This window comes from Dyella marensis (assembly GCF_049532885.1).
Taxonomy (GTDB): domain Bacteria; phylum Pseudomonadota; class Gammaproteobacteria; order Xanthomonadales; family Rhodanobacteraceae; genus Dyella_D; species Dyella_D marensis.
This window is the reverse complement of sequence record NZ_CP064029.1, coordinates 3,132,166-3,189,836: the sequence shown is the minus strand read 5'-3', so window position 1 is coordinate 3,189,836 and position 57,671 is coordinate 3,132,166. Positions and strand designations below refer to the sequence as shown.

The window sequence follows — 57,671 nt, the reverse complement described above, 5'->3', positions numbered from 1 at the left end:
GATACCAGCGCTGGCCGCTCTGCGTGTCGGCGATGCCGCGGGCGCAGGCCCAGGAGATGCCCCAGTCGGCGACGCGGTTGGCGATGTGGCGGGCGCGGGGTTGGCGTTCGGTATCCAGCAGGCGCGCGCCGATCACCACGCTGCCGGGGTGGCGCTTGGCGGCGGCCAGCATATAGGGCACGTCGTCGGCCTGATGCTGGCCGTCGCCGTCCATGGTCAGCACCGCTTCGAAACCGCTCTGCCGCGCGGCGCGCAGGCCGGTGCGCAGCGCCTCGCCCTTGCCGTGCCGGCCCTGGTGGCGCAGCAGGGTCACGCCGGCATGGCGCGCGACGATCTTCGCCGTGGCGTCGGTGGAACCGTCGTCCACCACGCAGATCGGCACGCCCAGCCGTTGCGCACTGGCCAGCACGCCGCCGATGGCGCGTTCCTCGTTGTGGCAGGGGATCACGATGCACCAGCGCGGAAGGGACGACGGCATGACGCGCTCCTGGGCGGCCTGAGGGCAAGCCAGTGTCGGCATCCTTGCCGTGGCGGAGCGTGAAAAACGTATGCCTTTGCCCGTTAACGCGCTAACGCGTGTGCGGATCCGTCCGGTTCAATCCGCTCGCGAAGGGCCGCCGTATTGCAGCGTGTCGGAGATATCCGCCGCCGCCTGGCGCAGATGCTCCAGCGTCAGCTTCTCGCTGATCGCCGAAGCGCGCCGCTCGATGAACGGCACCGTCAGCGCGCACACCGCGCTGCCGTGCTGCATCACCGGCGCCGACAGGTCGGTCACGCCGTCGACGATATGGCTGGGTGCGGTGGCGTAGCCGCGCGAATGCACCAGCGCGGCGTGCTTTAGCAGTTTCTTGCGGTCGAGCTCGGGTTCGTGCGCGGCGATCATGTCCAGCCACAGCTTCTGCACTTCGTCGGTCTGGAACGCCAGCAGCACGTGGCCGGAGGTGGCCTGCGACATCGGGCGGCGGTGGCCGACGCGCACCACCAGGCCGATCTCGCCGGGCGGGTCGATGCGCGCGATCACCACGATCTGCTCGCGCGAGGGCACCACCAGGTGGCAGGACTGGTCGACCGAGTGGGCCAGGCGATGCATGACAGGCAAGGCCGCTTCGACCGCAGTCTTCAGCGGCGGCTGCTCCATCCCCAGGCGGAACAGGCGCGGCGTGATCGAGTAACCGGAGTCGCCCTCGCCGCGCATGATGTAGTCGCGCTCCTCCAGCACCTGCAGCATGCGGAAGATCTCGCCGCGGGACCGGCCTACGCCCTCGGAGACCTCGGCGATGCTCAGCGGCACCGGCGAGCCGGCGAGCAGCTCCAGGATGTCCAGGCCTTTGTCCAGCGCGGGCGCGCGGTACTTGGGTGTGCTCTGCTTGGGCATGATGCTGGGGTCCCCTCGATGATCCCTTCGATGACCGGCAAGATTGCCTCAGCGCGTCCTGCAGCGCCACGCAGCGGCCCCTTGCTGCGTTGCATCTTGTGTTACGGGTGAATTTGCTGTTCATATTTGCACAATCTGTCGCGACTTGTCCCTCCAGGGGACGCCAGCCAGCGGGGTAGGCAGTTTGGACACGACAACGCAAACGCCGCAGCTGGCGGCGCCCTCGACGCGGGCAGCCGGCCATTCGTGGATTCCCCTGGCGCTGATCGTCAGCCTGTTCTTCCTGTGGGGCGTGGCCAACAACCTCAACGACGTGCTGATCCCGCAGTTCAAGAAGGCGTTCGTGCTGAACGACTTCCAGGCGGGCCTGGTACAGAGCGCGTTCTACCTGGGCTACTTCCTGGTGGCGATGCCGGCCGGCATCTATATGCGCCGCTTCGGCTACAAGAGCGCGGTGGTGTTCGGGCTGGCGCTGTACGGGCTGGGCGCCTTGCTGTTCTGGCCGGCGGCGGAGCAGGGCACGTACGGTTTCTTTCTGTTCGCGCTGTTCGTGATCGCCAGCGGGCTGGCTTTCCTGGAGACCTCCGCCAATCCGTTCGTGACTTTGCTCGGGCCGCGAGAGACGGCCGCGCGCCGCCTGAACCTGGCGCAGGCTTTCAATCCGCTGGGTTCGATCACCGGCATCCTGATCGGCCAGCACTTCATCTTTTCCGGTGTCGAACACACGCCCGAACAACTCGCCGCCTTGAGCGCCGCCGAGCGCGCCGCTTTCGTCGCGCACGAGACCGCGGCGGTGCAGCTGCCATACCTGGCCATCGGCCTGGTGGTGCTGGCCTGGGGGCTGCTGATCGTGCTCACGCGCTTTCCCGCCGTGCATGCGGTGGGAGAGGGTGGCGCGGCGCAAGGCCAAGGCGTGCTGGCGCGCCTGCTGGGCGACCGCCGCTTCCTCGCCACGCTGGCCGCGCAGTTCTTCTACGTGGGCGCGCAGGTGGGCGTGTGGAGCTACCTGATCCGCTACGTGCAGGCAACCGTGCCCGGCACGCCGGCCAAGCTCGCCGCCAACTATATGCTCGTGTCCCTCGCCTGCTTCATGGCCGGGCGCTTCGCCGGCGGCGCGCTGATGCGCTATGTCGCGCCGCGCCGGTTGCTCGCGCTGTTCGCCGCGGTGAACGTGGTGCTCACCGTGTTCGCGGTGGCGGTGCCCGGAGCGCTGGGCGCCTGCGCGCTGGTGGCGTGCAGCTTCTTCATGTCGGTGATGTATCCCACCATCTTCGCGCTGGGCGTGGAAGGCCGCGGCGACGACGAGCGCAAGCTCGGTTCGGCCCTGCTGGTGATGACCATCATCGGCGGCGCGGTGCTGACGGCGGTGATGGGCGCGGTGTCGGATGCCGCGGACATCGCGCGCGCCATGCTGGTGCCGGCGGTGAGCTTCGTGGTGATCCTGCTGTTCGCGCGCATGCGCGGCGCGGCGGAGCGCTGACATGCCGCGCATGTACTTCGCGCTGGATCTTCGCGACGACCCGGCGCTGATCGCCGAATACGAACGCTGGCACCGGCCGGAGCAGATCTGGCCGGAGATCGTCGCCTCGATCCGCGATGCAGGCGTGCGCGACCTGGAGATCTTCCGCACCGGCAACCGCCTGGTGCTGGTGATGGACGTGGCCGAGGATTTCGACGGCGCCGCAAAGGCCGCCGCCGATGCCGCCAACCCGCGCGTGCAGGCGTGGGAGGCCTTGATGGACAGCTTCCAGCAACGCCTGCCGTGGGCGCAGCCTGGACAGAAATGGGTGCCGATGGCGCCGATCTTCTCCTTGCGCGATTGCCCCTGAGCCATCGTTTCCGGCGTGCGCATGGCGCCCGGATGATATGCATCGCGCATGTTTCGCAACCGGCTTCCGATCATCGCGATCGGCGACCGCGACGGCATCGCGCGACATTCTGTTTGGACGTCCAAATATTTTTAGATTGCGCAATCTTTCAAGTCTTCGGCGCATCAATGTCACGGCTCGCGTGACGGAAAAGATCAGCGACAAAGCGTTACCGGAAAATAGAGTGACGCAGCTCGCAACTCCGCGCGGCACTACTTTTCGTTGCTCAAAACCTGCGTAGTCTCACGGAAGCATTCTTGGATGGCCCGCATCGGCTTCCATCCGTGAATGCCAATCAACGGTTGCGTTCACGCCTCATCGCCAGGAAGCGACGGGCCTGGACGCGGCCCCAGACAGCGAGGTGCAGGGGGCATCCGGAAGCAGCGTTTCGCCCGGCAAAGCATGTGTTCCTGCCATGGCGCGTCCGCCGCGCCACGGGAAAGTGCTGCCCCGCGAAAACGTTCCACCTTCCCGTGTTCCCATGCAGCGCCATGGGAGAAAGCAATGGGCCAGTGCCCGCGCGTGCGGAAACCCAGTCCGAGCCAGCCGTGCAGGTTGCTGCCGGTGGCCGCGCGGATGCATGCCGTGGCAAACGTTGATGCGCGCGCGTGCGCACATGCCCTGCGCGAAAAATCACCAGAGCAGATGGCGAGTATCGCAGGCACGCAGTGCCCTGGCGTTTTTCGCCGGTGGGCGTGCCATCGCGCGCATCGCCGGTTCGACCACGATCACGCATCGCGCTTTCCGGCGCGCGGTTTCGCGCGCACTCCGGCAGCGGCGGTGGAAACGAATGGAAAGGGGCGGCCTTCCCAGGAAGGGAAGTGGCATACGCAAAGGACACGTATCCACAGATGGAAGCCATACGGGAGTAGTCGACAATGACGTTGGTCGAGCACAAGCGATTCCAGCGCCCGCCGATCCAGGGGATCCCCATCCAACCATGTCGCGGCCTCGCGCCGCTTCCGCGCTTATGAGCGACTGATCCGGGCCATGTCCCGGGCACCGTCGCCGTGATGTTCGCGCTCGTCGCGAACGCCTGAAACACACGGGCCGCGGAACCACAACCTGCACGCGCGCCGCAGGCGCCGATAGCGCGGAACCCGATGGCGGTTGCGCGCTCCGGGTCTTTGCGCGCCCGCGTCGCCGGATCCGCGCGCCTCCTTGATTTGCACTCGCCCCATGCAAGGAGATCGTCATGAACAAGATTTACGGCAAGGTCTGGAACCGCGCGCTGCAGCAGCTCGTGGTGGTGTCGGAGCTGGCGACGAGCCGGCGTGGCGCCAGTACCAAGGGCGATGCGCGCGGCGTGCTGCGTCCGTTGGGCGCGGGCGTGTTCACCGCGATGGTCGCGTTTGGCTGGGTCGGGTGGTCGGCGACAGCGCAGGCGCAGTCGGTGGATTGCTCGGCGGCGCCTTACAACGCCTATAACAGTACCGCTGCGTGCATGGGCCTCAGTTCCGCGGCAAGCGGCGTAGGAGCCACCGCGCTCGGTTCGCTTGCGCATGCCGACGTGCTGGGCGCACTGGCGGTGGGGTACAACTCGCACGCGGCAGCCCAGAACGGCATCTCCCTCGGCTTCCAGGCATACACGACCGGCGTCAATTCGATCTATCTCGGTGCACGCACGGCAGCGGGCACTGGTGCGCTCGCCAATAGCTCCATCGGTATAGGCCAGGACGTCACCGCCTCCGGCGTCAGTGGTGTCGCCATCGGTACGGTCGCGAAAGCTGTCGGCGGCAACGCGGTGTCCATCGGCGCTCTCAGTTCCGTCGATGTCAACTCCGGCAACAGCGTGGCGATCGGTCCTTCGGCCAGCGCGACCGGCGCCATCAATGCCGTAGCCCTTGGTTCCGGCGCCGCGGCAAGTACGGGCCAGGCCACTGCGCTGGGCGCATCCAGCAAAGCTTCGGCTGATGGCGCAACGGCGGTCGGCTTGTCATCGCAAAGCACCGCCACTCATGCGACCGCCGCCGGTTGGCAAGCTTATGCAACAGCGCTCAATGCGGTTTATCTTGGCGCGCGCACCGTGGGTACTGGCGCGTCGGCCGAATCGGCCATCGCCATCGGTACGGACGTGAGCGTGTCAGGCCAGTACTCGATCGGCATGGGCCTGCAGTCGGCGGTGAGCGGTGTCAATGCCGTAGCGATCGGCTATTTGACCAAGGCGAGTGGGCAAGGTGCCGTCGTCCTGGGCTCAGGAGCCAATGGTTCTGCTTTGAACGCGATCGCTCAAGGCGCTGGTGCGATCGCTTCCGGCACTAATTCGATTTATCTCGGAGCGCGCACGGCCGCCAATACAGGGGCCACCGCGGGAAGCGCGGTGGCTATCGGTACGGACGTGACATCCAGCGGCGCGGGTTCCGTCGCTATCGGCGTACAGTCCCTCGCCAATAAGGATTACGCGGTAGGCCTGGGTGTGAGAGCCAATGCCACGGGCGTGGGGGCCACCGCGATCGGTGCAAATGCCACCGCGAGTGCGACGGCCAGCGGGGATAACTCCATCGCCATTGGCGGGCAGTCTGCCTCTTCCGCCACCAACGCGATCGCCATCGGCACCGCCACGGTCGCCAATGCGGGCGATGCCGTGGCGATCGGCAACGGCTCGACCGCCACCGGCGGCAAGGCCGTCGCGGTCGGCTCCGGCAACGTCGCCAGCGGCAATGGCGCTGTCGCCATTGGCGATCCCAATACCGCCACCGGCAACGGCGCGATCGCCAGCGGCCTGGACAACACCGCCACCGGCAACGGCTCGGTCGCGATGGGTAACACCAACATGGTCGGCGGCGGTGGGCAAGCGGTGGGTACGGCCGGAACCGCGGCGCAGGGCGCGGTCGGCATCGGCTACCAGAACACGGTGGTCGGCCAGGGCAGTATCGCGATCGGCAGCACCAGCCAGGCGCTGGCCGCCGGTGCCGTGGCGTTCGGCGATACGGCGGTGGCCAACACCAACCAGAGCATCGCGATCGGTACCAGTTCGAGTGCCACCGGCGGGAGCGCCATCGCCATCGGCCGGATCAGCACCGCGAACGGGACGAATGCGGTGGCCCTGGGTGCCGGCGCCGGCGCGAACGCCAACAGCACGCTGGCACTCGGAAACTCGGCCGCCGCCAACAATGTCGGCGACGTGGCGCTGGGCAACGGGTCCACCACCGCTGCCGCGGTCGGTACGGCCAGCTACACCATCGCCGGCACCACCTACAACTTCGCCGGCACCACACCGACCAGCACCGTGAGCGTCGGCAGTGGTACCAATCAGCGCACCATCACCAATGTCGCCGCCGGCCGCATCAGCGGCAGCAGCACGGATGCGATCAACGGCTCGCAGCTCTATGCGCTGACGCAGGCGGTCAATGCGGTCGCGACCAGCGCGCCTACGCACTACTTCAGCGTCACCGACGGTGGCACGCAGCAGGCCAATTACCTCAACAACGGTGCCACTTCCCCCAACGCTATTGCCATCGGACCGGGCGCCGCTGCTTCGGGCACCTACGCCGCGGCCATCGGCATGAATGCAAAGGCAGGCGGCGATTGGGCGGTGGCGCTCGGACAGAACACCAACGCCACGGTGCAAACGGCTACGGCCCTGGGAGCCGGCAGCACAGCCAGCGCCACCTTCGCGCTGGCGTCAGGGTTCCAGGCGTCGGCCACCGGCTCGGGGGCCTCTGCCGTCGGCCTTCATTCCAACGCTTCCGCCCAGAACGCCGTGGCAGTGGGTAACGGCGCAGCCTCGTCCGCGGTCGATAGCATCGCGATCGGTACCAGCGCTGCTTCCACCGGACCATCGGGAGGCGCTATCGCGATCGGAGGCAACGCCAACGCGAACGGCTCGTTCGCCACCGCCATCGGTATCGGCGCGAAGGCGACCGGCGATTGGGCGACGAGCTTCGGTCAAGGAGCGAACGCCTCGGTCCAGCAGGCCACCGCTCTTGGTGCCAGCAGCGTCGCCTCAGCCAATTTTGCGTTTGCCGCGGGTTTCCAGACTTCCGCGTCGGGGGCTGCCGCAACGGCGGTCGGGCTTCATGCGAATGCGTCTGGCCAGAACGCGATAGCGGTCGGCAATGCGGCGACTTCGTCGGCGGCCAATGCGACCGCGGTCGGCAATGCTTCGCAGGCGCTCGCCGCATCTACCGTGGCTCTGGGCGACACCAATACTGTCGCGGCGGGCGCGGGTACAGGCTCGATCGCCGGCGGCCACAACTCGCAGGTGCTCGGCGGCACCGGCGCGGTGGCGCTGGGCGAAAGCCAGACCGTCAACGGCAATGGCGCGGTGGCGATCGGCGATCCGAACTCCGCCACCGGCAACGGCGCCGTCACCGTGGGTTCGAACAACACCTCCAACGGCGACGGTGCGGTGGCGATCGGCAACGGCAACAACGCGCAGGGCGTGGGCTCGGTCGCGCTGGGCAACGGCAGTGCCGCGCAGGCGGCGGGCGGCGTGGCGTTCGGCAACGGTGCCGTCGCCACCAATGCCAACGATGTGGCGCTGGGCTCCGGATCCACCACCACCACGGCGGTGGGCACGGCTAGCTACACCATCGCCGGCACCACCTACAACTTCGCAGGCACCACGCCGGCGAGCACGGTGAGCGTGGGCGCGGGCGGTGCCGAGCGCACCATCACCAACGTGGCCGCCGGGCGCATCAGCAACAGCAGCACCGATGCGATCAACGGCTCGCAGCTGTGGGCGACCAACCAGGCGGTCGACAACCTCAGCAACGTGGTGGCGGCGGGTGCAACGCATTACTACAGCGTCAACGACAACGGCACGCAGGGCGGCAACTACGCCAACAACGGCGCGACCGGCGTCAATGCGCTGGCCGCGGGCGTCGGTTCCACTGCCGCGGCCGATCGCAGCACCTCGCTGGGACAGGGCACAAGCGTATCGATACTGGGCGGCGTCGCGCTCGGCGCAGGCGCGGTGTCCGACCGGGCAATCGCGCCGGCCTCCGGCTCGATCATCGTCGGCACCAATGTGATTCCGTACAACACCACGGACCGCAACCTGCTCGGCGCGGTGTCGGTGGGCAACACCACCGACTTCCGCCAGATCACCAACCTGGCGGACGGCACGCAGGACCAGGATGCGGTGAGCCTGCGCCAGCTGAAGGGTGCGATGAGCTCGTTCTCGGTGACGCCGATCAAGTACTTCCACGCCAATTCCAGCGCGACCGACTCACTGGCCGCCGGTGCGGAGTCGGTAGCCATCGGTCCGCAGACCACCGTCAATGGCGACAACGGCATCGGCATGGGCAACGGTGCGATCGTGCAGCAGACCGCGCCGGGCGGCACGGCGATCGGCCAGAACGCCACGGTGAACCTGGCTGACGGCGTGGCGCTGGGCACCAATGCCACCTCCAACGGCATCCAGGCGGTGGCCATCGGCCAGGGCTCGCAGGCGGCGTTCGCCGGCAGCGTGGCGCTGGGCGCGGGTTCGGTCACGGCCGCGGCGGTGGGTACGCCCAACACGGTGATCAACGGCCAGACCTACGCTTTCGCCGGCACCACGCCGGGCAGCACCATCAGCGTCGGTACCACCGGTGCGGAGCGCACCATCACCAACGTGGCCGCCGGCCGCCTGGACCAGAACAGCACCGATGCGATCAACGGCTCGCAGCTGTACCAGACCAACCAGGCGATCGGCACGGTAGGCACCAGCGTCACCAATCTGGGCAATACCGTCACCAACCTGGGCAACTCGATCGCCACCAGCTACGGCGGCAACACCACCTACGATCCGGCCACCGGCACGCTCAATACCAGCATCACCTACGGCGGCAACACCTACAGCTCGCTGCAGCAGGTGTTCAACCAGATCAACACCGGCGGCATCAAGTATTTCCACGCCAACTCCAACCTGGCCGATTCGCTGCCCAATGGCCTGAACAGCGTGGCGATCGGCCCGGTGTCGACGGCCAACACGGAGAACGCGGTGTCGATCGGCAATGGCGCCACCGCCGGCGCGAACGTGGGCGACGTGGCGCTGGGCGCGGGTTCGAGCACCGCGGCCGTAGTGCAGACCGGCAGCGGCACCATCGCCGGCAACACCTACACCTATGCCGGCACGACGCCGACCAGCACGGTGAGCGTGGGTGCGCCGGGTGCCGAACGCACCGTCACCAACGTGGCCGCGGGCCAGGTCAACGGCAACAGCACCGATGCCATCAACGGCTCGCAGCTGTACGCCACCAACCAGGCGATCGACACGTTGAACAGCACCGTGATCGCCAACGCCACGCACTACTACAGCGTCAACGACGGCGGCACGCAGGGCGGCAACTACGCCAACAACGGCGCGACGGGTGCCAACTCGCTGGCCGCGGGCGTGGGCGCCACGGCCACGGCGGCTTCCGGTACTTCGCTGGGCCAGAATACCGGGGTATCGGTGCTGGGCGGCGTGGCGCTGGGTTCGGGAGCGGTGTCCGATCGTGCGATCGCGCCGGCGTCCGGCTCGATCATCGTCGGCACCAATGTGATTCCGTACAACACCACGGACCGCAACCTGCTCGGCGCGGTGTCGGTGGGCAACACCACCGACTTCCGCCAGATCACCAACGTGGCGGACGGCACGCTCGACCAGGATGCCGTGACCTTGCGCCAGTTGAAGGGTGCGATGTCCTCGTTCTCGGTCACGCCGATCAAGTACTTCCACGCCAACTCCACCGCGAGCGATTCGCTGGCGGCGGGTGCGGAGTCCGTGGCGGTCGGCCCGAAGACCACGGTCAACGGCGACAACGGCGTAGGCATCGGCAACGGTGCGATCGTGCAGCAGACGGCTCCGGGCGGCACGGCGATCGGCCAGAACGCCACGGTGAACCTGGCCGATGGCGTGGCGCTCGGTACCAATGCCACCTCCAACGGTATCCAGGCGATGGCGCTGGGCGCGGGTACGGAAGCGGCATTCGCCGGCAGCGTGGCGCTCGGCGCGGGTTCGAAGACCGACGCGGCGGTGGGTACGGCCAGCGCAACCTTGGCGGGCACCACCTACAACTTCGCCGGCGCGACGCCGGGTTCGACGGTGAGCGTGGGCAGCGTGGGCGCGGAGCGCACGCTTACCAACGTGGCGGCGGGCCGCATCAGCGGCAGCAGCACGGATGCGATCAACGGCTCGCAGCTGTTCGCCACCAACCAGACCCTGCAGCAGCTCTACACCAGCCTGCAGAACCTGACCAACACGGTGAACAACCTGCCGTCGCAGGGGCCGGGCACTACCAACAACACCTACCAGACCAGCGTCGACAACACCAAGAACGCCACCGCCACCGGCAACAACTCCACCGCGGCCGGCGCCAACTCCAACGCCTCGGGCAACAACAGCACGGCGATCGGCGGCAACTCCAGCGCCACCGGCGACAACAGCGTGGCGATCGGCGCCAACTCGGTAGCCAATACCGCCAATACCGTGTCGGTCGGTTCGGTGGGCCACGAGCGCACCGTCACCAACGTGGCGGCCGGCACCAACGCTACCGACGCGGTGAACGTGGGCCAGCTCAACGACGCCATCCAGAGCGCCAAGAACTGGTCGAAGGACTACGTCGACCAGCGCTTCCAGTCGGTGGACCGCGACCTCAACCGCATCGGCAACCGCGCCAATGCCGGCATCGCCTCGGCCATGGCCATGGCCAGCCTGCCGCAGGCCTACCAGCCGAACCAGAGTTCGGCCGGCGTGGCGCTGGGCACGTTCCACGGCGAGAACGGCATTGCGGTCGGCGTGTCCACCATCACCGAGAGCGGCCGCTACGTATTCAAGCTCAATGCCACCACCAACTCGCGCGGCGATGCCGGCGCCGGCGTCGGCGCGGGGGTGGTGTGGTGAGCGCGAACAAGACCATGAGCGATCTTCAAGGAGTCCATTCCATGCGTATCTCGATCAAGCACCTCGCCCTGGCCTCGTTCGCGCTGGCCCTGGCCGCCTGCGGCAATGTGAGCCACGACATCGCCAAGGATGGCGGCTCGGCTGGCCAGATGGTCTGGCCGGAGCCCGGCGACACCACGCCGATGCACAAGGGCGGCACCTTCCCGAACCTGGCCAACCTGCGGCAGATCAAGGCCGGCCTCAACAAGCCGCAGGTGTCCGACCTGATCGGCTATCCGCATTTCAGCGAAGGCGTGTGGGGCGTGCGCGAGTGGAACTACCTGTTCAACTTCCGCAAACCCGGCAGCGACGAAGTAACGGTGTGCCAGTACAAGGTGCTGTTCGACGAAAACAAGCTGGCGCGCAGCTTCTACTGGAAACCGGAGTCCTGCGCGGCCTTGCTGGATGAGCCGAAGCCGCCGGCGCCCGCACCCGTGGCGGCGGCAAGCAAGCCGCGCGTACTTTCCGCCGATGCACTGTTCGCATTCGACAAGTCCGAGCTGTCGCCAACGGGCCGCCGCACGGTGGACGACCTCGCCGCGGAACTGAGCGGGCAGGGCGACAAACTGCGCTCGGTACGCATCGACGGCTACACCGACCGCCTGGGCAGCGATGCCTACAACCAGCAGCTATCGCAGCGCCGCGCCGAATCGGTAAAAGCCGAACTGGTACGCGCCGGCGTGCCGGCACAGCGGATCAGCGCCGAAGGACATGGCAAGGCGGACCAAGTGAAGGACTGCCCCGACGGCCGGCGCGCGGAACTGATCGCCTGCCTGGCACCGAACCGACGAGTGGAAGTGAAGGTCGACAGCGTGGAGTAGTGCACTGCATAGGGCGTCTCTTCCCTTCGCGGTGAGCGAAGGGAAGAGACGCATTGCATCGGGATTCAGCGCCCCGCTCCGCCCGGCCCCTCACCCCGACCCTCTCCCCGGAGGGGAGAGGGAGAAGTGTGGTGGCGTCGCATACAGGAGCGAAAAGCAGAAGCCGCCTCAGTCGCTGAACTTCCTCTTCGCCACGGCACGTTGAAGCACCCGCTACGTAAACGCACTGATGTTTCGTGTAGACCCAGGTTAATCAGGCTACCGCAGCCGCCCACCGCTCCTTCTAGTCGCGTCGCGAGCCGTTGCTCTTAGGCCATTCTCTCTTTGGTTACTTTCTCTTTGGGCCAGCAAAGAGAAAGTGACTCGGGCGCCGGCAGGCGTCCGAAATGCCCGCTGCATAAGCGGCCAAGTCGCGACAACCACACCTAGTCGCTACTGGATCCCGGCCTACGCCGGGATGACGAAGACGGAGCGGTGAGGAAAGCGAGTGATCGGACTCAATGCAGAATCCACTGCTGCGGCGCCAATCCGTTGTCAGTCCACAACTGCAACTGCGTACCATGCGTAGTGGAACCGGCCGGATCATCCAGAATCAGCGCCCCCGACGCCTGATTCATCAGCTTATAGCTGCCATTGCCCAGATCCAGAAACTGCCAATTCTGATTGGCATTATTGGCGCAACCCCACAACGTGACCAGATTGCCCGGCGAGGTACTCCCACCAGTGTTGTCCACGCACAAGCCAGTCGCCTGATTCTGGATGCTGAACCAGCCGCCACCCTTGGCATGCACAGTCCAGTTCTGCACCGAGAGATTGTTGCAATCCCACAGCTCCGCGCTGGTGTTGTTGGCGGTCGACCAGCCCGTGTTGTCCAGGCACAGCGCCGGAGCCTGCACACTCTGGAAGCTATGCACCGAACCGTCGGCGGGCAGCCGGTTCCACGGCTCGCTGGCGAAGTACACGATGCAGCCGCCATTGAGATAGTCCGAAGCCAGTTCCAGGATGCTGGAACCATCCGCCGCCGGCAGCAGGGCGGAGGAGTAGTTCGGGCAGTAGTTGTCGTACGCGGTGGGCACCTGCACCGGCGCGGCGATGGTGTACCAGTTGCCGCTGCCGTCGGTGTTGGTATTGGCGAACAGCACCTTGCCGTTGGACGGCGAGACGCTGCCGTTGGATTCGTACATCACCTGGCCCACCAGCAGGATGGCGCCGTTGGCTGACAGCACCGACGGGCTCCAGCGATTGAGCGGCGCGTGCTCCAGGTATTGGCCCGCCGCAGTCTGCACACGCGTGCCCATGTTGGTGGGATCGCCATAGTTCCAGCCGTCGGTCGAGGTGCGCGAGAACACCGTGCAGGCCGCCGGTCCGCACAGCTCGTTGCTCATGAAGTAATGCCCGTTCGGCAGCTTGCTCACCGTGATCATGCCGGGGCGGTCGCCCTGGATGGTGCTGCGAATGGTGTCGGTGCGGTCCTGCCAGGAGCTGCCGTTGTAGGTGCGGATCTGCGCGAGTTTCTGGCTGCAGCAGGGGTCGGTTTCGTCGGACCAGAACATCACCAGCGCGCCGTCGCTGGCCACGCTGAACTCCGGCTCCCACAGGCCGCCGTGGTTGTTGTCGGCGGCCAGCGCGGGTGTGCTGTGGTAGGTCCACGACACCCCCTGGTTGGTGCTGACATAGACCTCGATCGCCGGATTGCCGCCCGAGAAGTACGAGCCCGCGGAGATCAGCGTGCCGGCCGCCAGCGAACCCACCTGCTGTGGCAGTTCGTACAGCGTGGCGCAGCAGCGCTCGCTGCTGCCCGGCACGGTCGGTACGGTGCCGAGCTGGCTCCAGCTGGCGCCGTTGTCGTTGCTCTGGAAGATGATGCCGTTGGTGCTGGCGACGAGGCGCCCGTAGGTGTTGGCGGGGCCGTGTTCGAGCCGGACCACGCGAGGGTAGAGCGTGCTGCCTTGCAGGACGGTGCCGGTTGCGGCGTGGGCCGAACCGATGACGGCGAGCAGGCAGGCGCAAAGCACGGTGAACCACCAGGAACGGATGCGATGCATGACGTTCTCTCCGGATGAGTTGGTGGCGTGTGTGAAGTCGTGGAGCGCGCGGGCCGGTAGGTCCGGCCTCGCTTTCTGTGCTCATTCCTTCGGCGCAGGTTGGGGTGAGCCGCAGGCGAACCCCAAGCTTGCCGCGAGGTTGGGGTTCGCCTGCGGCTCACCCCAACCTACGATGGCTAGCGGCCGATATCGCGCAGTTTTTTTCCGGCCAGCAGATTCCGCTCGATCTGCTCCAGCGTCACGCCCTTCGTCTCCGGCACCAGCCAGAACGTCAGTACGATAAACACCGCGTTGAGCGCCGCATACAGCCAGAACGTCGAGGCATTGCCGATGCTGTTGAGCAGGCTGAGGAAGGTGAAGCCGACCACCATGTTGGTGATCCAGTTGGTGAAGGTGGACACGCCGATGCCGAAGTCGCGGCCCTTCAGCGGCTGGATCTCCGAGCACAGCGTCCACACCAGCGGACCGGCCGACATGGCGAAGCCGACGATGAAGATCAGCAGCATGGCCACGCAGGTGTACTGCTCGGTCTGGCCGGTGATGCCGCCGTTCATCAGTATGCCCACCACGCCCAGGCCGATGGCCATCACGGTGAAGCCGGTATAGAGGATGGGCTTGCGGCCCCAGCGGTCGATCAGGGCGATGGCGATGAAGGTGGCCAGCACGTTGGTCAGGCCGACCAGGGCGGTGAACCACATCTGCGCGGACGTGTCGTAGCCCATTTCCTGGAAGATGCGCGGCGCGTAATACATCACCACGTTCATGCCGGTGAACTGCTGCATCAGCTGCAGCAGGGCGCCCAGATACACCGAGCGGCGGAAGTTGCGGTTCTCCTGGAACAGGTGCCAGCCGCGCTGCGGGGTCTTCAGCTGCTCCTCGATGTCCGCCGCTTCGCGCGCCACCGCGGCCTCGTCGCCGCGCAGGCGGCGCAGCACCTCGATGGCCTCGTCGCGGCGGCCGCGCATCATCAGCCAGCGCGGGCTGTCGGGCAGGCCGAGCACGCCGAGCAGGAACAGCGCGCCGGGAATGGCGATCACGCCGAGCATCCAGCGCCACGCACCGTGGTAGCTGAGCGCGGTGTCGGAAAGAAAGGCCACCAGGATGCCGATGGTGATCATCAGCTGGTAGGTGGAGATCATCGCGCCGCGGATGTGCTCCGGCGCCACCTCGGCCAGGTACAGCGGCGCGGTGAAGGTGGCGATGCCGATGGCCAGGCCCAGGATCACGCGCGCGGCAATCAGGGTTTCCGGCGACCAGGCCAGTCCGCACAGCAGCGAGCCGATCACGAACAGGATCGCGCCCAGGATCAGCGAACGCTTGCGGCCCAGCTGCGAAGACAGCCAGCCGGCGCCCAGCGCGCCGACCGCCGCGCCGAACATCATGGAGCTGACGATCCACTCGATGGTGTGGTCGCTGATGGCGAACTCGGCCTTGATGAACTGCGAAGCGCCGGAAATCACGCCGATATCCAGCCCGAACATCAGGCCGGCGAGCGCGGCGAGCACGCAGGTGTAGATCACGGTGCCCTTGGCGTGGGCGGTGGGTGAGGCGATGGCTTGGGAGTTCATGGAACCGAGGACCTCGCTGGCGTGAAGGCAGGCGTGAACAAGGATGGACCGCCGATGGATAAGGAACGAACGATGGATCAGGAAGGCCGGCCGAAACCGGGCGGCGCTCCGCGGAAACGGGGTTCCGGCAGGCCGGTGGTGCCGGCATCGGCCGCGAACAGCGCACCGGCCTGCGGCTGGGTTGCCAGCGCGTCGGCGGACAGGCCGTCGCGCGCGCTGGTGATGTAGAGCGTGGCCAGCTCCGGGCCGCCGAAAGCCGGACGGGTGGGTTGCGTGGCCGGCACCTCGATCGCGCGGTCGACGCGGCCATCCGGCGCGTAGCGCACCACGCGGCCCAGGCCCCATTGCGCATTCCACAGAAAACCTTCGGCATCCACGGCGGAGCCATCCGGCTCGCCACGCGCATCGTCCACGCGCGCGAACGCACGCGGCTCGCCGCAGCGTTCGGCGTAGTCGCAGCTCTGGATCAAACGCGAAGGCGAATCGCAGAAATACATGGTGCGGCCATCGGGGCTGAAGGCGACGCTGTTGCTGATGCCAACCCCGGGAAGATTAAGCCGCTCCAGCGTGAGGTCCGCGTTGAGGCGGTAGAACGCGCCGATCGGCTGGCGCGCTTCGCCGGCCGCGGGCTCGTGCAGGGTGCCGAACACGAAGCGCCCCTGACGGTCGCAACCGCCGTCATTGAGGCGGGTGGGCAGGTCCGGTTCCACCTCGACGATCGGCAACAGCGTTTCGTCCTGCGGGCGGAAAAAAGCCAGGCGCGAGGCCAGCCCGAGCAGCAGCCAGCCATCGGCTTCGCACAGGGCGAGGCAGCCGAGGCGTTCGGGCATGTCCCAGCGGCGTGTTTCGCCGTCCGCCGGGCGGTGCCGCCACAGCGCGGCGGCCTGGATATCGGTCCAGTACAGCGCCTGCTCGCGTTCGCACCACAGGATGCCTTCGCCCAGCGTATTGGCCGGATGGTGGACGACGCGCGCGTTCATACCCAGCCGCCGTCGACCACGAAGGACTGGCCGGTGCACATGCGGCTGTCGTCGGCGCCGAGAAACAGCGCGGCGCGGGCGAGGTCTTCGGCCATCAGGTAGCCGGGCAGGCACTGCGTGCGGCGGATCTCTTCCTCGCCGGCCGCATCCAGCCACAGGCGGCGCTGCTTCTCGGTGATCACCCAGCCGGGCACCAGCGCATTGATGCGGATGCGGTCGTGGCCCAGCTCGCGCGCCAGGCCGTTGACCAGGCCGTGCACGGCGGACTTGGCCATGGCGTAGATCGGATAGCCGGCGTTCTTCTTCATCCAGCCGGTGGAGCCCAGGCAGATCACCGAGCCGCCGCCGAGCGCGCGCATGTCCTCGCGCACGGCCTGGGTGGCGAAGTACTGGTGGCGCAGGTTGATGGCGATGCTGCGGTCGAACTGCTCGCCGGTGGTGTCGCCGAAGCTGTGGCGCACGTCGTTGGCGGCGTTGTTCACCAGCACCGCCACCGGGCCGTGCGCTTCGCGCGCGCCGGCGATCGCCGCGTACAGCGCGTCGAGGTCGGTGATGTCGCAAGGCAGGAAGCGCGGCGCGTGGCGTTCGCCGGCCAGGCTTTGCGCCAGCGCTGCGCCATGTTCGCGGTCGATGTCGACGAAGGCGACGCGGCTGCCCTGGCGTACGAAGTGCTCGACGAAGGCGGCGCCGATGCCGGTGGCGCCGCCGCTGACGAAGACGTGGCGATCGAGCAGGCTGGGGTAGGTGGCGAACTGCTCCATGCTCACCACTCCGCCACGCTGCCGTCGGCATGGCGCCACAGCGGATTGCGCCAGCGATGGCCTTCGGCGGCACGCTCGGCCACGTATTCCTCGTTCACCGTGATGCCCAGGCCCGGGCCGGTGGGCATGCTGACGTAGCCGTCCTGGTAGGCGAACACGCTGCGGTCGGTGACGTAGTCGAGCAGGTCGTTGGAGGCGTTGTAGTGGATGCCCAGGCTCTGTTCCTGGATGAAGGCGTTGTGGCTGACCGCGTCGATCTGCAGGTTGGCCGCCAGCGCGATGGGACCCAGCGGGCAGTGCAGGGCGATGGCCACGTCGTAGGCTTCGGCCATCGCGGCGATCTTGCGCGTCTCGGTGATGCCGCCGGCGTGCGAGGGATCGGGCTGCAGAATGTCCACGCCGCCGGTTTCCAGCACGCGCTTGAAGTCGTAGCGCGAGTACAGGCGCTCGCCCAGCGCGATCGGCGCGGGCGAAATGGCGGCCAGTTCGGGAATGCACTCGAGGTATTCGGACAGCACCGGCTCCTCGATGAACATCAGCTTGTACGGCGCCAGCTCGCGCATCAGCACCTTGGCCATCGGCTTGTGCACGCGGCCGTGGAAGTCCAGGCCCAGGCCGACGTGCGGGCCGACCGCGTCGCGCACCGCCTGCACGTTGGCGAGCACGCGGTCGACCTTGTCGTAGCTGTCCACATATTGCATTTCTTCGGTGGCATTCATCTTCACCGCGGTGAAGCCGCGCGCCACCGCTTCCATCGCGGCGCGCGCGGTGTCGGCCGGGCGGTCGCCGCCGATCCACGAGTACACGCGGATGCGTTCGCGCACCGGGCCGCCGAGCAGGTCGTAGACGGGGCGGCCGAGGTCCTTGCCCTTGATGTCCCACAGCGCCTGGTCGATGCCGGCGATGGCGCTCATCAGGATCGGGCCGCCGCGGTAGAAGCCGGCGCGGTACATCACGCTCCACAGGTCTTCGATATGGTGCGGGTCCTTGCCGATGAGGTAGTCGGAGAGTTCCTCGACTGCCGCCGCCACGGTATGCGCGCGGCCCTCGACGACCGGCTCGCCCCAGCCGCTGATGCCGGCATCGGTGTCGATGCGCAGGAAGCACCAGCGCGGCGGAACGAGGAAGGTGGTGAGGCGGGTGATCTTCATGCGCGGTTTCCTTGCGAAACGGGGTGTAGATGCCGCCAGGCGTCGGCGAAGTCGCGCGCACGGGCGGCGACGTCGACGGCCGCGCGGCCGGGGGCGTAGAGCGACGAACCGATGCCGAAGCCGGCCGCGCCGGCAGCGACCCATGGCGCCATGTTGTCGGGAGCGATGCCGCCGACCGGCAGCACGGCCAGGTCTTTCGGCAGCACCGCGCGCCAGGCCTTGAGCACGGCGGGCGAGGATTGCTCGGCGGGAAAGAGCTTCAAGGCATCGGCGCCGGCCGCGAGCGCGGCGAAGGCCTCGGTGGGCGTGGCCACGCCGGGCACGCAATAGAGACCAGCCTGCTTGGCGGCGCGGATCACCGCGACGTCGGCGTGCGGCATCACGATCAGGCGGCCGCCGGCGTCGGCGATGTCTTTCACCCGCGCCGGATCGAGCACGGTGCCGGCGCCGACCAGATAGCCGTCGCCCAGCGCGTCGGCCAGGCGGCGGATGCTGGCGCAGGGCTCGGGCGAATTGAGCGGCACTTCGAGCACGCGGAAGCCGGCGCCGGCGAGCGCGTGGCCGATGTCCACCGCTTCGTCGGGATGCAGGCCGCGCAGGATCGCGACCAGCGGCAAGTCTTGTAGCCAGGTATGCATGGGAGGGAGCGTGTTCATGAGGTGTGGGCGGTTGCGGGTGCCGCGGCGAGCGCCGCCGCGGTGGCGATCTGCCACAGGCCGTCGGCAGTGGTGCCGTCCGGCGCGCGCGAAAGCTGCAGGCCGTAGAGATCCGCGGCGCGGCGGTAGCGGTCGCACAGCGGGCCTTCGCCGACCATCGGGATGCTGCCGTTCGCGTCGGCCCAGCCGGCGGCCAGGGCCATGCGCATTTCCTCGCCGATCAACAGGCCGGAGAGATAGTCGGGCACGGCGGCCGGATCGAGCGCGCCGTCGAGCATCAGCGCGCGTGCCGAGAACAGCCGCGACAGCGCGCCGGCAGGACCGCTGTCGCGCGCGGCGGCGACGCCGCGGCGGAAGGCCTCTTCGTCATCGCGCGCTTCGGGCAGCGCGGCGCCGAGGATCGAATGCTGGCGCAGCAGGCCATACAGCTCGCCGGTCATCACCGTGGCGAAATCGGTGACCACGCCATCGCGCAGGCGTACCCATTTGCTGTGCGTGCCCGGGAGCAGCAGGCGCGTGGTGGCCGGTTCGGTGGCCAGTACGCCGACGATCTGCGTCTCCTCGCCGCGCATCACGTCGGGACGGTGCGGGTCGTGCAGGCCGGGCACCAGATAGAGCCGGTGGCCACCGGGCGTGGCGAGCGGGGTCAGGTGTTGCGCCAGCCGTTCGACGCCGGTGGGCGTATCGAGGTAAGGCACTTCCTGCCAGCCGTTGCGGCTGCCGACCATGCCGCAGGCCAGTACCGGCAGCGCCGGCCATTCGCGTACGGCCAGGGCGAACGCTTCCGGAAATCCGCCGGCCGGCAGTTGGCGGATGCCATGGGCCAGCGCGCGCGTCTCCAGCACCATGCCGTCCGCGCCGAACAGATAAGCGCGCAGGTGGGTGCTGCCCCAGTCCAGTCCGATCAGGCTGGCGCTCACGCGGAAGCCTTCCGGCGCGTGCGCGGACGGCTGCGGCGCATGTTGTCGCGCGAGTCGGCGATCATCGCCAGCATCGCCTTGCGCGCCACCTCCGGCTGCTTGCGGCGAATCGCTTCCAGCACCTGCTGGTGGTAGGGCAGGGAGTACTTGAAGTCGCCGGCGCTGCGCGCGGACAGGCTGAAGAACGCGCTCAGCGCGGTTTCCACCACCGAGAACAGCGAGTGCAGCAGTTCGTTGCCGGTGGCATGCAGCACGGCGTCGTGGAAGCGCACGTCGGCTTCGGTCCAGGCATCCGGCGTCTGTGCGGCGTCCATGGCGCGGTAGGCGCTGTCGATCTCGGCCAGCTGGGCGGCGTTGCGATGGCGCGCGGCGGAAGCGGCGGCGGCCGGCTCGATCAGTTCACGCATCTCCACCAGTTTCTCGACGAAGTCGTCGGTGGGCATGGAGGCGCAGCGCCAGGCCAGCACGTCGGAGTCCAGCTGGTTCCAGTAGCGTTCTTCCTGCACACGCGCGCCGACACCGGTGCGCGAGGCGATCAGGCCCTTGGCGGAAAGCACCTTCAGCGCTTCGCGCAGGGCGGTGCGGCTCACGCCGAGGTTCTCGGCCAGGGTTTCCTCGCGGGGAAGCACCTCGCCGGGCTTGACCCGGCCGCTGACGATGCGCTGCCCGAGTTCGTGCATCACGTGTCCGTACAGCGTGCGGACGGTGGGCGGCTTCTTCATGAATGTCTCGATCCCCTGTGCCTTTCTGTATGAGGGGCGGCGGCGCCGCAGACGCCCGGCTTCCGGGCTGCCGGGTTATTTGTCATACAAACGGACTATAAGCACTTCGCTTAGTCTCTGCCAAGCGTCGCGTGTGTTTTCGGACGGTTCCGTACATGGACGGCTATTCGCTGGCGATGACGCATTGCGATATTTCTCAGATCGCTTACGAAAGTCAGGTTCCGCAAGAAATGGTGCAATGGCCTGAAATGACAAATCGAAGATGGGAATCGTACGCGTGCACGAGGCCGATGTTGCGCCGCGCCAGGGCGCGGACACGGTGCAAAGATCGCTTGCACGATAATCATACAATGTGATTGCATGCGCCGTCCCGTAAGGGTGGCGAAGGGGAAACGAGAGATGCGACGTGCGATGCTCCTGGGTTTCATGGGCACGGTTTCTTTGGGTGCGATGGCTATGGCGACGGCAGTGCAGGTAGTGGAAGCGAAGCGCGAAACGTTCGGGACGCTGCCCGACGGCAGCAAGGTCGATGCCGTGGTGCTCGACTCGGGCCACGGCGTGCGCGTGCGCGTGATCGCCTATGGCGCCAGCCTGCAGGAAGTGAGCGCGCCGGACCGCCATGGCAAGAGCGCCAACATCCTGCTGGGCTATGCGAAGTTCGACGACTACCTGAAGAAGCCGCAGTACTTCGGCGCCACGGTGGGGCGCTATGCCAACCGCATCGCCAAGGGCCATTTCAGCCTGGACGGCCACAGCTACAGCGTGCCGGTCAACGACGGTCCCAACTCGCTGCACGGCGGCAGCAAGGGTTTCGACAAGGTGCTGTGGAGCCTGGGCGAGGCCAAGAGCGGCGCCGACGGCGCCAGCGTCACGCTTACCTATGTCAGTCCCGACGGCGACATGGGCTATCCGGGCAAGCTCACCGCCACGGCCATCTATACGCTCGATGCGCACAACCGGCTGACCATCGAATACCGCGCCACCACCGACAAGCCGACCATCGTCAACCTCACCAACCATGCGTATTGGAATCTCTCCGGCGAGGGTTCCGGCTCGGTGCTGGAGCAGAAGCTGACGATCCCGGCGGAAACCTTCCTGCCGATCGACGCCACTTCGATTCCGCTGGGCCAGTTCCAGCCGGTGGCCGGCACGCCTTTCGATTTCCGCCAGGGCAAGCCGATCGGCCGCGATATCCGCACGCCCGATGCGCAACTGCTCAACGGCCGCGGCTACGACCACGATTTCGTGATCGCGCGCGACGTGGCCAAGGAACCCCGCCTGGTGGCGAAAGTGGAAGACCCGGCTTCCGGCCGCGTGATGACGCTGAAATCCACCATGCCGGGCCTGCAGTTCTATTCCGGCAACTTCCTCGACGCGACCAGCGTGGGCACCGGCGGCCATGTCTACCGCCAGGGCGATGCGTTCGCGCTGGAACCGCAGTTCCATCCCGACACGCCCAATCAAGCGGCGTTCGGCTCGGCGCGGCTGGCGCCGGGGCAGGAATACCGCCACACCATCGTGTACGAATTCGGCACGGAGCCGGTGCAAGGCAAGCACTGACGGGCGACTGACCGTCCGCCGCAGCGACCGACCAGGGCGCCCCCATGCAGGGCGCCGCGGGAGCGCTTTGCCCGCTGCGGCCAGGATCAACCTCAAGACCTCCGGCGGGGACCGGAGCTCATCCAAGCAAACGGGGAGTTGGACATGAAACATGCATTGATGGCGACGGCACTGGGACTGGCGGCCTTGCTCGCCGCGCCCGCGTCGTTCGCGCGGGAAAGCACCGCGCGCTGGACGCCTGCCGAAGCCAAGGCCTGGTATGCGAAACAGGCCTGGCCGCTGGGCAGCAACTATCTGCCGTCCAACGCGATCAACGAGCTGGAGATGTGGCAGGCCGGCAGCTTCGACGCCGCGCGCATCGACCAGGAGCTGGGCTGGGCGCAGCAGCTGGGCATGACCACCATGCGCGTGTTCCTGCACGACCTGCTGTGGCAGCAGGATGCGGCGGGTTTCAAGCAGCGCATCGACCAGTTTCTCGCCATCGCCGACAAGCACCATATCAAGCCGATCTTCGTGCTGTTCGATTCCTGCTGGGATCCGGAGCCGAAACTGGGGCCGCAGCATCCGCCGATTCCCGGCGTGCACAACTCCGGCTGGGTGCAGAGCCCGGGCGTGGCGCTGGCCGATCCCAGCCAATACCCGCGCCTTGAGCAGTACGTGAAAGATATCGTCGGCAGCTTCGGCAAGGACCAGCGCGTGCTCGCCTGGGACGTGTGGAACGAGCCGAACAATCCCGGCGGCGGCAATTACGACGCCAAGGAGCCGAAGGACAAGTTCGCCCTGGTGGCGAAACTGCTGCCGCAGGTATTCGCCTGGGCGCGCAGCGCATCGCCGGTGCAGCCGCTGACCAGCGGCCTGTGGGAACACGAGGACTGGTCGGATCCGGCCAAGCTCGATGCGGTCGAGCGCACCCAGGTCGAGCAGTCCGACGTGATCAGCTTCCACAACTACGGCTGGCCCGAAGAGTTCGCGCGCCGCGTGAAGCAGCTGGAAGGCTACGGCCGTCCGCTCATCTGCACCGAATACATGGCGCGCGGCAACGGTTCGACCATCGACGGCGTGCTGCCGCTGGCCAAGAAGCTCGACGTGGGCATGGTCAACTGGGGCTTCGTCGACGGCAAGGCGCAGACCATCATGCCGTGGGATTCCTGGCAGCGCCCCTACACCTTGCAGCCGCCGACGCTGTGGTTCCACGACCTGCTGCATGGCGACGGCACGCCTTATCGCCAGCGCGAAGCCGACATCCTGCGTGCGCTGTCGCATGCGCCGCGCGGCGTCGTGCCGGCGGACGCGGCAACGTATCCGGCAGGGAGCCTGCTCAAGACGCGCTGACCCCAGGCGCGCCACATCGGCGCGCCCGCTGGAGCGGGCCGCCTTCTTTCTTCCAGAACGCATGCCGCCGGCACGCGCCGGCGCCGCTTTGACTCCGTAAACCGGGGAGGTTCATACCATGACTCGCTATCGCATCCCGCTGTCCCTGCTCGCGATGGCCATTGCCGCCGCGCTGGCGCCGGCCTATGCCGCCGACACCAGGCCCGACGCGCAGAGCGCCGATCCGCAACAGTCCACCGACCAGGCACCCGCCGCACCCGCGGGCCAGGCACCGGCCAAAAAGAAAGCCGGCACCGCCGACCAGGCCTCCACCCAGAACGCGGTGAATCTTTCCGGCGTGGTGGTGACGCCGCTGCGCGAAAGCCTGCAGAGCGCGCAGGCGCTGAAGCAGGACTCGCGCATGGTGGTCGATTCCATCGTCGCCGAGGACATCGGCAAGCTGCCCGACAACAGCGTGGCCGACGCCATGCAGCGCATCACCGGCGTGCAGATCGCGCAGGGCTTCCAGGGCGAGACCAGCTCGGTGGTGATCCGCGGCCTGCCCAACGTGATCACCACCTTGAACGGCCGCGAGATCTTCAGCGGCGTCGGCCGCGCCTTCGCCTTCCAGAACCTGCCGGCCACCGCGGTGAAGACCGTGCAGGTCTACAAGACCAGCGAAGCCAGCCTGCCGGACGGCGGCATCGCCGGCCTGGTCGACATGCAGCTGTATCGCCCATTGGATTTCGACGGCAGCAAGGTGGCGGCCACGCTCACCGGCACGCACAGCAAGTACGGTGGCCATACCGATCCCAATGGCAGCCTGCTGCTGAGCAACCGCTGGAACACCGACATCGGCGAATTCGGCGCGCTGCTCAACGTGGGCTACGACAAGCAGCGCTACGAATACAACGCGGTATGGGCGGATTTCCCCAAGGTGCTCACCGGCGGCAACGGCGCGCCGATCCGCACGGCCGGCGGCGACCTGATCTCCGCGCCCAATGGCTGGGGCGCCGACTACAACATCGGCAGCCGCAAGCGCCAGGAAGCGAACTACGCCCTGCAATGGAAGCCGAACAAGGACACCGAGGTCTATATCGAAGGCCTCTACACCTGGGATTCGGACCGCTACAACCAGCCGTACTATTTCAGCTTCCCGGTGGGCGTGGTCAATCCGTCCAGCCTGTCCGTCACCAACCATTGCTATGCCGACCAGCTGACCGGCTCGCCGTACTACGGCCAGCGCATCTGCGATGCCTCCAGCGGCGTGTGGACCGGCGACACCTATGCCGCCACCAGCACGCAGGCGCACGAGCAGTGGGGACATGACATCCAGAACTCGATCGGCATGAAGTGGCATGGCGACAAGCTCAATCTGTCCACCGACCTGTCCTTCAATTCCAGCTCGTTCCACGACCAGACCTTTATCGTCGACACCTTCCTGAAGGGGCCGATCACCACGGTGTGGAACGGCGCGCAGAACTGGGGCCTGGGCGGCAATCCGCAGCTCAATCCGTCGAACTACTACCTCAACGGCCTGTTCCAGACCTGGAACAACCAGCGCGGCGAACAGACGGCGTGGCGCGGCGACGGCACCTACGACCTGGGCGGCGATTTTTTCCAGTACATGGATTTCGGCCTGCGCTATTCCGACCACAAGGCCGAATACCGCGGCAGCGTGGAGATCTCCACGCCGCCGCCGGGCGGCACCGGCCAGATCGCGCTGAACCCGAACCCCGCCAACCAGGTGGTGGCGCGCTTCCCGAACGGCTATTTCTGCAGCCAGCCGACCACCGATGCGATTCCGGTGTCGTGGCTGAGCGGCTGCTACAACTTCCTGGTCAACAACGCCGACGCGATCCGCGGGCTGTACGGCCTGCCGGCGGGCCTGGCCGCGGAGAATCCCGGCCGCTTCTATCACATCCAGGAGAAGTCGTACGCCGGCTACCTGCAGTTCGGCTACGGCAACGAGCTGTTCGGCCTGCCGTACGACGGCCTGCTGGGCATGCGCGTGGAGCGCGTGAAGCGCCATCTGGACGCGTATTCGTTCGACGCTTCCAGCGGCATCTATTCGCCGCTGTCGGCTTCGACCAGCGCGCCGGTCTACCTGCCCAACCTCAGCTTCAACCTGCACCTGCGCGACAACCTGCAGCTGCGCGTGGTGGCGGCCAAGACGCTGACCTATCCGGGCTTCGGCCAGCTTAATCCGTCGATCTCGCTCAACCCCGGCACGATCAACCGCGCCGGCGTGGCCAGCAGCGGCAATCCGAACCTCAAGCCGATCCGCAGCAACAACTACGACGCCTCGCTGGAGTGGTATTTCGGCCCGGCCAGCTATGTCAGCGGCGGCGTGTTCTACCGCGACATCAACGGCTATATCCAGAACTACATCACCGACGTCACCATCGGCGGCCAGCCTTACCAGCTCAACTCGCCGCAGAGCGCCGGCTCCGGCCATCTGGATGGTGCGGAGTTCGCTTATCAGCAGTTCTTCGACTTCCTGCCCGGTCCGTGGAGCGGCCTGGGCGCGCAGTTCAACTACACCTATATCGAGGGCTCCACGCGCTCGCCGCAGTTCATCGGCGGCCCGATCACCGCCTCGCCGCTGCAGAACGTCTCGAAGAACAACTACAACGCGGTGCTGATGTACGAGAAGTACGGCTGGTCCGCGCGCCTGGCCTACAACTACCGCAGCCGCTACATCCAGGGCTTCAACCAGCCCACCGTCGCGGGCGTGAACGACGAGATCAAGCCCGCCAACCAGGTGGATTTCTCGCTCGGCTACGACGTCAACCAGAACTTCACCGTGGTGCTCAACGCGACGAACATCTTCGGCGCCAACCTGCACCAGTGGTGGGGCGACGGCACCACGCGTCCGCGCGACATCCGCTACCAGGACCGCACCATCGGCCTGGGCGTGCGCTTCAAGATGTGATTCCTCCCCGGCGGGCGGCGTCGTGGCGTGGCCGCCCGCCTTTTTTCCTGGAGGTTGTGATGAAAAGAACGATGTTCGCGCTGGTGTTGGCGCTGGCCGCGATGGCGGCGCGCGCCGACGAACGCGTGGTGGGCGAACGCATGGCCGACGGTACCGGCTACGCATCGGTCGTGCGCACCGGACATGGCCAGGCCCCGGATCGCGGGCGCTTGCTGATGGTGTTCGAGCAGGACGGCATGGCCGGCGTTCCGCTGTGGGAAAGCCGCGACGAGGGCGCGCACTGGCGCTTCCTGATGAACGTCACCGACCAGCCGCACGCGGGCGACAAGCAGTGGCAGCTGCGTTGGCAACCGCACATCACGGAGTTGGCGCAGGCAACCGGCGATCTGCCGGCCGGCACCTTGCTGCTTTCGGCCAATGCCACGCGCAACGACGAGCATGGCCGGGTTTATGTCGAAGACCTGCAGATGTACGTGTCCACGGATGGCGGCAAGAGCTGGCGCTACCGCAGCTCCATCGTGCAGGGCGGCGGGCGTCCCGAGGACAAGGACAACAAGGGCGTGTGGGAACCCAACGTGCATCGGCTGGATGACGGGCGCCTGGTCGCCTATTACTCCAGCGAGCAGCACAAGGGCGAGGGCTACAACCAGCTGCTGGCGCACAAGGTGTCGGCGGATGGCGGGCGCAGCTGGGGCCGGGAAGTGTGGGACGTGGCGATTCCCGGCGGCGTGCAGCGGCCGGGCATGGCCATCGTCACGCGGCTGGCCGACAAGCACTATGCGATGACGTACGAGAACATCGACGGCCCGCGCAACGGACAGGTGTTCATCAAGTTCAGCCGCGACGGACTGGACTGGGGCGATCCGCAGCGGCATGGCGAGCCGGTGATGACGCTGTCCGGCTTCTGGCCGTCGGCGTGTCCGGTGCTGCAGTGGTTTCCGCAAGGCGGGCCGGAGGGCGTGATCGTGGTTTCCGCGCAGCGCGCCGGCGGCGGTGGCGACGAGGGCGGGCGCAGCTTGTACTGGAACAACGCCTCGGGCCGTGGTCCGTGGTGGGAGGTGCGGGCGCCGGTGCAGAAACGCAGCGGCAATATCCATGCGGGCTGGACGCAGGCTTTGCTGGCGCGTGGCGACGGTTCGTTCCTGCACGTGACGTCGTCGTCCGCGGCCGATGCGCCGGAGCAGGCCTCGCGCAACGAGATGCTGTCGGCAATCGCGCCGCTGCGTTTCGACCGCTATGAGGCCGAGGACGCCGAGCTGACCGGTGCGGCCGTGGTGCCCGATCCCGCGGCGTCCAACCAGCGCAAGGCGAGGCTGGGGCAGGGCGGATCGCGCTTGCGTTTTCTGGTGCACGCGGCGGGTGGCGTGCACCGCTTGAGCGTGCGCTTTGGCGATCTCGGCTTGCCTGCCGCGCCGGTGCTGGTGGTCAACGGTGCGCGTGTGCCTGCGGCGATCGACAAGGCCACGGATGGGCAGCTGGCGACGGTATCGGCATCGCTGCTGCCCGGTTTCAACACGATCGATATCGAAGGCGGCGACCACGTGCTCGACATCGACTATCTGCAGGTGGATGGCGATGCGCCGGCGTCGCCGGGAGGTAAAGGCAAGTGATGCGCCATGCCATGCTGTTCGCCTTGCTGCTCGCGGCTCCGGTCGAGCAGGCCGCGAAGCCGATCGGTCCATTGCTGCCTTCCGGCCCCGATCCGTGGGTGACGCAGCGCGACGGCTTCTACTACTACATGCACACGCAGGGCGATCGCATCTCGCTGTGGAAGACGCGCGACATGGCGAAGCTGGCGGATGCACGGCCGGTGACGGTATGGCGCGCGCCGGCCGGCGGACCGAACTCCGCGGCGATCTGGGCGCCGGAGCTGCATTTCCTCGGCGGCAAGTGGTACCTGTACTACTCCGCCGCGGACAAGGCGCACAACGACGATGCCCACCGCCACGTGTTCGTGCTGGAAAACGCCTCGGCCGATCCCACGCAAGATGCGTGGGTGGACAAGGGCATGCTGCAGACGAAGCTCAGCGGTATCGATGGGACGGTGTTCGAACATCGCGGCAAGCTGTACTTCGTGTATTCGGCCTACGTCGGCGACCACAGCGACCTGGTGATCGCCCCGATGCGCGATCCATGGACGCTGGCCGGGCCGCAGGTGGATATCGCGGCGCCGACGTTCGCCTGGGAAATGCAGGGCGGGCGGAAGATCCTGGAGGCGCCGGAATTTCTGGCCGGGCCGGAAGGCAAGGTATTCCTGACGTATTCGGCCAGCGCCTGCTGGTCGGATGGCTATTCGATCGGGATGCTGAGCGCGGATGCGGACGCTGACCTGCTCAAGCCTTCCTCCTGGTCGAAGTCGCCGACGCCGGTGGTGAAGAGCTCGCCGAAGGATGGCGTCTACGCCACCGGGCACAACGGATTTTTCAAAGGCGCCGACGGCTCGGATTGGATCGTGTTCCACGCCAACGGCGGCCCGGATTGGAAATGCACCTCGAAGCGCGCGCCGTATATGCAGAAGTTCCGCTGGGATGACGGCGGGCGCCCCGTCTTCGCCGATTAAAATCCTTGCTCACGGAGCCGCCGTAGGTTGGGGTGAGCCGCAGGCGAACCCCAACGATGCGATACGCTCTGCACTGGCCATGTTGGGGTTCGCCTGCGGCTCACCCCAACCTACGCCGTGACGCGGTGACGCGGAGACGCATCACGACATAGCCTCCGTCCCCGGCACTTCAGCCCACGCCACCTGATTCCTTCCCGCGCGCTTCGCCGTGTATAGCGCCTTGTCCGCCGCGCCGAGCATTTCCTCGCCGTCCTCGTAACGCGCCAGCTCGCTCGAAGCGATCCCCGCGCTCACCGTGACGAAGCCGCGCACCCCGCGCACATGCAGGATGCGCAAGGCCTCGACCCGCCCGCGCAGCTTTTCCAGCAAGGCGCCGGCCGCATGCGGCATATGCCCGCTCATCAGCACCACGAACTCCTCGCCGCCGGCGCGCGCCAGCGTCACGCCGGTCATGGCGGCTGCTTCCCCCGCCAGCGCCTGCGCCACCGACGCCAGGCACTGGTCGCCGGCCAGATGCCCATAGGTATCGTTGAAGGCCTTGAAGTGATCGATGTCGAGCATCGCTATCGCCAGCGGCGTGCGGGACTGCCGCGCGCGCTCCCATTCGCGGTCGAAGGCGCGATAGAAGCCGCGGCGATTCAGCAGCTGGGTCAGGTCGTCGCGCAGGGCCGCGCGGCGCAGGCCGTGGTGCAGTCGCTTGAGTTCGTCCTCGGAGGACAGGTGCCGGCCCAGCATCAGGGCGGCGCGCAGCGCATACGAGGCGATGCCGGCGATCACCGCGCACGCCGCCAGCACGGGGCTGCGATGCAGATAGGCGAAAGCGAGCAGGCACAGCGCCAGGCTCAGCACGAAGGGACTGACGCTGCCGGCAAGGTGCCGTACGCGCGCCGGCGGCCGGTAGACGCGCAGCCAGTCGCCGTAGCGGCGGCTCAGCAGCAGGCCGATCGCGGCGAAGGGCACGCTCAGCAGCAGCTCCGGCACATACGACTCGCTGGAGAGCACGAAGCGGTTATGCGCCGCCGGCGCGAACAGCTCGATCCAGGCAAACGCGGTAAGCACCATGAAGAAGCGCCGCTCGTCGCGGCGGCGCGCGCCCAGCAGGCGCAGCGTGGCGAATATCGCCACGAACAGCCCCATGCCGTCGAACAGCCAGACGATGGCGCGGGCGTTGTCCGGCTGCGCTTCGGCGCCGGCCACCAGGGCGCGCACCAGGCCGTAGAACATCAAGGCGATCAGGATCGCCAGCGCCGCATCCACCCATGCCGTCCAGCGGTAGGCGGGCAGCACCGGGTCGTAGGTCGCCGCGAGGGTGAGCAGCAGGCTGCCCATGCAGAAATAGAAGGTGGGATCGAAGGCCACCAGGGTGCCCTGGGGATTGACCAGCGAATCGGCGAACAGCAGCACGAAGGCCGCGGCCTGGCTGAGCAGCGCCGCCAGCAGCAGCGCCCACAGCGGCCGGTTGTGCGGCAGGCTCAGGCGCACGCGGCGCAGGCTCAGCAAGAGGGTGAAAGCGAGTATCGCCAGCACGCACGCGTAGCTCAGGCTCAGCACGTGCGGCGGTTCGAACACCAGCACGGCGAGCTGCGCCGCCAGCAGGGGCGCATAGATACGCGGAGCGAGAGCCTGCATCTTCATGGCGCGTCGCATGGGCGATGGGTGCGGCCACTTAAGCACGAATCCATGCGGGGTTGTACCGACTGTGCTGTGGGAAGGCCAGCGCCTACGCAATGACAGTCACGGAGCGCGCCGACGCGCGTTCGGACCGTACGGAGCACGCCGGCATCCGCCTACATACGCAGGCCCGGCGCCGCAGCAATCTATCCCTGCCCGGACCGGCTCCCCAGCAGGTGCGGGCCGCGGACGCCCGGGTTCTCCCCTCTGCCCCGGGCGCTCGCGGGTCCCCCCGTTCCGGGGGGACCGCTTTATTCGTCCGCAACGGAGCACCGGCCATGCCACTCGCCAGATCTGTCCGCACGCCCGGCGAACCGGGCCGCCGCAGGAAGCGCCTGCCGCAGCTAGCGCTCCCGCGCCGCCTCGTCGCCATGCAGCAGCAGGCTGACCCGCACATGCAGCCCCGTGCCGAAGCGCGAATCGAGCAGCTGGATATCCGCGCCATGCATCTGCGCCGCGCGCTGCACGATCGACAGCCCCAGGCCGTAGCCGTCGCCGCGCGTGCCCGGCTCGCGGTGGAAGCGCTCGAACAGCGCGGCGCGCCGTTCGGGCGGGATGCCCGGCCCGTTGTCGACGACGTCGATCACCGCCACCCGTCCGGCGCGGGACAGCGCCAGTTCCACCATGCCGCCGGAGGGCACGTGGCGCATCGCGTTCTCCAGCAGGTTGCGCAGCATGGCCCTGAGCGCCGCCTCGTCGCCGTGGACCACCAGGCGCGGCGGCAGCGGAGCCAGCACCAGCTCGACCTGGCTGTGCGCGATCACCGAGACCATCTCGTCGATCACGTCGCCGGCCAGCGTCGCCAGATCGACCGGAGCCATGGCACGGCGCCCTTCGCCCGACTCCAGCCGCGCCAGCGCCAGCAGCTGTTCGGTGCGGCGGGCCAGCGCGACCAGGCATTCGCGCGCATCGGCCAATGCGCTGTCGGCGGCGCCGGGTTCGCGGGCGCCGATCGCGGCGTCGAGGTTGATCATGGTGGAGGCCAGCGGCGTGCGCAGTTCGTGCGCGACGTCGGCGCTGAAGCGGCGCTCGCGTTCGAGCGCGTTCTCCAGGCGGCCGATCTGCTCGTTCAGCGCGTCCAGCAGCGGACGCAGCTCGGTCGGCGCGTTCTCCAGCGTCACCGGTGCATGGCTGCCCGGCTCGCGCCGCAGCAGGCGCCGGGCCAGCGTGTCCAGCGGTTTGAGCCCGCGCCGGATCGCCCAGCCCATCAGCAGGGCCAGCAGCGGCAGCGCGACGAACAGCATCAGGCCGTACTGCACCCACAGTGCCTGGCTGATTTCGGTGCGGCTGTCGTAGCGCTCGGCGGTGCGGATCCATTCGCCGTCGCTGCCGCGCGGCAACTGGAACACGCGCCAGCGGCGCGTGCCGAAGGAGACGTCGCGGAAGGCCTTGTCGTCCGCCCGCGGCGCGGGCATGCCGTCGAGATTGGCCGTGGTGGCCAGCACGCGCCCATCGGCGGCGAATACCTGGTAGCCCACTTCCGGCTCGTACGAATGGGTGCCCTTGCCGTGTGCGGCGGGCGTGCGCGAAGGCGTGGGCACCACCACGGGCCGGCCGTCCTGCGGCATGCCGCCGGTGCGCAGCAGCACGTCGAGCGTACGCGCGGACTGGGCCAGGCGCCCGTCGAGCAGCTCGTGCACTTCCTTCAGCGTATAGCGGTAGCTGAGCGCGCCGAGCAGGAGCATCGCCGCGGCGAGGATGGCGATGACCATCCAGCGCAGGCGCGCGCGCAGGCTGGGAAAGCGCGTGATCGATCCGCTCATCGCGCTGAGCTCATGGATGATCCAGCGGGATGGTGTAGCCGAAGCCTCGCACCGTCTTGATCGCGTCGAAGCTCAGCTTGCGGCGCAGGCCGTGGACCAGTACGTCGAGCGCGCCGGAGCCCACCTCGTTGTCCCAGCCGTACAGCGAGCTTTCCAGCTGCTCGCGGCGCACCACGCGGCCGGCGCGTTCCATCAGGTATTGCAGCAGGGCGAATTCGCGGCGGCTGAGCTCCACTTTCTTGCCCTGGTAGGTGACTTCCACGGCGGCCGTGTTCAGCACCAGCGGGCCGACTTCGATGCGGTTGTCGGCCATGCCCTGGGCGCGGCGCGTGGTGGAGCGGATGCGCGCGGCCAGTTCGTCCAGGTGGAAGGGCTTGACCAGGTAGTCGTCGGCGCCGGCGTCCAGGCCGCGGATGCGCGATTCCAGGTCGTCGCGCGCGGTCATCACGATGATCGGCGTGCGCAGGCGGCGGCCGCGCGCTTCGGTGAGGATCTCGAAGCCGTCGCGGTTGGGCAGGCCCAGGTCGAGCAGGAGCAGGTCGACCGAGGGGTCGTTCACCGCGGCCATGGCCTCGCGGCCGTCGCGGATCCAGGTCAGCGTGTAGGCGAGCTGTTCGAGTGCCCGCTGGATGGCTTTGCCGAGGAGCGGATCGTCCTCGATAAGAAGTATGTGCACGGTGGCAACCAGGCTCGCGGGTGGCGTGGAGTATCCGGGAAAATGATCGGGTCGGTGTATTAGGGGCGGCTTAGCCGCGGGGGCGTCAGCTGCAAGGTGTGGGTGGTGGGGCTGGGGTGTCTCGCCTTTGGCGAGGGTTTCGCCCCGCTGCCGCGGGGCGAGTTACTTTTTCTCTGCGTGCCCAGAGAAAAAGTAACCAAAAAGAGAGGGCACCCTGCTTGGCGCCCTCAGCAGCGCAGCTGCTGAGGGTCCGTGAGGGCTGGCCGGGCTTTTTGACAGGGCATCCATGCCCTGATCAAAAAGGCGGGGACGTCGTGTCCCCGCCCCCCTGCGGGGGCCTTTTCGTCCAGCCCTCACCGCCGGCGCCAAGGGGATCCGGTAGATCAAGAGCCAAAGCGTGCAAGCGGAACGCTGCGGCTGCGCCGCATGCTCTTCGCTGGATTTTCGCCCCGCCCTGCATCCCCCTCTCCCCTCCGGGTAGAGGGTTGGGGTGAGGGGCCGGGGCTTGCCCAGCCGCTCACTGTTCGCAAACCAAAAGCCCTTTCCTTTACCCGAGATCAGCTACAAGATCGCCCCTTCGCCTGGACGGCCATACCCCGAGCTACCACGCTATCCCCAGCAATTTCACCCCGAACGAGTGGCCCCGAGCCGCGTACGTGACCGACATTCACCCCCTCAGCGGCTCCACCTCGAACAAGCCCGCCAGCGTCCGCCACCGGACGCTTCAGGGCCGCTGCTGGTCCGTGCTGCTGCTCGTCTGCGCCTTGCTCGCAATCAGCGCTGCAGTCTGTGCAAACCCGGCCTTCGACTACCGCGTAGGCATCCGCCTCTACAGCGGCGACGACGGTCTGCCGCAGTCGCACGTGAACGCCATCGTCCAGGCCCGCGACGGTTATCTGTGGGTCGGCACCTTCGGCGGTCTGGCCCGTTTCGACGGCACCGCCTTCACCATCTTCCATGGCCGCTCGCGTTCGGGCTCGGGGCGCATCGACGCTCCGGCCAGCGATCGCATCACCGCGCTGCTCGAAAGCCGCGATGGAAATCTGTGGATCGGGACGGAAGACGCCGGATTGAGCATCCGCGACCGCTCCGGTTTCCGACATCTGCCGGTGTGCGCCGCGAGCTGCCAGGTCAACGGGATGCTGCAGGCGGGGGATGGTGGGATCTGGGCGGCGACCAATGCGGGGTTGCTGAAGCTCGATCCGGTCAGCGGGGAAGTGCGCTGGAGCGAGCATTCCAGTCCGGTCGGCGACAACCAGCTGGTCATGGATCGGGCGGGGGCGCTGTTTGTCGGTGGCAATAACGGCTTGCACCGGGTCGAAGGCGGCGTGCTTCAGCACATTGCGTTGCCGGCGAACGACCACACGGTGTGGCTGCTGCGGCTGGATGGCGACAGCTTGCTGGTCGGCACGGAGACCGAGCTTTACCGCTATACGCCGGCCACACAGCGCTGGCTGGCGCTGGGCGTGGCGCAGCCCAGGGATGCGGCGCAGGCGCCGGACGGGCGCTGGTGGGTGGCGCAGGCCACGGGTGGCGTGCTGGTGCAGGACGGACATGGCGGATGGCAGGAAGCGCCCGAGCTGTCGGTGCCGGGCGTGGCCAATCTCACCTGGGACAACGAGGGCAATCTGTGGGCCGGCAGCGGGCATAACGGTTTGCTCAAGGTGCGTGCGCCGCTGTTCGGGCTGGTAGGCGAGCGCAGGCTGGGTACCGCGATGGCTGGCCGTGCGATTGCCTACGATGGCGAGGGCGGGCTGTGGCTGGGCTCCGCCTGCGGCGGTCTCTTTCATTGGGAAGCCGATGGCCGCGCGCGAGCGGTGGCGATGCAGCCTGCGCTGAACAGTTCCTGCGTCTTCAGCCTGCTGCTGGATCGCCAGGGCCGCCTGTGGATCGGTACCGCGAACGGGGAGCTGGGCCTGTTCGACAACGGCGCGGTGCGGCGGGTCGACACCTGGCCGAGCAAGGAGCCGGTGAACGTGTGGCAGCGCGACGACGGTGCTTATCTGGTCTCGACCGCTGGTTCGACGTTCGCGCTCGATATCGGCGCCGATGGACGCATCGTCCGCCGGCAATCCATCGACGCCCTGCGCGGCATGCGCATCGGCAGCGTGAGCAAGGCGCGGCGCGGCGGCTACTGGTTCGTGGGCGACCATGGCGCGTGGCGATTGCAGGGCGGGCAGGTCGCCGAGCATTGGACGGTCGACGACGGACTGTCCTCGCGCTTTGCGCGCGCGCTGCACGAGGATGCCGACGGCAGCTTGTGGATCGGCACCTATGGCGGCGGCCTCAACCGCATCAAGGACGGCAAGATCCAGTACTACGACCGCAGCAACGGCCTGTTCGACGACACCGTGTCCTGCATCGAGGCCGACGGGCGCGGGCGCCTGTGGCTGGCGGGCAATCTCGGCGTCACGGTGCTGCCTTCACCCGCGCAGGCCGCCGCTTCGATCGAATCGGTGCGCTTCGCCGAGCGCGACGGCCTGATTCCCGCCGAAATCAACGGCGGCGGTTCCGCCACCTGTTATCGCGACGGGCAGGGCCGGCTGTGGTTCTCCCTGGTATCGGGCTTCGGCGTGCTCGATCCGGCCAAGGTGCCGGGCGCCGAGCCGGCGCCGCCCACCTCGCACGTGGAATACGCGGCGGTGAACGGCCATGCGCTGGATCTTTCCGGTCCGCAGCTGGTGCTGCCGCCGTTCTCGCGCAACCTGGAAATCCGCTACACCGCGGTCAATCTCGGGCGCCCGCAGGAAACCCTGTTCCGCTTCCGCCTGGCCGGCGTGGACCGCGACTGGGTCGATGCCGGGCAGAGCCGCAGCCTGCTGTATCCGGTGGTGCCGTGGGGCGTGCACCAGCTCGAGGTGCAGGCGCGCGTGGTGGGCGGGCCGTGGGTGTCGGCGCCGGCGGTGCTGACCATCGTGCACCCGCAGCCCTGGTATCAGCGGCCGTGGATCTGGACCCTGATCACCTTGCTCGGCCTGCTGGTGCTGGTCGCCGGCGGCCGTTCGGACGGGATCGGCGCAACGGCCTGGCGGCGCCTGCGCTCGTAGCGGCTTTCAGGCTTCCGCCGTCCCGCCGCCGGTCGGCGGCAGCCGTATCTCGATGCGCGTGCCGCGGCCGGGCTGGCTGTCCATGGCGATGCTGCCGCCGCAGTCGGCCACGAAGCGGTGCACGATGCTCAGCCCGATGCCGGTGCCTTCGCCGCGCGGCTTGGTGGTGAAGAACGGCGTGGACGCATGCGCGAGCACGTCCGGCGTCATGCCGACGCCGCCGTCCTCGATGCGGATCAGCGCATGCGTGCCGTCGACCTTGGCCGAGATGCTGAAATGCCCGCCCTGCGGCATGGCGTCGGAGGCGTTGCTGGCCAGGTTCAGCAGGGCCAGTTCCAGTTCGTCGCGATCGGCCCGCACCAGCAGGTCGCCGGCGGAGATATCGAATTCCACCTTGATGCGCGGGTGGAACATCGCGGCGATCAGCGCGGACATTTCATCGATCGCCTCGCCCAGGTCGAACACCGCCATGTCGCGGCTCTGCGGGCGGCTGAAGCTGAGCAGGCGGCGGGTGAGGATGGTGCCGCGCCGGGCCGCGCGCTCGATGCGCGACAGCGCCATGTCCGGCCCGCCGTTCGAGGCGGGCGCGGCGACCAGGCCCAGGATCACGCTGAGGATATGGTTGAAGTCGTGGGCCACGCCGGTGGAGAGGCGGCCGATCGCTTCCATGCGCTGCGATTCCAGCAGCCGCGCATAGGCCTGGTCCTTCTCGTCCATGGTGCGCTGCAGTTCGCGGTAGGCGGCGTCCAGCTCGCGGCTGCGCGCGATGGCGCGCTGCGAGGAAAGAATCAGCCGGTCCAGGATGGTCGCCAGCACCAGGAAGTTCATGCCGGACAGGAACAGGCTGGACCAGGTGTCCGCGCCGGCTACGGCATTCGTCGCGCCGTGCAGGTCGCTCCACGCACCCAGCAGCACCGACAGCACGCTGCCCAGCGCCACCCACCACACCGCGGCGCGGCCCAGCAGCAGGCCGGCCAGCAGCAGCGGCAGCAGATGGATCATCAGCAGGTCCGGCTGCGCCTGCAGTCCGTAGACGGCGTAGTTGATGCCGATCAGCAGCAGGCTGCCGATCACCGTGAGGCTGGCCGACCCGCGGTAATAGCCCGCGCGTGCCAGCGCGAAGCAGACCCATGCGTAGGCGCCGATCGCCATCGCGGTCCAGGCATCCTGAGGTTGCGCGGCATCGGCATGGCGATGCGCGGCGATGGCGGCGATCGAGGCCACCGTGCCGACCGCGGCGAGAATCGCCTGCAGCATCCGGTCGCTGCGCGGTTCGGCGGCGGGGAAGGGCAGCGGCCGCCGATGCGTGAAGGACTGCAGCGGATTCGAGGAGGCTTCGGTGGACATGGCAACCGGGTCGACAGGTGAAAGGGGTGGTGATGCCACGGCGGATACAAGGATCAGGTGCATCGATCTGCGCCGCTGCCTTGTGCCGGACACGCATTGTAGGACGCCCGATGCGCAAGCCCGGCTTCGCACTTTATCCGTGACATCGGCTTCACACCCGAGCGTTGTAGTCTCCGGGCGTTTTCAGGGGGCTGAATCCACGATTTCCGCAACAAAAGCATGCCGGCGTCCGTAGGTATCCGCGGCGCCCCCATGCGGCTGTCGCCCCCGTGCTGTGGTGGTCTTGAGGCACCTCGGGGAGTCCAGCCGGCTCGCCCGTCCATGCGTCGACGTTGGCTGGAGCACATCACTTCAAAGCGTAGTGGGGCGGACCGGCAGATCGGTCCAGGGAGCGCTCTATGAAAGACACCGTTCGCCTGCGGGCAGCCGTTCCGCGTATTCCACAGCGGATCGAAGCGGCCGTTCTGCGCAGCCATGCCGAATGGGGCAACACGGAATAGCTCCATCCATCCGCGAGGCGGTGCAGTGCACCTGCCTCGACACGCATGCATCGACCGGCAGGCGTTTCATTTTCTTTTTATTGCGGTAACGACGGAAGCGGCGCACGGCCGGGCCGGCTCGTGTCGCGCGCCTCCATTCTTCAGACAGGGGGAATCGTCATGGCAGACAGCAGCAGAACCACCAACAAGTCCCGTTCGATCAGCACGGCACCGGCGTCGATCTCGACCGCCACCTTTACCGTGGCCGATTATCTGTTGACGCGGCTCAAGCAATTGCAGGTCACCGAGGTATTCCAGATACCCGGCGACTACGTCAAGCACTTCACCCAGGCGCTGGAATATTTCGACGGCGTCACCGCGATCGGCGCCATCAACGAACTGGACGCGGCCTACGCCGCCGACGCCTATGCGCGCACCCGCGGCCTGGCCGCCGTGTCGCTGCAGTTCGGCGTCAGCACCTACAGCGCGCTCAATGCGATTGCCGGCGCCTGGGTCGAGCGCAGCCCGATCGTGGTGATCAGCGCCACGCCCGGCGCCGACATGCGCGACATCACCGACATGTACGACGTGCTGTTCCACCACTCCACCGGCGACCTCAATTCCGACCGCGCCATCTACGAATACGTCACCGTCAAGGCGGTCACGCTCAGCACCAATGTGGGCGCGGCCGAACAGATCGACGAGCTGCTGGTCGAGGCGATCACCCAGAAGCGCCCCGTCTACATCGCCTGCTACAAGGAAGTGTGGGGCCAGCCCTGCGCGCGGCCGCCGGCCACGCCGCTCAAGCCGCGCGTCACGCGCAGCCCCGAGCTGGCGCTGCGCAATGCGGTGGACCAGGCCTGGATGCAGATCACCCAGGCCAAGCAGCCGCTGATCTTCGCCGGCGTCGAGGTGCTGCGCTTCGGGCTTTCCGGCCTGCTGCAGAAGATCATCGACGCCAGCGGCTTTCTCTACACCACCACCAGCCTGGGCAAGAGCGTGCTGGACGAGCAGGGCGACAAGTTCATCGGCACCTACTCGGACGCGGCCTCGATCGAGGCGGTGCGCGAGATCGTAATGGCTTCCGATTGCGTGCTGACCCTGGGCGCGATCATCACCGACGACTACCTCACCTTTATCGAGAGCAAGTACGGCAGCATGGTGCTGGCCGACACCGACGGCGTGCGCGCCGGCTATTTCAAGTACGGCGACGTCACCATGCAGGATTTCATGGAGGCATTGCTGGCGCGCTTCGTCGCGAGCAAGGCCTACCCGATCAAGGCCAAGGCGCCGCCGCAGCCGAAGTACCCCAATCCCTGGGCGGCCAACTCCGACCCGGTCTACGACGTCGATCCGCAGATCATCACCTACAACCGTTTCTTCGCCAACACGATGAAGTTCCTGCAGGACAAGAACCTGCTGAAGGACATCGTGATGACCTACGGCGTGAGCTCGGCGATGTATGTGGCGACCAATGCCTACGGCCTGGCGCAGGGCAGCTTCATCGCCTCGGCCGCGTGGCAGTGCATCGGCTTCGAAACCGGCGCGGCCTCCGGCGCCCAGCTGGGCAGCGGCAAGCGCGCCTGGACCGTGGCCGGCGACGGCGGCTTCATGATGGTCTGCCAGTCGCTGTCCACGCTGGCGCGCAACCAGCTCAACGCGGTGATCTTCGTGATGAGCAACCAGGTCTATGCGATCGAGCAGGTCTACGTGGACATGTCCGCGTTCAAGCCCGGCCCGAAGCACAAGTTCGATGCCTTCGACATCCTGCCCAAGTGGGACTACCTCGCCCTGGCCCAGGCCTTCGGGGCGGAAGGCATCCGCGTGACCACGGTGGACGAACTCAATGCCGCGCTGCCGCGCATCGCCAGGATCAAGAACAAGCCCGTGCTCGTCGAAGTCGTCATTCCGCAAAAGGATCTGCCCGGCCAGATGTACCGCCTCGGCAGCGAATAACGCTGCCAGCCACTCTCATCCAGGGAGCTACACACCATGACACAGAAGACCTATGCGATCTTCGGCGCCGGCGCCGCCGGCCTCTACACGGCCTGGCGGTTGCTGAGCGGCCAGTGCAAGCAGGCCAAATTCAATGCCAAGCAGCTGAAGAAGGGCGACATCCTGGCGCTGCACGACTGGGGCCGCTACGACTTCACCAAGCGCTATCCGGGTACCCGCGCGGCGGGTGCGCGCATCTGCACCTGGCATTACAACAACGACAAGACCAACTCCTACGTCGAACTCGGCGGCATGCGCTATTCGCACTGGAACCGGATTCCGACCAAGGAGTTCCCGGACCCGAACAACGGCCTGGCGCCGGGCCACCGCGTGGTCACCGCGGTAATTTCGCTGCTGGGGCTGGACAAGTATTCGGTGCCGTTCAACGTCACCAACAACCAGCTGTTCTATCTGCGCTCGCGCAATTTCTATCTGAACGGCATCACCTCGAATACGCCGGCGCCGTATGCGGTGAACAACTTCGGCGCGGCCACCACGCCGGACCAGGGCTTCACCATCGTGCAGGACCTGGCCACCACCAAGCCATGGGCCGATTTCACCCGGCGCGACTGGTGCTCGTTCTATCAGCACGGGCGGATTACCGCGAAGCTGCCGGAGTCCAGCGTGTTCCAGCAGGGCGATTACCTGAAGGACATCGGCTACTGGAACCTGCTTTACGATCAGCTCGGCGCGGAAGGCTACGACTACGCGGCCGACGGCAACGGCTACAGTTCCAACGTGATCAACACGCATGCCGGCGTGTCGTTCAACATCAACAACGAGTTCACCCCCGGCAGCCAGTACCGCACGCTGTCGATCGGCTACTCGGGCATGTTCAATGCGCTGTTCGAGGAGATCCTGAAGCTGGCCAAGGCCAAGGGCATCGAGTTCCGCTACCACCCCGACACGCGCCTGCATTCGATCCTGTCGAAGTCCGGCAAGGCGGTCTACACCACGGCGCTGCGCGCCGATCCCAATCTCGCCGCGGGCGGGGGCGAGGCCGATGCCGCGTGGCTGGCGATGCCGCGGGCCGCGATCGACCTGGTGGCGCAGGCCACGCGTTTCCGTGCGCCGGCCAAGGGCGAGGTGGACGTGCTCAATCACGAGAAGGTGAGCCTCTATCTCGAAGCGACCATTATGCAGCCGTCTTACAAGATCGGCATGTTCTTCGACCAGCCGTGGTGGTCGCCCGACATCGACAATCCGGCGCCGTATCCGGCCATGGTGGTCGGCTACACCATCACCCCCGACACCATCGCCGGGCTGCGCGCGCAGAAATTCCCCGCCGCCGCGCTGAAGGCGATGGCGACGATGATCGAGGTTCCGTACGAGTCGGCCGGGGACATGGTGAAGGCGATCGAGAACATCACCGAGCAGGCCTTGACCATTCTGCAGGTCAAGCAGCTCACCGCGGCTTCGCGCAACGACACCATCGGGCCCAGCGTCAGCAATTCGCCGATCCGTATGGTGGTGTACTTCGGCAACAACGCGACCACGCCGAAGAAGAAGCCGGTCTACGGCATCCTGGCCAGCTATGACGACGAGGACAACACCGCGTTCTGGCACGAGCTGGAACTGGGCCCCAAGCGCCAGCGCGAAATCCCCAGCTCGTCGGATACCCAGCCCCTGGAAGGGCCGCGCAAGGTGCCCGCGCGGATGGTGAAGATGTTGCGCAAGATGCTGGCGGAGCTGCACTTCGGCCCGAACACGGACTACACGGCCGTGCCGGAGCCGCTGGAATCGGCCTACATGGACTGGTCGCTGCCACCGTTCAATGCCGGCTATCACGAATGGGCGCCGCATTACGATATCGGCGACGTGCAGCGCAAGATCCGCAAGCCCTCGCAGCTGATCAAGGGCGCCGATGCCGACATCTTCATCGTCGGCGAGGCTTATTCCAACGATCAGGCCTGGGTGGAGGGCGCGTATTGCACCTCGGAATCGGTCTTGAACGATTTCTTCGGCATCGAGCCGATCATCGACAACAAGGCCTATCCGTTTATCTGTCCGGAAGAGTCGGTGGTCGGCAATGCCGACGACGTGGAGAAGTTCCTGCGCAATATCGATCCGGCACGGCAGTCGGAGGAGTCCGAACCCGTGTAAGGGATCGCCTGCATGTCGTACGAGAAAGCCCCGCCTTGCGGGGCTTTTCTCTTACGCATCGGCGAACGGCTTTTCGATCGATGCAGCGGGATGGATCATCCGGAAATTCAGACTAATCCTTATAGGAAAAGGACGATCCACCGAGTCGCTCGATGGATCGCACCTGTCGTCAGACGTCGGCGACGTGGGTTTCGGAGAGTGCGCCCAGGCTTAGCGACTCGGCGTATTCGCTAAGAAAGCGTACGGCGACGAACAAGCCTTCGACATAGGTCGGCGGCAACGGCCATTCGCCCGGCGCATTCGACTGTCCACTGGCCTGGCGCTCGCGGAAGGCATCGCTGTTGGCGAGCAAATCGTTGATGACATTCACCGCCATATGGATGCCGGCCAAGCGGGTAAGTAAACGTTCTTGAGAATCTTCGACCTCGTCAGTGAGATAAATCGGACGACCTAGGGGATTAGTCGCATTGCTAATTCGCAAATCGTCGGTGGAAGGGATGGTGTAGATATCTGCCGTATGATCCTGGCTAGCCATGATCGACTTTCCTGTAAGGGTTGGTTGTGGTCAGCGGGCCGGTCCGGGTTGCAGCCCTGCCGGCCCGCGCTTTTTTTGTGGCGGAAGCAGGATGGTTGCGTGCGAAGTGATGCAACACGCAACTTCGCCAAGCTAGCAAAGCATGGTGAGAGTGTCTGTCGGGTGAGGACGACAAGCGGGATGGGATTTGCGTAGGTGTGTTGCGGATGCGCGTGGTGCGTGGGGATGGCAATCGTGTTGAGGTTGAAGAGTTGTGGTGTGAGTGAGGTGTTTCAAAGAGCGGTGTTTTAGTTGGAGCGCGATGCTTGTTTTCGATCGCTTCGAATTTTCAGATCGAGCAGCGGCGAGATTCAGCGCATCGCTCCGACCGGCCCCTCACCCCGACCCTCTCCCCGGAGGGGAGAGGGGGATGACGGTAGGCGCGAAAATCGAGCGAAGAGCACGCGGCGCAGCCGCGGCGTTCCGCTGTTGCGCTTCTGCTCTTGATCCACCGGGTCCCCTTGGCGCCGGCGGTGAGGGCTGGACGAAAAGGCCCCGCAGGGGGCGGGGACACGATGTCCCCGCCTTTTTGATCAGGGCATGGATGCCCTGTCAAAAAGCCCGGCCAGCCCTCACGGACCCTCAGCAGCTTTGCTGCTGAGGGCGCCAAGCAGGGTGCCCTCTCTTTTTGGTTACTTTTTCTCTGGGCACGCAGAGAAAAAGTAACTCGCCCCGCGGCAGCGGGGCGAAACCCTCGCCAAAGGCGAGACCACCAGACATCAACACAACAACCAAGCGACACCACCACCAAACACAACGAGCACCCCCGAATCAGGCGAACTCTGATATGCCACCAAGCACGCTACGATATTTCTCAACCACATATCAGACCACTCCATGTCAAACCGAATCCTCGAATCCGTCATCATCGACGCCCCCGCATCCACCGTATGGGAAACCCTCACCCACCCCCAGCTCATGCGCGCCTGGATGGGCGACCCCGCCATGCAACTCGAAGTAAGCGCGGACTGGCGCATCGGCGGCGCGGTCAGCGTGCGCGGCGTGCACACCGGCCGCTTCGAGAACCGCGGCACGGTGCTGGCCTTCGAACCGGAACGGCGCCTGAGCTATACGCACCTGAGCTCCGTATCCCGGCTGCCGGACGAGCCCTCCAGCTACACCGTCTTCGAGTTTCGCCTTACGGCGCTGGGCGAGCAGACCCGGCTGGACTTCGAGGCGCACAGCTTCCCCACCGAAGTGATCTTCCGCCACCTGGCCTTTTACTGGGGCGGCACGCTGGATGCGATCGCACGGCAGGCAGCGTCCCGCCATGGCGGCGAAAAGCATGCGTGATATTCCTAAGAAATCAGAATTGACTGAATGAGTCCTGCCGGAAAGCCGCTCGCACATTAGGTTTTCCTGCGATTTTTCCTGCTTTTCCAATCTGCTGTCCCTTATCCATTTCCTAGTGTTTTGGATCGCGCCGATTGCTTTTCCGCGCACCGCTGTTGGAACGTTGCTGTAGGCGAGCAGGAAGAGCGTTGTAGGCCATCGGCATGGGAACGAGCAGATTCTGGATCGGCCGGCTAGCGGCGATGGCCTGGGCAGCCTGCCTGTGTTTCTCTGGCGCGGTCCCCGCGGCGGACCTGTACTGGTGCGACGGATGCACGCCGGAGCAGGAGAAAGCCATGCTCGGGCGCGTCGAGCACGGCCAGGCATGGTCGGAGGTCTATGTCGGGGATCCCTCCACGCGCACCCTGCACAAGTACGGCGTGGCGCGCAGCTGGGGCCAGGCGTTGCCGTACGACGTGCGGCGCAAATGGACCGAGCCGGAAGTCGAATCGGCGTTCGCCCAGCTGCTGCGCTTTCACGACACCGCCCCGATGGGCTGGAAAAAGACCTATACGCTGCGCATCGTCGATTCGGCCAGGGAGGCGGTGGACTATTTCAATCGCCAGGTCATTCCGGTTTCTGACTATCCCGATCCCGGCATCTCGGTCTACGACGTGCTGGAGGACGCGCGCCAGCGCCGCTATTTCGAAGGCTACGTGCAGGCGGACATCCTGCGCCGGATTCCGCTGGACCTCGGCATCACCCGGCGCAGCCTCGCCTATCTGCGCACGACCGACAGCGCGCGCAGCCCGGTGGTCAGCGTGCTGGTGCAGTTCGCCGATGGCAGCCGTATCGCGGCCCGGCTGGACATCGCCGCGGGCTTGATGGTGAAGATCGACGAGCGCAGCGCACGCGATCCGCGCAACCGCGCCGTTTCGGCCATGCCGCCCACGGATGGCGCGCAGCCGCGCATCCAGGCGGCTGCGGGCGAGGGCGGCGGCTGGGCCAGCGGCGATTGCATCGCCGATGCGCTGCCCGGCATGGGCGGCTGAGCCGCAATTTCGGAGTTCGCCGCATAGCGCGCGGCTTCGTGCTTGTCCATGCTGCACCTGTCCCGGCACCCAAGGCGGCGCTCTCCGAGGCGCGGGTCCGTGACGTCCACCCGTGCGTTCCTGCGGTGACGCATACCGCAGTCGTTCTTCCCCCGAGACGGATTTCTCGGGGGTTTTTTTGGCCTCCCTCCAAGGCCGCGCCGCGCATCCAGGAATGTGACGAGGCCAGCAGATGCCTGCCAAGGCGGCTCGCGCCTCTCCACTCCTTGCCGCCATTGCGCTAGCTTCCGCCCGATATCCACGCGCGCCCCGGCGCCGGCCTGACGTTGCGCCTGGCCGACGCCTACGACCGTGTCATCGGGCGCCGACATTGAAGCAGGGGGAGTACAAGATGTTCGTTCGCCGTCCGAGATGGCCCGCCTGGCCGGTGCTGCTGGCTTCGCTGTGCCTGGCCGCCTGTACCCAGGCGCCGGTGAAGTCCGGCCAGCCGGTGGTGGTGGCCGACCATGCGCGCTTCTCTTTTCTTACGCCGACCCTGGTGCGCATGGAGTACTCGCCCGGCGGCACCTTCGTGGATGCGCCCACCGCGGTGATGCAGAAGCGCGACTGGGCGCCGGTGACCGTGCACGTATCGCGCGAGAAGGGCTGGCTGGTGGCCGGCACCGACGCCATGACCCTGCGCTACCGCCTGAATTCCGGCCCCTTCAACGCCGACAACCTCAAGGTGACCTGGACCGCCGGCAAGCCGGGCGAGTGGCACCCCGGCGCGGACGACGCGCAGAACCTCGGCGGCCTGACCTATTCGCTGGACAACGTCAGCAAGGCCAACCTCACCGGCAATCCGCTGGAAAGCCCGGTGAACGACGTGATCCCCGGCATCGAGGTAAAGCTGGAAAAAGCCAGGCCCGGCCTGCTCAGCCGCAGCGGCTACGCCTTCGTCGACGACAGCGGCACGCCGCTGTGGAACAAGGCTTCGCAATGGATCGAGCCGCGCAAGGAGCGCAGCGGGCAGGACTGGTATCTGTTCGCCTACGGCAACGACTACCGCAAGGCGCTGGGCGAATATGCGCAGCTCAGCGGCGAGATCCCGATGATCCCGCGCTACGTGCTCGGCCCGTGGATCACCGATTTCAACTTCGAGTACTTCCCAGGCACCGCGGAAGCGAAGCAGCCGGCGTTCCAGCGCTATAACCAGAAGATGCTTGAGGACGAGGTCACCCGCCTGCGCGCCGCGCGTATTCCGTTCGACACCCTGGTGCTGGATTTCGCCTGGCACAACTACGGCTGGGACGGCGGCTACGACTGGAGCCCGCTGATCGCGCAACCGGACCGCTTCGTCACCTGGCTGCACGGGCGCGGCGTGAAGCTGGGGCTCAACGACCATCCCGGCTACGCCAATACCAGGGAAAGCATCCTGTCCTTCGACGACAGCCATGCGCCCGGCGTGCTGGAGGCGCTGGGCAAGCCGCCGCTGGTGCGGCCGTCGTTCGATCTGGACCTCTCCGGCCGCTGGCGTTTCGCGATCGATCCGCGCGACGCGGGTATCAACGCCAAGTGGTACGCGTCCGACTTCGATGCGCGCAGCTGGAAGAGCATCCAGACCGACCGCTCCTGGCAGGTGCAGGGCCAGCCGAACTATGCGGGCGTGTCCTGGTATCGCGCCGACGTGCGCCTGCCGGCCGATCTGCCCAAGACGCTGTACCTGGTGCTCGGCGAGGTGGACCGGAGCTACCGCATCTTCGTCAACGGCCAGGAGCTGCAGCACAGCCAGATCCAGTGGCCGCAGCGGCTGACCTATACCGACGTCGCCGCGGTGGCCAGGCCAGGCGAGACGATCCATATCGCCCTGCGCGTGGAACCCGGCCGCGGCGGCGGCGGCCTGCTGCGCGGGCCGGTGGCGCTGCGCGACGTGCATCCGCCGGAACCCATCGCGTTCGATCTGTCCAACCAGCGCGAAGCGGAGATCTTCATGCGCCGGCTGCACGAGCCGCTGATGCGCCAGGGCGTGGATCTGTGGTGGGTGGACGGCGGTGGCGGGGCTACCGGCATGCCGGGCCTCAATCCGCAGTTCTGGACCAACAAGGTGTTCTACGACTTCGGCGCGCAGGCCACCGGCAAGCGCGGTTTTATCCTCGGCCGCTACGGCGACTGGGGCAGCCAGCGCTATCCGGGCTTCTTCACCGGCGACACCTATTCGGAATGGCCGGTGCTGGCCTACGAAGTGGCGTTCACCGCGCGCGGCGGCAATGTGCTGGTGCCTTACATCAGCCACGATATCGGCGGCTTCCACGGCGCCAAGATCGACTTCGACCTCTACGCCCGCTGGATCGAGTTCGGCACCTTCAGCCCGTTGCTGCGCATGCACAGCGCCCACGCCAATCCGCGCGAAGGCAATGTGCGCATGCCGTGGATGTATGGCGACAAGGGCCTGGCGCTGATGCGCAAGTACTTCACCCTGCGCACCCAGCTGATTCCCTACATCTATTCCTACGCCTGGATCGCGCATACCGAATCACTGCCGCTGCTGCGCCCGCTGTACCTGCAGCATCCGGAGCTGGAGGAGGCCTACAAGCAGCCCTACGAGTATTTCTTCGGCGAAGACCTGCTGGTCGCGCCGGTGCTCGACACTAGCGGCCAGCGCACGGTCTATCTGCCGCCCGGTCAGTGGGTCGATTTCTTCAAAGGCAAGCGCTATCAGGGCGACACCACCTTCACCGCCCGCTACGCCACCGACGACATCCCCGTATTCGCCCGCGCCGGCGCTATCGTGCCGATGCAGCCGCCGAGCGACTATTCGGACGCGAAGCCGCTGGACACGCTGATCCTGCACGTATTCGGCGACGGCGACGGTAGCTTCTCGCTGTACGAGGATGACGGCGTGTCGCTGGATTACGACAAGGGCAGCCATGCCATCACCACCATGCATCACCGCACCGGCCAGGATGGCACGCATGAGTTGACGATCGACGCCGCGCAGGGCGAGTTCAAGGGGCAGGTGCAGAAGCGCGCATACGAACTGCGCCTGCATACGGCGAAAAAGCCCGGTGCGTTGACGGTGGACGGCAAGCAAGGGCCGGCGTGGAAGTGGAATGCGAAGGAAGGCGTGGCGACGGCAACGGTGCCAGCACGCCCGGTGCGCGAAGCGGTGCGCTTGAGTTGGCATTGAGCGAGCGCGAGTTCGCCGCCCAGGGTTACGTCATCATTCCCGATGCCGTAACCGCGGCGGCCTGCGATCGTCTGCTCGGGATCGTTGACGCCAGCGAACACACCGGCGCTGGCTCGCGCCGCCTTCTGCGCGAGCCGGCGGTGGCGGAGATGGCGGCGCAACTGCAACAACACCCATCCATCGCCGCGCTGTTGCCCGCAGCTGCGCGCGCCGTGCAGTGCACACTGTTCGCCAAGACTCCCGACACCAACTGGTCGGTGACCCCGCACCAGGACCTGAGCGTGCCGGTCCAGCAGCGCGTGGACGCGCCAGGATGGTCCGGCTGGTCGGTCAAGGAGGGCACAACATTCGCGCAACCGCCACTGGCGGTGCTGGAGCAACTGCTCGCCGTGCGGCTGCAATTGGACGACGATGCCCAGTCAACCGGCCCACTTGAGGTGTTGCCCGGCTCCCATCGCGGCGGCAGGCTTTCCATGGAGGCACTAAGAGCGCAGTTCGGTGCGCCACGGGTCCGCTGCATCGTCCCCAAAGGCGGCGTGCTTGTACTGCGACCACTGCTGGTTCATGCATCCGGCAAGGCGAGCGGGGTAGGGCAGCGGCGCGTGCTGCATTTTCTATACGGCCCGCCTCTTGAAGATGGCGTCGCCTGGCCAAACTACGTTTCGCGCTGAGCGGGATAGAGCGAGAAAAGCTTGAAGCGCTTTTCTCCGCTTCATAGAAATGCTGTCGCTAGAGCCGCCCCTCACCCTGCCCTCTCCCCGGAGGGGAGAGGGGTGAAAGCGTGAGGTAGGCAGGAACGAAGAACCAAAGCCGGCCTCAGCTCCTGAAAATCCTCTCGGCCACGGCACGTTGAAGCAGCCGCTACGTAAACGCACTGTCGTTTCGTGTAGACCCAGGTTAATCAGACTACCGCAGCCGTCCACTGCTCCTTCTAGTCGCGTCGCGAGCCTTGGCTCTCAGGCCATTCTCTCTTTGGTTACTTTCTCTTTGGGCCAGCAAAGAGAAAGTGACTCGGGCGCCGGCAGGCGTCCGAAATGCCCGCTGCATAAGCGGCCAAGTCGCGACAACCACACCTAGTCGCTACTGGATCCCGGCCTACGCCGGGATGACGAGTAGGGAGGACTACGGCGGGCAAAGACTACGGCGGGCAAAGACTACAGCGCCCCCTGCGGCCCACACCCCACCGGCAACGGCAAAAACATCGGCCTCGCAGCCACAGCGTGATCCCGCCAAATCACATCGCGCCCAACACGGCGCACATCCGTCTGCCCCGTAAGCGCCATGCTCACACTCAACTCCTTCCGGATGATCTCGATCGTCCGCGCCACCCCTTCCTCCCCCATGGCCCCCAGCCCATAAAGAAACGCCTTGCCGATCAACCCGGCGCGCGCCCCCAAGGCAAGCGCCTTCAACACATCCTGCCCACTAAGAATGCCGCCATCGAACAAAACTTCGAGATCATCGCCAACTGCGTCCGCAATCCGCGGCAACACCTCGATACTCGCCGGCGCCCCGTCCAGCTGCCGCCCACCATGGTTGGACACCACGATGGCATCGACCCCATGCGCCGCCGCCAGCCGCGCGTCCTCCTCGTCCATGATCCCCTTGAGGATCAACTTCCCCGGCCACAACTCGCGGATCCATTCCAGATCCTTCCAGTTGAGCGTGGGATCGAACTGACTGGCGATCCACTGCGCCAGCGTGGTGAGGCTGCCCGTGCCCTCGATCCGTCCGGCCAGGTTGCCGAACGAGCGGCTCGGCGCGCGCGCCATGCTCCAGGCCCAGCGCGGCTTGCTCATGATGTCGAACAGATTGCGCAGGGTGACCTTGGGCGGCACGCTCAGGCCGTTCTTGATCTCGCGGTGGCGCTGGCCTTGCACGGTGAGGTCGGCGGTGAGCATCAGCGCGGAGCAGCCGGCGTCCCTGGCGCGGCGGATCAGGTCGCGTGCGAAGCCGCGGTCGCGCATCACGTAGAGCTGGAACCAGAACGGCGCGTTCACCGCCGCGCGCACCTGCTCGATCGAGCAGATCGACACGGTGCTCAGGCAGAACGGAATGCCCGCCTTCAAGGCCGCGCGCGCACCGAGGATTTCGCCGGCGCCGTGCTGCAGGCCAGTCAATCCAGTGGGCGCGATGGCCAGCGGCATCGACACCGGCTGGCCCACCACGGTGGTGGCGAGCGAGCGCTGGTCCACGTCCATCATCACGCGCTGGCGGAGCCGGATGCGCTCGAACGCGGCGCGGTTGTCGCGCAGCGTCAGCTCGTCGTAGGCGCCGCGGTCGGCGTACTCGAAGAACGCCCGCGGCACGCGGCGGCGGGCGAGTTCGCGCAGGTCCAGTACGTTGGTGATGGGCGTGGCCATGTGTCGGCTCCTGCTCAGCCCGCTGCTGCCGCGGCCGGTTCCTGCCACACGGGGCCGTCGGGGAAGCGGTACTCCTCCAGCGTGCGCTCGTGCATGCGCGCCGAGAAACCGGGCGCGGTGGGCGCCAGGTAATGGCCGTCGCGGACGGTCACCGGGTCGTCGAAATGCTCGTGCAGGTGGTCGACGAATTCGATCGCGCGGTCGTCCTTGCGGCCGGTGATCGCCACGAAGTCGGCCATGGCCAGATGCTGCACCAGCTCGCACAAGCCGACGCCGCCGGCATGCGGAAACACCCGCACGCCGAACTTCGCCGCCATCAGCAGGATCGCCAGGTTCTCGTTGACGCCGCCGACGCGCGCGGCGTCGATCTGCACCAGGTCGACCGCGCCGGCCTGGAACAGCTGCTTGAACATCACGCGGTTGTGGGTGTGCTCGCCGGTGGACACCGGCACCGACACCGCGCGGCGGATCGCGGCATGGCCGAGCACGTCGTCGGGGCTGGTCGGTTCCTCGATCCAGGCCAGGTCGAAACCTTCCAGGCGGCGCAGCCAGTCGATCGCGGCGTGCACGTCCCAGCGCTGGTTGGCATCCACCGCGATGGCCACGCCGGGGCCGACGGCTTCGCGTACCAGGCGGCAGCGGCGCACGTCGTCTTCCACGCTCAGGCCGACTTTCAGCTTGATGGTGCGGAAGCCATCGGCCACCGCCTCGCGCGCCAGGCGCAGCATTTTCTCGTCGGTATAGCCGAGCCAGCCGGGCGAGGTGGTGTAGGCGGGATAGCCTTCCTTGAGCAGCTGTTGGATGCGCGCGGACTTGGCCGGTTCGGCGGCGCGCAGCATCTGCAGCGCCTCGTCCGGGGTCAGCGCGTCGCTCAGATAGCGGAAATCGATGGCGGCGACGACCTGCTCCGGCGACAGCTCGGCGATATAGCGCCACAGCGGCTTGCCGGCGCGGCGCGCGGCCAGGTCCCAGGCGGCGTTGATCACCGCGCCGATGGCCATGTGCATCACGCCTTTTTCCGGCCCCAGCCAGCGCAGCTGCGAGTCGCCGACCATGCGCGCGGCGAAGCCGCCGAGGTCATGGGTCACTTCGTCCAGCGTCAGCCCGACCACGTGGGGGCGCAGCGCATCGAGCGCGGCCTTCTGCACGTCGTTGCCGCGGCCGATGGTGAAGGCCTGGGCGTAGCCGGCCAGGCCCACCGGGTCGTCCGTGCGCAGCACGGCGTAGGCGGCGGAGTAGTCCGGATCCGGGTTCATCGCGTCGGAGCCGTCGAGCTGGCGCGAAGTGGGGAAACGGATGTCGTAGGTATCTAGCGCGGTGATTTTCACCGGAGCACGTGTCGCCATGCGGCCGGCCTCCCTCTGCCGGTTGGAAAAAGATGGGCCGGCGCTCAGCGCGCGTCGGCCGGGTGGGCGTGCACTTGCTGGCGCTGGCGGCCGAGGCCGTCGATGCCCAGCTCGATCACATCGCCGGGACGCAGGTAGGTCGGGGGCTTCAGGCCCAGGCCCACGCCGGCGGGCGTACCGGTGCTGATCACGTCGCCGGGCAGCAAGGTCATGTAGCGGCTGATGTAGCTGACCAGCTTGGCCACGCCGAACACCATGTCGCTGGTGTTGCTGTCCTGGTAGCGGTGGCCGTTCACTTCCAGCCACAGGTGCAGATTCTGCGGGTCGGCGATTTCGTCGGTGGTGACCAGCCAGGGGCCGAGCGGGCCGAAGGTGTCGCAGCTCTTGCCCTTCACCCACTGGCCGCCGTGCTCCAGCTGGAACTCGCGCTCCGAGAGATCGTTGATCACGATATAGCCGGCCACGTGCGCCAGCGCCTCGTCGACCGGCACGTCGCGCGCGGTCTCGCCGATCACCACGCCCAGCTCCACTTCCCAGTCGGTGCAGGTGGAGCCGCGCGGAATCACCACGTCGTCGTTCGGGCCCATGATCGCCGTGGTGGCCTTCATGAACAGCACCGGCTGCGCCGGCACCGGCTGGCCGGTTTCGGCGGCGTGGCGCGCATAGTTCATGCCGACACAGATGATCTTGCTCACCGGCGCCACCGGGGCGCCGAAGCGCGGCGTGCCTTCGACCGCGGGCAGGGTGGAGGGGTCGAGCGCGGCCAGGCGCGCGCGGCCTTCGCGGTTGATCACGTAGGGATCGATATCGGCGACGTGCCCGGACAGGTCGCGCAGCACGCCATCCTTGTCGATCAGGCCGGGTTTCTCGTTGCCATGGGCGCCGTAGCGGACCAGTTTCATGTTCGATTCCTCAGTTGGACCAGCCGCCGTCCACGATGTGCACGGTGCCGGTGGTGAAGCCTGCTTCGTCGGAAGCCAGATACAGCGCCAGCATGGCGATTTCCTCGGGACTGCCCAGGCGCCCCATCGGCTGGCGTTCGATAAAGCCTCGCCATACCGCGTCCTCGTCGCCGCCCAGCGCGCGTACGCGGTCGCCGAGCGAGGGCGTCTTCACCGTGCCGGGGCAGATCGCGTTGCAGCGGATGCCGCGCGACACGAAGTCGGCGGCGATGGACTTGGTCAGGCCGATCACCGCCGCCTTGGTGGTCGAATAGGCGAAGCGGTTCGGCACGCCCTTGATGCTCGAAGCCACCGAGGACATGTTCACGATGCTGCCGCCGCCGCGCTCCAGCATGGCCGGCAGCAGGCGCTGGCACAGGTGGAACATGCTGTCGACGTTGATCGCGAACGAGCGCTTCCACGCCGTGTCGTCGGTATCGAGGATGGTGCCGGCGTGCACGAAGCCCGCGCAGTTGAACAGCACGTCGAAGGGCGGATGGCTGGCGACCAGGCGGTCGATCTGCGCCGGGTCGGTCACGTCCAGGCGTTCGGTGCGCAGCTCCGGCGCTTCGGCGGAAAGCGCGGCCAGTGCTTTTTCGTCGATGTCGGTAGCCAGCACGCGCGCGCCTTCGCGGGCGAAGGCGAGGGCGGTGGCGCGGCCGATGCCGGCGCCGGCCGCGGTGACCAGCGCATGCTTGCCGGCGAGGCGGCCGCTCATGCCGGCAGCTCCGGCGTGGTGTCGATGCAGCGGGCGATCATGGCGTGGTCTCCTTGCGGTGCGGATAAGTCATCGGCGCGAGGCGATAGAACGCGGCGGCGTTGCCGCCGAAGATCGCTTCCTCGTGGCCGGGGGCGAGGCGCTGCACGTAGGCGCGCGCCAGCTCGAACCAGTGCGCGTAGTCGCCGCGCAGCGTAAGCACCGGCCAGTCGCTGCCCCACAGCAGGCGCGCGGGGCCGAAGCAGGCGAACAGGTGCTCGATGTAGGGCGCCAGCGCGGCTTCGGCCAGGTTCGGCGCGAGCTGGGTGAGCAGGCCGGAGAACTTGCAGTACAGCGACGTGCGCGCGGCCAGGGCGGCGATCGGCGCGGCCCAGGCTTCGAAGCTGGCGACGCCGTCGACGCTGGGCTTGCCGCCGTGATCGAGCACGGCGCGCAGTTGCGGTTCGCGTTCCAGGCGCGCGAGCAGCGCGGGCAATTGATCGGGGCGCACCAGCGCGTCGAAGGCCAGGCCGTGGCGCTGCAGGCTGGCGAAGGCGGCGTCGAGTCCGGGGCGCGCGAGCCAGTCCGGATCGGCGATGTCCTGCGCCATCGGCCGCAGGCCGAGCAGCAGGCCGTTGCCGTCGCGCACCAGGGCGGCGATGCGCGCGTCGACGTCCGCCGCTTCGACATCCACCCAGCCGACCACGCCGGCCACGGCGCGGTCCGCCTGCGCCAGCTCGAACAGGAAGCGCGTTTCCGCCTCGGTCGGCGCGGCCTGCACCAGGATCGCGCGCTGCACGCCGGCGGCGGCGCGGTGCGGGTTGAGTTCGAACGGCAGGAAGTCGCGGCGCAGGACGTGCGGCGCGTCGTCGAGCCAGCCGTAGTCGCCGCGCTGCACGCGCCAGTAATGCTGGTGGGCGTCGATCGCGTTCATGGCGTCACGGCATGTTCGCCCAGCAGGCCGGCGGCGCGCAGGCGCGGCCACAGCCCGGCAGGCAGCGCCGCGTCGCGGCGCGCGGCGGCGGCATCGGCTTCGTCCGGCGTGCGCATGCCGCAGACCACGGTGGCCACGGCCGGATGGAACAGCGGGAACTGCAGGGCGGCGGCGCCGACGCTGGCGCCGGCTTCGGCGCAGACGTCGTAGAAGCGCTGCGCCCGCGCGCGCACCGCGGCGTCGGCCGGCGCGTAGTTGTAGGTATCGCCCGGCCGTTCGCCGCCGAGCAGGCCGGAGTTGTACGGCGCGGCGGCGAAGATCGATACGCCGCGTTCCAGCGCCTGCGCCATCACACGCGTGCTCTGTTCCTGCTCGAACAAGGTGTAGCGGCCGGCCAGCATGATCACGTCCAGCTCGAAGCGCGGCATCACTTCCAGGCACACGGCTTCTTCGTTCACGCCCAGCCCGATCGCATCGCACACGCCTTGCGCGCGCAGCTCGGCCAGCGCGGGCAGGGCCTCGTCCAGCGCCTGGCGCAGCACGCGCGGGTGTTGCGCGCCGTGGGTGAGGGCGCCGATGTCGTGCAGCAGCAGCACGTCGACACGGTCGACGCCGAGGCGCTGCAGGCTGGCTTCCACCGCGCGGCGCACGCCGTCGCGGCTGTAGTCGAATACCGCGCGCTTGCCGGCCACGTCGAAGCCGTCGGCCAGCGCGTCGCGGCCGGGCGCGTCCTCGATCAGGCGGCCGACCTTGGTGGACAGGGTGTAGCTGGCGCGCGGCACGCCGGCCAGCGCGGCGCCCAGGCGTTGCTCGGCCAGGCCGTAGCCGTAGTAGGGCGCCGTGTCGAAATGGCGGATGCCGTGCTGCCAGGCGCGCTCGACCGCCAGGCGGGCGCTCGCTTCATCCACTCCCGCGTACAAGTTGCCGATGGGGGCACCGCCGAAGGCGAGCCGCGACACCGCGGGACCTCGCCGGGGCGGGCGCCGCTCGGCGCCTCGCGGGTTGGGAATGCCTGGATCGGCCATGCAGAAACTCCGCTCGCTGGGCGCCCCCGGCACCGGCCTGGATGGGGGCTCGGACGGGGACTTTGGCCCATGCGCAGGTCCCCTCTCAAATGCCCGCGCCGGGTATCGAATCAGTGTGCACCTATGAAATGTGTATTTACAAGTGGAAATCGGCCAGTGCATAAGACAGATGAAATTTGTGTTGCAACGCGACTTGAAACGATCTAAGTAAATATGAACCATCGGTTCGCCGGTGAAGTCGGCGACGTTCCGCTCGCCGGCGAAATCGCCGCCGCGGCGGCATCTGGGGAAGTAAGGGGAGGTTTGGCGTGGACCGGCACGAAACCACTTCAGCGCCCGCTGGGGCCATCTGGCCAGCGGAGAGCGTGCTCGGCGCGCTGCCTCCGGCAGGGCGCGGCCCCAGCCGTCCCACCGCGGCTCCGGATGGTGCGCGCTCGACCGGCGCGGCCGCCAGCCGCGCTCCGTTCCTGGCCGCCGACGTCGGCGGCACCCATGCACGCCTGGCGCTGATGGCGCCGGGCAGCGGCGCGGGCGGCCCGGTGGTGCAGGCGTACCGGATCTTCCGCTGCGGCGAGCACGCCAGCTTCGCCGCCATCGTGCGCGCCTTCCTCGACGGCCTGGCCATGCGGCCGCGCGAACTGGTGCTGGCCTGCACCGGCTGCGCGCACGAAGGCGTGCTGATCAACGAGAGCCTGCCCTGGCGCATCGAGCCGGCGGTGCTGGCCGCCGAGCTGCGGCTGGACCAGGTCCACCTGATCAACGATTTCGTCGCGCTGACGCACGCGGCGCCGTATATCGACACCGCGCGTGCGCCGGTGCTGCACACCGCCGCGCGCGCCGCGTCCACGCCCGGCCCCATCGTGGTGGTCGGGCCGGGCACCGGGCTGGGCGCCGCGGTGCGCCTGCCGGGTTCGCCGCCGGTGGTGCTGGCCAGCGAAGCCGGCCAGATGCAACTCGCCGCGCGCGTCGGCCGCGAGCAGGACGTGATGCGCCTGCTGGCCGGGCGCGATACGCATATCTCCTACGAAGCCGTGCTGTCCGGCCCCGGCGTGCTGCGCGTGTACGAAGCGCTGTGCCGCGAGCAGGGCAAGACGCCGGCGTGCGCGGAACCGGCGGCCGTGACCGCCGCCGCGATCGCCGGCAGCGATCCGCGCGCCACGGAAACGCTGGACCTGTTCTGCGGCTGGCTGGGTTCCTTCGCCGGCGACCTGGCCATGCTGTACCAGGCCACCGGCGGCATCTACCTCGCCGGCGGTTTTCTCTCGCGCATCGCCGGCTACGTGCGCGCCAGCCGTTTCGTCGAACGTTTTCTCGACAAGGGCGTGATGCGCCCGTTCCTGGACAACGTGCCGGTGCGCGTGGTCGACCACGGCCAGCTCGGCGTGATCGGCGCCGCCAGCTGGTACCTGGACCAGCCGGCGCGGCAGTGATGCGGGCATCCATGCAAACGCTGGCGCTGGTGCTGACCGCAGCCTCGTTCGCGGCCGCCGCCGGCACGCCGGATACGCGCACCATCGAAGCGCAGTGGCGCGAGGCGAACCGGCCTTACGACGGCGCACGCGCCGCGTTGCTGAAGGACGTCGACGCGCAGGCCTGGCAAGGCCCGTTCTCGCCCGACTGGGAAACCCTGGCCCACTACCGCGCGCCGGACTGGTACCGCGATGCCAAGTTCGGCGTGTTCATCCACTGGGGCGTGTATTCGGTGGCGGCGTACAAGGGCGAGTGGTATCCGCGCCATATGTACGAACGCGAAGGCAAGTACGCCGATTACCACCAGCACCAGGTCGACACCTACGGCGCGCAGGCCGGCTACAAGGAGCTGATTCCGCGCTTCACGGCGGAGAAGTTCGATCCCGCCGCGTGGGCCAAATTGTTCCGCGAAGCCGGCGCGCGCTACGTGGTGCCGGTGGCGGAGCATCACGACGGCTTCGCCATGTACGACTCGCGCTTGAGCGACTGGACGGCGGTGAAGATGGGCCCGAAGCGCGACGTGATCGGCCAGCTCGCCAAGGCCGTGCGCGCCGAAGGCATGAAGCTCGGCCTTTCCTCGCACCGCGCCGAGCACGACTGGTTCTTCTCGTTCGGCCGCCAGTTCGATGCCGACGTCAACGACCCGCGCTACGCCGCGCTGTACG

At 67.3% G+C, this 57,671-nt stretch carries 39 protein-coding genes (2 of these 39 only partly in view); 18 read left to right on the top strand and 21 right to left on the bottom strand.

The annotated features are described in order from the left end of the window. Positions 1-478 carry the 5' portion of a glycosyltransferase family 2 protein gene (locus ISN75_RS13645; RefSeq protein ID WP_167254677.1) on the bottom strand. Its footprint begins 338 nt before the window's first position, so only the first 478 of its 816 coding nucleotides appear in the window; its start codon is at positions 476-478; the stop codon falls past the left edge of the window. A 117-nt stretch (positions 479-595) separates the two neighbouring features. Next, positions 596-1,375 (bottom strand): IclR family transcriptional regulator, encoded by a 780-nt coding sequence (locus ISN75_RS13640; protein ID WP_167254679.1) that lies wholly within the window; start codon positions 1,373-1,375, stop codon positions 596-598. A 211-nt stretch (positions 1,376-1,586) separates the two neighbouring features. On the opposite strand from ISN75_RS13640, the gene fucP reads away from it, so the two are divergent. From fucP to ISN75_RS13620, 4 genes are all read left to right on the top strand, one after another. Next, entirely contained in the window at positions 1,587-2,855 is a 1,269-nt protein-coding gene (fucP, locus tag ISN75_RS13635; protein WP_343820163.1) for an L-fucose:H+ symporter permease, read from the top strand. 1 nt (position 2,856) lies between these two features. Further along, on the top strand, positions 2,857-3,204 hold the full coding sequence (locus ISN75_RS13630; RefSeq protein ID WP_167254681.1) for an L-rhamnose mutarotase: 348 nt from the start codon (positions 2,857-2,859) through the stop codon (positions 3,202-3,204). 1,234 nt (positions 3,205-4,438) lie between these two features. After that, positions 4,439-11,056 (top strand): ESPR-type extended signal peptide-containing protein, encoded by a 6,618-nt coding sequence (locus ISN75_RS13625; RefSeq protein WP_167254683.1) that lies wholly within the window; start codon positions 4,439-4,441, stop codon positions 11,054-11,056. 41 nt (positions 11,057-11,097) lie between these two features. Continuing rightward, positions 11,098-11,916 (top strand): OmpA family protein, encoded by an 819-nt coding sequence (locus tag ISN75_RS13620; protein ID WP_343820136.1) that lies wholly within the window; start codon positions 11,098-11,100, stop codon positions 11,914-11,916. 497 nt (positions 11,917-12,413) lie between these two features. On the opposite strand, the gene ISN75_RS13615 is transcribed toward ISN75_RS13620, so the two are convergent. The 8 genes from ISN75_RS13615 to ISN75_RS13580 form a co-directional block, all read right to left on the bottom strand. Beyond that, entirely contained in the window at positions 12,414-13,961 is a 1,548-nt protein-coding gene (locus ISN75_RS13615; RefSeq protein ID WP_343820134.1) for an RICIN domain-containing protein, read from the bottom strand. Between the two features lie 176 nt (positions 13,962-14,137). After that, the gene (locus ISN75_RS13610) at positions 14,138-15,529 is read right to left on the bottom strand and encodes a sugar porter family MFS transporter (RefSeq protein WP_167258684.1); all 1,392 of its coding nucleotides are present in this window, start codon (positions 15,527-15,529) and stop codon (positions 14,138-14,140) included. Between the two features lie 77 nt (positions 15,530-15,606). Then, positions 15,607-16,509, bottom strand: a complete 903-nt coding sequence (locus tag ISN75_RS13605) for an SMP-30/gluconolactonase/LRE family protein (protein WP_168647135.1) — start codon at positions 16,507-16,509, stop codon at positions 15,607-15,609. Then, positions 16,506-17,270, bottom strand: a complete 765-nt coding sequence (locus ISN75_RS13600; RefSeq protein ID WP_168647136.1) for an SDR family NAD(P)-dependent oxidoreductase — start codon at positions 17,268-17,270, stop codon at positions 16,506-16,508. Before ISN75_RS13600 ends, ISN75_RS13605 begins: the two co-directional genes overlap by 4 nt. Before the next feature lie 2 nt (positions 17,271-17,272). Then, a complete protein-coding gene (gene dgoD, locus ISN75_RS13595) occupies positions 17,273-18,421 on the bottom strand; it encodes a galactonate dehydratase (RefSeq protein WP_167258678.1) in 1,149 nt (382 codons plus the stop codon). Next, positions 18,418-19,059 (bottom strand): 2-dehydro-3-deoxy-6-phosphogalactonate aldolase, encoded by a 642-nt coding sequence (locus tag ISN75_RS13590; RefSeq protein WP_167258676.1) that lies wholly within the window; start codon positions 19,057-19,059, stop codon positions 18,418-18,420. The genes dgoD and ISN75_RS13590 overlap by 4 nt, the downstream gene beginning before the upstream one ends. A gap of 14 nt (positions 19,060-19,073) precedes the next feature. Beyond that, positions 19,074-19,997 carry a 2-dehydro-3-deoxygalactonokinase gene (locus tag ISN75_RS13585; protein ID WP_168647137.1) on the bottom strand — a complete coding sequence of 308 codons (924 nt, stop codon included), beginning with the start codon at positions 19,995-19,997 and terminating at the stop codon, positions 19,074-19,076. Next, the gene (locus ISN75_RS13580) at positions 19,994-20,719 is read right to left on the bottom strand and encodes a FadR/GntR family transcriptional regulator (protein ID WP_167258672.1); all 726 of its coding nucleotides are present in this window, start codon (positions 20,717-20,719) and stop codon (positions 19,994-19,996) included. The genes ISN75_RS13585 and ISN75_RS13580 overlap by 4 nt, the downstream gene beginning before the upstream one ends. A 399-nt stretch (positions 20,720-21,118) precedes the next feature. Between ISN75_RS13580 and ISN75_RS13575 the strand changes: the two genes are divergently transcribed. From ISN75_RS13575 to ISN75_RS13555, 5 genes are all read left to right on the top strand, one after another. After that, positions 21,119-22,279, top strand: coding sequence for an aldose epimerase family protein (locus tag ISN75_RS13575; protein WP_423385075.1), 1,161 nt, complete (start codon positions 21,119-21,121; stop codon positions 22,277-22,279). A gap of 144 nt (positions 22,280-22,423) precedes the next feature. After that, a complete protein-coding gene (locus tag ISN75_RS13570; RefSeq protein WP_343820129.1) occupies positions 22,424-23,611 on the top strand; it encodes a 1,4-beta-xylanase in 1,188 nt (395 codons plus the stop codon). Between the two features lie 118 nt (positions 23,612-23,729). Continuing rightward, positions 23,730-26,525, top strand: a complete 2,796-nt coding sequence (locus ISN75_RS13565; protein ID WP_167258670.1) for a TonB-dependent receptor — start codon at positions 23,730-23,732, stop codon at positions 26,523-26,525. Positions 26,526-26,584: 59 nt separating this feature from the next. After that, entirely contained in the window at positions 26,585-28,135 is a 1,551-nt protein-coding gene (locus ISN75_RS13560) for an exo-alpha-sialidase (RefSeq protein ID WP_343820127.1), read from the top strand. Then, entirely contained in the window at positions 28,135-29,085 is a 951-nt protein-coding gene (locus ISN75_RS13555; RefSeq protein ID WP_343820126.1) for a glycoside hydrolase family 43 protein, read from the top strand. The genes ISN75_RS13560 and ISN75_RS13555 overlap by 1 nt, the downstream gene beginning before the upstream one ends. Positions 29,086-29,226: 141 nt before the next feature. On the opposite strand, the gene ISN75_RS13550 is transcribed toward ISN75_RS13555, so the two are convergent. The 3 genes from ISN75_RS13550 to ISN75_RS13540 form a co-directional block, all read right to left on the bottom strand. Then, positions 29,227-30,720, bottom strand: a complete 1,494-nt coding sequence (locus ISN75_RS13550; protein WP_343820124.1) for a GGDEF domain-containing protein — start codon at positions 30,718-30,720, stop codon at positions 29,227-29,229. 380 nt (positions 30,721-31,100) lie between these two features. Beyond that, the gene (locus ISN75_RS13545) at positions 31,101-32,519 is read right to left on the bottom strand and encodes an ATP-binding protein (protein ID WP_167258655.1); all 1,419 of its coding nucleotides are present in this window, start codon (positions 32,517-32,519) and stop codon (positions 31,101-31,103) included. Between the two features lie 10 nt (positions 32,520-32,529). Continuing rightward, positions 32,530-33,195, bottom strand: coding sequence for a response regulator (locus tag ISN75_RS13540; protein ID WP_168647143.1), 666 nt, complete (start codon positions 33,193-33,195; stop codon positions 32,530-32,532). 656 nt (positions 33,196-33,851) lie between these two features. Here ISN75_RS13540 and ISN75_RS13535 point away from each other — a divergent pair. Next, entirely contained in the window at positions 33,852-36,242 is a 2,391-nt protein-coding gene (locus ISN75_RS13535) for a two-component regulator propeller domain-containing protein (protein ID WP_168647144.1), read from the top strand. Between the two features lie 6 nt (positions 36,243-36,248). On the opposite strand, the gene ISN75_RS13530 is transcribed toward ISN75_RS13535, so the two are convergent. Beyond that, a complete protein-coding gene (locus ISN75_RS13530) occupies positions 36,249-37,589 on the bottom strand; it encodes a sensor histidine kinase (RefSeq protein ID WP_167258649.1) in 1,341 nt (446 codons plus the stop codon). A 659-nt stretch (positions 37,590-38,248) separates the two neighbouring features. Here ISN75_RS13530 and ISN75_RS13525 point away from each other — a divergent pair. Together ISN75_RS13525 and ISN75_RS13520 are read left to right on the top strand one after the other, a co-directional pair. Further along, positions 38,249-40,024, top strand: coding sequence for an alpha-keto acid decarboxylase family protein (locus ISN75_RS13525; RefSeq protein ID WP_168647145.1), 1,776 nt, complete (start codon positions 38,249-38,251; stop codon positions 40,022-40,024). A 36-nt stretch (positions 40,025-40,060) separates the two neighbouring features. Further along, positions 40,061-42,166 (top strand): hypothetical protein, encoded by a 2,106-nt coding sequence (locus ISN75_RS13520; RefSeq protein WP_208399928.1) that lies wholly within the window; start codon positions 40,061-40,063, stop codon positions 42,164-42,166. Positions 42,167-42,335: 169 nt separating this feature from the next. Here ISN75_RS13520 and ISN75_RS13515 read toward each other — a convergent pair whose 3' ends face one another. Then, positions 42,336-42,701 carry a hypothetical protein gene (locus tag ISN75_RS13515; protein ID WP_168647146.1) on the bottom strand — a complete coding sequence of 122 codons (366 nt, stop codon included), beginning with the start codon at positions 42,699-42,701 and terminating at the stop codon, positions 42,336-42,338. Positions 42,702-43,577: 876 nt separating this feature from the next. Here ISN75_RS13515 and ISN75_RS13510 point away from each other — a divergent pair. The 4 genes from ISN75_RS13510 to ISN75_RS13495 all read left to right on the top strand — a co-directional run bounded on the left by ISN75_RS13510 (position 43,578) and on the right by ISN75_RS13495 (position 48,901). Then, positions 43,578-44,033, top strand: a complete 456-nt coding sequence (locus tag ISN75_RS13510) for an SRPBCC domain-containing protein (protein WP_343820121.1) — start codon at positions 43,578-43,580, stop codon at positions 44,031-44,033. 335 nt (positions 44,034-44,368) lie between these two features. Beyond that, the gene (locus ISN75_RS13505; RefSeq protein ID WP_343820119.1) at positions 44,369-45,064 is read left to right on the top strand and encodes a hypothetical protein; all 696 of its coding nucleotides are present in this window, start codon (positions 44,369-44,371) and stop codon (positions 45,062-45,064) included. Between the two features lie 391 nt (positions 45,065-45,455). Beyond that, positions 45,456-48,230 carry a TIM-barrel domain-containing protein gene (locus tag ISN75_RS13500; RefSeq protein ID WP_343820118.1) on the top strand — a complete coding sequence of 925 codons (2,775 nt, stop codon included), beginning with the start codon at positions 45,456-45,458 and terminating at the stop codon, positions 48,228-48,230. After that, a complete protein-coding gene (locus ISN75_RS13495) occupies positions 48,227-48,901 on the top strand; it encodes a phytanoyl-CoA dioxygenase family protein (RefSeq protein WP_343820117.1) in 675 nt (224 codons plus the stop codon). Before ISN75_RS13500 ends, ISN75_RS13495 begins: the two co-directional genes overlap by 4 nt. A 483-nt stretch (positions 48,902-49,384) precedes the next feature. Here ISN75_RS13495 and ISN75_RS13490 read toward each other — a convergent pair whose 3' ends face one another. Genes ISN75_RS13490 through ISN75_RS13465 form a run of 6 tightly spaced genes read right to left on the bottom strand, consistent with a single transcriptional unit; the run spans position 49,385 to position 55,536 of the window. Beyond that, the gene (locus tag ISN75_RS13490; RefSeq protein ID WP_167256789.1) at positions 49,385-50,593 is read right to left on the bottom strand and encodes an alpha-hydroxy acid oxidase; all 1,209 of its coding nucleotides are present in this window, start codon (positions 50,591-50,593) and stop codon (positions 49,385-49,387) included. 14 nt (positions 50,594-50,607) lie between these two features. Next, the gene (locus tag ISN75_RS13485; RefSeq protein ID WP_343820115.1) at positions 50,608-51,939 is read right to left on the bottom strand and encodes an enolase C-terminal domain-like protein; all 1,332 of its coding nucleotides are present in this window, start codon (positions 51,937-51,939) and stop codon (positions 50,608-50,610) included. A gap of 44 nt (positions 51,940-51,983) precedes the next feature. Continuing rightward, on the bottom strand, positions 51,984-52,841 hold the full coding sequence (locus ISN75_RS13480) for a fumarylacetoacetate hydrolase family protein (protein WP_167256791.1): 858 nt from the start codon (positions 52,839-52,841) through the stop codon (positions 51,984-51,986). A gap of 10 nt (positions 52,842-52,851) precedes the next feature. Continuing rightward, a complete protein-coding gene (locus ISN75_RS13475) occupies positions 52,852-53,598 on the bottom strand; it encodes an SDR family oxidoreductase (protein ID WP_167256792.1) in 747 nt (248 codons plus the stop codon). A 37-nt stretch (positions 53,599-53,635) separates the two neighbouring features. After that, positions 53,636-54,511, bottom strand: coding sequence for an amidohydrolase family protein (locus ISN75_RS13470; protein WP_343820114.1), 876 nt, complete (start codon positions 54,509-54,511; stop codon positions 53,636-53,638). Beyond that, positions 54,508-55,536, bottom strand: coding sequence for an aldo/keto reductase (locus tag ISN75_RS13465; RefSeq protein ID WP_423385074.1), 1,029 nt, complete (start codon positions 55,534-55,536; stop codon positions 54,508-54,510). The genes ISN75_RS13470 and ISN75_RS13465 overlap by 4 nt, the downstream gene beginning before the upstream one ends. 365 nt (positions 55,537-55,901) lie before the next feature. Between ISN75_RS13465 and ISN75_RS13460 the strand changes: the two genes are divergently transcribed. Next, a complete protein-coding gene (locus ISN75_RS13460) occupies positions 55,902-56,966 on the top strand; it encodes a glucokinase (RefSeq protein WP_343820111.1) in 1,065 nt (354 codons plus the stop codon). After that, on the top strand, positions 56,966-57,671 hold the 5' portion of the coding sequence (locus ISN75_RS13455) for an alpha-L-fucosidase (RefSeq protein WP_423385073.1). It continues 878 nt past the right edge of the window; only the first 706 of its 1,584 coding nucleotides appear in the window; its start codon is at positions 56,966-56,968; the stop codon falls past the right edge of the window. The genes ISN75_RS13460 and ISN75_RS13455 overlap by 1 nt, the downstream gene beginning before the upstream one ends.

What these genes read in the sequence shown, in the direction of transcription:
- ISN75_RS13640 (WP_167254679.1), bottom strand. Translation starts at nt 1,375, where the DNA reads ATGCCCAAGCAGAGCACACCCAAGTACCGCGCGCCCGCGCTGGACAAA.
- ISN75_RS13630 (WP_167254681.1), top strand. Translation starts at nt 2,857, where the DNA reads ATGCCGCGCATGTACTTCGCGCTGGATCTTCGCGACGACCCGGCGCTG.
- ISN75_RS13625 (WP_167254683.1), top strand. Translation starts at nt 4,439, where the DNA reads ATGAACAAGATTTACGGCAAGGTCTGGAACCGCGCGCTGCAGCAGCTC.
- ISN75_RS13620 (WP_343820136.1), top strand. Translation starts at nt 11,098, where the DNA reads ATGCGTATCTCGATCAAGCACCTCGCCCTGGCCTCGTTCGCGCTGGCC.
- ISN75_RS13615 (WP_343820134.1), bottom strand. Translation starts at nt 13,961, where the DNA reads ATGCATCGCATCCGTTCCTGGTGGTTCACCGTGCTTTGCGCCTGCCTG.
- ISN75_RS13610 (WP_167258684.1), bottom strand. Translation starts at nt 15,529, where the DNA reads ATGAACTCCCAAGCCATCGCCTCACCCACCGCCCACGCCAAGGGCACC.
- ISN75_RS13605 (WP_168647135.1), bottom strand. Translation starts at nt 16,509, where the DNA reads ATGAACGCGCGCGTCGTCCACCATCCGGCCAATACGCTGGGCGAAGGC.
- ISN75_RS13600 (WP_168647136.1), bottom strand. Translation starts at nt 17,270, where the DNA reads ATGGAGCAGTTCGCCACCTACCCCAGCCTGCTCGATCGCCACGTCTTC.
- dgoD (WP_167258678.1), bottom strand. Translation starts at nt 18,421, where the DNA reads ATGAAGATCACCCGCCTCACCACCTTCCTCGTTCCGCCGCGCTGGTGC.
- ISN75_RS13590 (WP_167258676.1), bottom strand. Translation starts at nt 19,059, where the DNA reads ATGCATACCTGGCTACAAGACTTGCCGCTGGTCGCGATCCTGCGCGGC.
- ISN75_RS13580 (WP_167258672.1), bottom strand. Translation starts at nt 20,719, where the DNA reads ATGAAGAAGCCGCCCACCGTCCGCACGCTGTACGGACACGTGATGCAC.
- ISN75_RS13575 (WP_423385075.1), top strand. Translation starts at nt 21,119, where the DNA reads ATGCGACGTGCGATGCTCCTGGGTTTCATGGGCACGGTTTCTTTGGGT.
- ISN75_RS13570 (WP_343820129.1), top strand. Translation starts at nt 22,424, where the DNA reads ATGAAACATGCATTGATGGCGACGGCACTGGGACTGGCGGCCTTGCTC.
- ISN75_RS13565 (WP_167258670.1), top strand. Translation starts at nt 23,730, where the DNA reads ATGACTCGCTATCGCATCCCGCTGTCCCTGCTCGCGATGGCCATTGCC.
- ISN75_RS13560 (WP_343820127.1), top strand. Translation starts at nt 26,585, where the DNA reads ATGAAAAGAACGATGTTCGCGCTGGTGTTGGCGCTGGCCGCGATGGCG.
- ISN75_RS13555 (WP_343820126.1), top strand. Translation starts at nt 28,135, where the DNA reads ATGCGCCATGCCATGCTGTTCGCCTTGCTGCTCGCGGCTCCGGTCGAG.
- ISN75_RS13550 (WP_343820124.1), bottom strand. Translation starts at nt 30,720, where the DNA reads ATGAAGATGCAGGCTCTCGCTCCGCGTATCTATGCGCCCCTGCTGGCG.
- ISN75_RS13545 (WP_167258655.1), bottom strand. Translation starts at nt 32,519, where the DNA reads ATGAGCGGATCGATCACGCGCTTTCCCAGCCTGCGCGCGCGCCTGCGC.
- ISN75_RS13530 (WP_167258649.1), bottom strand. Translation starts at nt 37,589, where the DNA reads ATGTCCACCGAAGCCTCCTCGAATCCGCTGCAGTCCTTCACGCATCGG.
- ISN75_RS13525 (WP_168647145.1), top strand. Translation starts at nt 38,249, where the DNA reads ATGGCAGACAGCAGCAGAACCACCAACAAGTCCCGTTCGATCAGCACG.
- ISN75_RS13520 (WP_208399928.1), top strand. Translation starts at nt 40,061, where the DNA reads ATGACACAGAAGACCTATGCGATCTTCGGCGCCGGCGCCGCCGGCCTC.
- ISN75_RS13515 (WP_168647146.1), bottom strand. Translation starts at nt 42,701, where the DNA reads ATGGCTAGCCAGGATCATACGGCAGATATCTACACCATCCCTTCCACC.
- ISN75_RS13510 (WP_343820121.1), top strand. Translation starts at nt 43,578, where the DNA reads ATGTCAAACCGAATCCTCGAATCCGTCATCATCGACGCCCCCGCATCC.
- ISN75_RS13505 (WP_343820119.1), top strand. Translation starts at nt 44,369, where the DNA reads ATGCTCGGGCGCGTCGAGCACGGCCAGGCATGGTCGGAGGTCTATGTC.
- ISN75_RS13500 (WP_343820118.1), top strand. Translation starts at nt 45,456, where the DNA reads ATGTTCGTTCGCCGTCCGAGATGGCCCGCCTGGCCGGTGCTGCTGGCT.
- ISN75_RS13490 (WP_167256789.1), bottom strand. Translation starts at nt 50,593, where the DNA reads ATGGCCACGCCCATCACCAACGTACTGGACCTGCGCGAACTCGCCCGC.
- ISN75_RS13485 (WP_343820115.1), bottom strand. Translation starts at nt 51,939, where the DNA reads ATGGCGACACGTGCTCCGGTGAAAATCACCGCGCTAGATACCTACGAC.
- ISN75_RS13480 (WP_167256791.1), bottom strand. Translation starts at nt 52,841, where the DNA reads ATGAAACTGGTCCGCTACGGCGCCCATGGCAACGAGAAACCCGGCCTG.
- ISN75_RS13475 (WP_167256792.1), bottom strand. Translation starts at nt 53,598, where the DNA reads ATGAGCGGCCGCCTCGCCGGCAAGCATGCGCTGGTCACCGCGGCCGGC.
- ISN75_RS13470 (WP_343820114.1), bottom strand. Translation starts at nt 54,511, where the DNA reads ATGAACGCGATCGACGCCCACCAGCATTACTGGCGCGTGCAGCGCGGC.
- ISN75_RS13465 (WP_423385074.1), bottom strand. Translation starts at nt 55,536, where the DNA reads ATGGCCGATCCAGGCATTCCCAACCCGCGAGGCGCCGAGCGGCGCCCG.